Annotated in this window: 46 protein-coding genes and 3 pseudogenes; 32 read left to right on the forward strand and 17 right to left on the reverse strand. The window is 71.4% G+C overall.

Annotated elements, in window-relative coordinates; genetic code table 11:
• Positions 1-190: hypothetical protein (locus FGD71_RS47285; RefSeq protein ID WP_181359140.1), on the reverse strand; the 190-nt coding region annotated here is incomplete at its 3' end.
• Positions 191-454: 264 nt separating this feature from the next.
• On the opposite strand from FGD71_RS47285, the gene FGD71_RS07435 reads away from it, so the two are divergent.
• Complete coding sequence (locus FGD71_RS07435) at positions 455-1,294, forward strand: tetratricopeptide repeat protein (RefSeq protein ID WP_240436446.1); 840 nt, start codon at positions 455-457, stop codon at positions 1,292-1,294.
• A 76-nt stretch (positions 1,295-1,370) separates the two neighbouring features.
• On the opposite strand, the gene FGD71_RS07440 is transcribed toward FGD71_RS07435, so the two are convergent.
• Positions 1,371-2,660, reverse strand: a complete 1,290-nt coding sequence (locus FGD71_RS07440) for a DUF1015 family protein (protein ID WP_119099599.1) — start codon at positions 2,658-2,660, stop codon at positions 1,371-1,373.
• A 72-nt stretch (positions 2,661-2,732) separates the two neighbouring features.
• On the opposite strand from FGD71_RS07440, the gene FGD71_RS07445 reads away from it, so the two are divergent.
• From FGD71_RS07445 to FGD71_RS07460, 4 genes are all read left to right on the forward strand, one after another.
• Positions 2,733-3,761: an HAD hydrolase-like protein gene (locus FGD71_RS07445; protein WP_119099600.1), complete on the forward strand. Its 1,029-nt coding sequence runs from the start codon at positions 2,733-2,735 to the stop codon at positions 3,759-3,761.
• 56 nt (positions 3,762-3,817) lie between these two features.
• A complete protein-coding gene (locus FGD71_RS07450) occupies positions 3,818-4,861 on the forward strand; it encodes a FecCD family ABC transporter permease (protein WP_119099601.1) in 1,044 nt (347 codons plus the stop codon).
• 143 nt (positions 4,862-5,004) lie between these two features.
• On the forward strand, positions 5,005-6,006 hold the full coding sequence (locus tag FGD71_RS07455; protein WP_240436447.1) for a FecCD family ABC transporter permease: 1,002 nt from the start codon (positions 5,005-5,007) through the stop codon (positions 6,004-6,006).
• Positions 6,003-6,953 carry an ABC transporter ATP-binding protein gene (locus tag FGD71_RS07460; protein WP_240436445.1) on the forward strand — a complete coding sequence of 317 codons (951 nt, stop codon included), beginning with the start codon at positions 6,003-6,005 and terminating at the stop codon, positions 6,951-6,953. Before FGD71_RS07455 ends, FGD71_RS07460 begins: the two co-directional genes overlap by 4 nt.
• 15 nt (positions 6,954-6,968) lie before the next feature.
• Here FGD71_RS07460 and FGD71_RS07465 read toward each other — a convergent pair whose 3' ends face one another.
• Entirely contained in the window at positions 6,969-7,316 is a 348-nt protein-coding gene (locus FGD71_RS07465; protein ID WP_119099603.1) for an SCP2 sterol-binding domain-containing protein, read from the reverse strand.
• Between the two features lie 55 nt (positions 7,317-7,371).
• Here FGD71_RS07465 and FGD71_RS07470 point away from each other — a divergent pair, with 55 nt between their 5' ends.
• The 3 genes from FGD71_RS07470 to FGD71_RS07480 are packed head-to-tail and all read left to right on the forward strand — an operon-like array spanning position 7,372 to position 9,446.
• Positions 7,372-7,707 (forward strand): hypothetical protein, encoded by a 336-nt coding sequence (locus FGD71_RS07470; protein ID WP_420878253.1) that lies wholly within the window; start codon positions 7,372-7,374, stop codon positions 7,705-7,707.
• A 21-nt stretch (positions 7,708-7,728) separates the two neighbouring features.
• Entirely contained in the window at positions 7,729-8,544 is an 816-nt protein-coding gene (locus FGD71_RS07475) for a TlyA family RNA methyltransferase (RefSeq protein ID WP_119099604.1), read from the forward strand.
• On the forward strand, positions 8,541-9,446 hold the full coding sequence (locus FGD71_RS07480; RefSeq protein ID WP_119099605.1) for an NAD kinase: 906 nt from the start codon (positions 8,541-8,543) through the stop codon (positions 9,444-9,446). Before FGD71_RS07475 ends, FGD71_RS07480 begins: the two co-directional genes overlap by 4 nt.
• A gap of 24 nt (positions 9,447-9,470) precedes the next feature.
• On the opposite strand, the gene FGD71_RS07485 is transcribed toward FGD71_RS07480, so the two are convergent.
• Complete coding sequence (locus FGD71_RS07485; protein WP_119099606.1) at positions 9,471-10,844, reverse strand: FtsX-like permease family protein; 1,374 nt, start codon at positions 10,842-10,844, stop codon at positions 9,471-9,473.
• A gap of 194 nt (positions 10,845-11,038) precedes the next feature.
• On the opposite strand from FGD71_RS07485, the gene recN reads away from it, so the two are divergent.
• The 3 genes from recN to FGD71_RS07500 all read left to right on the forward strand — a co-directional run bounded on the left by recN (position 11,039) and on the right by FGD71_RS07500 (position 14,987).
• The gene (gene recN, locus FGD71_RS07490; RefSeq protein WP_119099607.1) at positions 11,039-12,757 is read left to right on the forward strand and encodes a DNA repair protein RecN; all 1,719 of its coding nucleotides are present in this window, start codon (positions 11,039-11,041) and stop codon (positions 12,755-12,757) included.
• A 26-nt stretch (positions 12,758-12,783) separates the two neighbouring features.
• On the forward strand, positions 12,784-13,572 hold the full coding sequence (locus FGD71_RS07495; protein ID WP_119099608.1) for a hypothetical protein: 789 nt from the start codon (positions 12,784-12,786) through the stop codon (positions 13,570-13,572).
• A 275-nt stretch (positions 13,573-13,847) separates the two neighbouring features.
• The gene (locus tag FGD71_RS07500; RefSeq protein WP_162931056.1) at positions 13,848-14,987 is read left to right on the forward strand and encodes a glycosyltransferase family 4 protein; all 1,140 of its coding nucleotides are present in this window, start codon (positions 13,848-13,850) and stop codon (positions 14,985-14,987) included.
• Positions 14,988-14,999: 12 nt separating this feature from the next.
• Here the strand turns inward: FGD71_RS07500 and FGD71_RS07505 are convergent, their stop codons facing one another.
• From FGD71_RS07505 to FGD71_RS07515, 3 genes are all read right to left on the reverse strand, one after another.
• Positions 15,000-16,646 carry a PucR family transcriptional regulator gene (locus tag FGD71_RS07505; RefSeq protein WP_119099609.1) on the reverse strand — a complete coding sequence of 549 codons (1,647 nt, stop codon included), beginning with the start codon at positions 16,644-16,646 and terminating at the stop codon, positions 15,000-15,002.
• A 36-nt stretch (positions 16,647-16,682) separates the two neighbouring features.
• Positions 16,683-18,068 carry an FAD-binding oxidoreductase gene (locus tag FGD71_RS07510; protein ID WP_119099610.1) on the reverse strand — a complete coding sequence of 462 codons (1,386 nt, stop codon included), beginning with the start codon at positions 18,066-18,068 and terminating at the stop codon, positions 16,683-16,685.
• Positions 18,069-18,232: 164 nt separating this feature from the next.
• Positions 18,233-20,035 (reverse strand): glycoside hydrolase family 15 protein, encoded by a 1,803-nt coding sequence (locus FGD71_RS07515; protein WP_181359139.1) that lies wholly within the window; start codon positions 20,033-20,035, stop codon positions 18,233-18,235.
• 482 nt (positions 20,036-20,517) lie between these two features.
• On the opposite strand from FGD71_RS07515, the gene FGD71_RS07520 reads away from it, so the two are divergent.
• The 6 genes from FGD71_RS07520 to FGD71_RS07545 all read left to right on the forward strand — a co-directional run bounded on the left by FGD71_RS07520 (position 20,518) and on the right by FGD71_RS07545 (position 28,534).
• Positions 20,518-22,167: a CTP synthase gene (locus FGD71_RS07520; protein ID WP_119099611.1), complete on the forward strand. Its 1,650-nt coding sequence runs from the start codon at positions 20,518-20,520 to the stop codon at positions 22,165-22,167.
• A 96-nt stretch (positions 22,168-22,263) separates the two neighbouring features.
• Positions 22,264-22,890, forward strand: coding sequence for an NUDIX domain-containing protein (locus tag FGD71_RS07525; RefSeq protein ID WP_119099612.1), 627 nt, complete (start codon positions 22,264-22,266; stop codon positions 22,888-22,890).
• A 181-nt stretch (positions 22,891-23,071) separates the two neighbouring features.
• Positions 23,072-25,153, forward strand: a complete 2,082-nt coding sequence (locus FGD71_RS07530; RefSeq protein WP_119099613.1) for a tetratricopeptide repeat protein — start codon at positions 23,072-23,074, stop codon at positions 25,151-25,153.
• 149 nt (positions 25,154-25,302) lie between these two features.
• Entirely contained in the window at positions 25,303-26,427 is a 1,125-nt protein-coding gene (gene ald, locus FGD71_RS07535) for an alanine dehydrogenase (protein ID WP_162931057.1), read from the forward strand.
• A 401-nt stretch (positions 26,428-26,828) separates the two neighbouring features.
• Positions 26,829-27,956 (forward strand): ParA family protein, encoded by a 1,128-nt coding sequence (locus tag FGD71_RS07540; protein ID WP_119099614.1) that lies wholly within the window; start codon positions 26,829-26,831, stop codon positions 27,954-27,956.
• The gene (locus FGD71_RS07545) at positions 27,941-28,534 is read left to right on the forward strand and encodes a hypothetical protein (RefSeq protein ID WP_244951205.1); all 594 of its coding nucleotides are present in this window, start codon (positions 27,941-27,943) and stop codon (positions 28,532-28,534) included. The genes FGD71_RS07540 and FGD71_RS07545 overlap by 16 nt, the downstream gene beginning before the upstream one ends.
• A gap of 193 nt (positions 28,535-28,727) precedes the next feature.
• Here the strand turns inward: FGD71_RS07545 and FGD71_RS48510 are convergent, their stop codons facing one another.
• A complete protein-coding gene (locus FGD71_RS48510; RefSeq protein WP_240436450.1) occupies positions 28,728-29,294 on the reverse strand; it encodes a hypothetical protein in 567 nt (188 codons plus the stop codon).
• Here FGD71_RS48510 and FGD71_RS07550 point away from each other — a divergent pair.
• The 7 genes from FGD71_RS07550 to FGD71_RS07580 all read left to right on the forward strand — a co-directional run bounded on the left by FGD71_RS07550 (position 29,274) and on the right by FGD71_RS07580 (position 35,599).
• Positions 29,274-30,269: a segregation and condensation protein A gene (locus tag FGD71_RS07550; protein WP_420878250.1), complete on the forward strand. Its 996-nt coding sequence runs from the start codon at positions 29,274-29,276 to the stop codon at positions 30,267-30,269. The genes FGD71_RS48510 and FGD71_RS07550 overlap by 21 nt on opposite strands.
• Positions 30,266-30,928, forward strand: coding sequence for an SMC-Scp complex subunit ScpB (gene scpB / locus FGD71_RS07555; protein WP_119099617.1), 663 nt, complete (start codon positions 30,266-30,268; stop codon positions 30,926-30,928). The genes FGD71_RS07550 and scpB overlap by 4 nt, the downstream gene beginning before the upstream one ends.
• On the forward strand, positions 30,928-32,025 hold the full coding sequence (locus FGD71_RS07560) for a pseudouridine synthase (protein ID WP_119099618.1): 1,098 nt from the start codon (positions 30,928-30,930) through the stop codon (positions 32,023-32,025). The genes scpB and FGD71_RS07560 overlap by 1 nt, the downstream gene beginning before the upstream one ends.
• A gap of 412 nt (positions 32,026-32,437) precedes the next feature.
• Entirely contained in the window at positions 32,438-33,034 is a 597-nt protein-coding gene (locus FGD71_RS07565; protein ID WP_119099619.1) for a TIGR03086 family metal-binding protein, read from the forward strand.
• Positions 33,035-33,062: 28 nt separating this feature from the next.
• Positions 33,063-33,794 (forward strand): NUDIX hydrolase, encoded by a 732-nt coding sequence (locus FGD71_RS07570; RefSeq protein ID WP_119099620.1) that lies wholly within the window; start codon positions 33,063-33,065, stop codon positions 33,792-33,794.
• On the forward strand, positions 33,791-34,798 hold the full coding sequence (locus FGD71_RS07575; protein WP_119099621.1) for an ADP-ribosylglycohydrolase family protein: 1,008 nt from the start codon (positions 33,791-33,793) through the stop codon (positions 34,796-34,798). The genes FGD71_RS07570 and FGD71_RS07575 overlap by 4 nt, the downstream gene beginning before the upstream one ends.
• 3 nt (positions 34,799-34,801) lie before the next feature.
• Entirely contained in the window at positions 34,802-35,599 is a 798-nt protein-coding gene (locus FGD71_RS07580; RefSeq protein WP_420878251.1) for a nucleotidyltransferase domain-containing protein, read from the forward strand.
• On the opposite strand, the gene FGD71_RS07585 is transcribed toward FGD71_RS07580, so the two are convergent.
• The 4 genes from FGD71_RS07585 to FGD71_RS07600 all read right to left on the reverse strand — a co-directional run bounded on the left by FGD71_RS07585 (position 35,519) and on the right by FGD71_RS07600 (position 38,057).
• Entirely contained in the window at positions 35,519-36,268 is a 750-nt protein-coding gene (locus tag FGD71_RS07585) for a nucleotidyltransferase domain-containing protein (RefSeq protein ID WP_119099623.1), read from the reverse strand. The two genes, FGD71_RS07580 and FGD71_RS07585, sit on opposite strands and share 81 nt — an antisense overlap.
• Before the next feature lie 22 nt (positions 36,269-36,290).
• Positions 36,291-36,701 carry a Rieske (2Fe-2S) protein gene (locus FGD71_RS07590; protein ID WP_119099624.1) on the reverse strand — a complete coding sequence of 137 codons (411 nt, stop codon included), beginning with the start codon at positions 36,699-36,701 and terminating at the stop codon, positions 36,291-36,293.
• Positions 36,698-37,282, reverse strand: a complete 585-nt coding sequence (locus tag FGD71_RS07595) for a DUF6529 family protein (RefSeq protein ID WP_119099625.1) — start codon at positions 37,280-37,282, stop codon at positions 36,698-36,700. The genes FGD71_RS07590 and FGD71_RS07595 overlap by 4 nt, the downstream gene beginning before the upstream one ends.
• A gap of 103 nt (positions 37,283-37,385) precedes the next feature.
• Positions 37,386-38,057, reverse strand: coding sequence for a hypothetical protein (locus FGD71_RS07600; protein ID WP_119099626.1), 672 nt, complete (start codon positions 38,055-38,057; stop codon positions 37,386-37,388).
• Between the two features lie 292 nt (positions 38,058-38,349).
• Here FGD71_RS07600 and aroH point away from each other — a divergent pair, with 292 nt between their 5' ends.
• The 6 genes and pseudogenes from aroH (at position 38,350) to der (ending at position 43,088) form a co-directional block, all read left to right on the forward strand.
• Entirely contained in the window at positions 38,350-38,712 is a 363-nt protein-coding gene (gene aroH / locus FGD71_RS07605; protein WP_119099627.1) for a chorismate mutase, read from the forward strand.
• Complete coding sequence (locus FGD71_RS07610) at positions 38,709-39,794, forward strand: prephenate dehydrogenase (protein ID WP_119099628.1); 1,086 nt, start codon at positions 38,709-38,711, stop codon at positions 39,792-39,794. The genes aroH and FGD71_RS07610 overlap by 4 nt, the downstream gene beginning before the upstream one ends.
• 102 nt (positions 39,795-39,896) lie before the next feature.
• A pseudogene (locus FGD71_RS07615) lies at positions 39,897-40,016 on the forward strand (prephenate dehydrogenase); the annotation flags it as partial.
• A 181-nt stretch (positions 40,017-40,197) separates the two neighbouring features.
• On the forward strand, positions 40,198-40,893 hold the full coding sequence (gene cmk / locus FGD71_RS07620) for a (d)CMP kinase (RefSeq protein ID WP_119099629.1): 696 nt from the start codon (positions 40,198-40,200) through the stop codon (positions 40,891-40,893).
• Positions 40,890-41,552: a lysophospholipid acyltransferase family protein gene (locus FGD71_RS07625; RefSeq protein ID WP_119099630.1), complete on the forward strand. Its 663-nt coding sequence runs from the start codon at positions 40,890-40,892 to the stop codon at positions 41,550-41,552. Before cmk ends, FGD71_RS07625 begins: the two co-directional genes overlap by 4 nt.
• Positions 41,553-41,612: 60 nt before the next feature.
• On the forward strand, positions 41,613-43,088 hold the full coding sequence (gene der / locus FGD71_RS07630) for a ribosome biogenesis GTPase Der (protein WP_119099631.1): 1,476 nt from the start codon (positions 41,613-41,615) through the stop codon (positions 43,086-43,088).
• A 57-nt stretch (positions 43,089-43,145) separates the two neighbouring features.
• On the opposite strand, the gene FGD71_RS50080 is transcribed toward der, so the two are convergent.
• Complete coding sequence (locus FGD71_RS50080) at positions 43,146-43,739, reverse strand: hypothetical protein (protein WP_420878252.1); 594 nt, start codon at positions 43,737-43,739, stop codon at positions 43,146-43,148.
• A gap of 183 nt (positions 43,740-43,922) precedes the next feature.
• The gene (locus FGD71_RS07640; protein WP_119099632.1) at positions 43,923-44,699 is read right to left on the reverse strand and encodes a hypothetical protein; all 777 of its coding nucleotides are present in this window, start codon (positions 44,697-44,699) and stop codon (positions 43,923-43,925) included.
• Between the two features lie 539 nt (positions 44,700-45,238).
• On the opposite strand from FGD71_RS07640, the gene FGD71_RS07645 reads away from it, so the two are divergent.
• On the forward strand, positions 45,239-45,850 hold the full coding sequence (locus tag FGD71_RS07645) for a LysM peptidoglycan-binding domain-containing protein (protein ID WP_119099633.1): 612 nt from the start codon (positions 45,239-45,241) through the stop codon (positions 45,848-45,850).
• A gap of 122 nt (positions 45,851-45,972) precedes the next feature.
• On the forward strand, positions 45,973-46,617 hold the full coding sequence (locus tag FGD71_RS07650; RefSeq protein WP_338120039.1) for a transglycosylase family protein: 645 nt from the start codon (positions 45,973-45,975) through the stop codon (positions 46,615-46,617).
• Here the strand turns inward: FGD71_RS07650 and FGD71_RS07655 are convergent.
• The 3 genes and pseudogenes from FGD71_RS07655 to FGD71_RS07660 form a co-directional block, all read right to left on the reverse strand.
• Positions 46,508-47,239: an ATP-binding cassette domain-containing protein gene (locus tag FGD71_RS07655; RefSeq protein ID WP_119099635.1), complete on the reverse strand. Its 732-nt coding sequence runs from the start codon at positions 47,237-47,239 to the stop codon at positions 46,508-46,510. The two genes, FGD71_RS07650 and FGD71_RS07655, sit on opposite strands and share 110 nt — an antisense overlap.
• Positions 47,236-47,453: pseudogene (locus tag FGD71_RS48520) on the reverse strand (hypothetical protein); the annotation flags it as partial. The gene FGD71_RS07655 and the pseudogene FGD71_RS48520, both read right to left, overlap by 4 nt.
• Position 47,454: 1 nt before the next feature.
• Positions 47,455-48,054 (reverse strand): annotated as a pseudogene (locus tag FGD71_RS07660) (ABC transporter ATP-binding protein); the annotation flags it as partial.

Here is a 48,054-nt window from a genome sequence, read left to right on the forward strand (position 1 = left end):
CGATGACCGCGGCGGCTTCCGTCGTGATGACAGTCGTGGTGGCGGCGAGCGTGGCGGCTTCCGCCGTGATGACAGTCGTGGTGGCGGCGAGCGTGGCGGCTTCCGCCGTGATGACAGTCGTGGTGGCGGCGAGCGTGGTGGTTTCCGTCGTGACGACAGTCGTGGTGGCGGCGACCGTCGCGATGACCATCGGCAGGGTGACCGTGCCGGCTACGCGCGCCGTGACGACCGTCGGGACGGCGACCGCGGAGACCGTGGTGGTTTCCGGCGGGACGACAGCCGTGGTGGCTTCCGGGGGCGGGACGAGCGAGGGCGGGACGAGCGGGGCGGTCGTGGGCCGCGTCGTGAGGACGGCCGTGGCCGTCCAGGCGGCTTCCGGCGTGACGACCGCCGGGGCGATGACCGCCGGGGAGGCGGGCGTTTCCGTGACGAGCGGGAGCGGGACCGCGAGCCGATCAAGCGGCTCCCCATCCCCGACGACGTCACGGGTGACGAGATCGACAAGGACGTACGCCAGGAACTGCAGAGCCTGCCGAAGGGGCTTGCCGACGATGTCGCAAGGAACCTGGTGATGGTGGCCAGGCTCATCGACGAGGATCCCGAGGGCGCGTACGGCTACTCGAGGGTCGCGCTGCGGCTGGCGTCGCGGGTCGCCGCCGTGCGCGAGGCGGCCGGTTTCGCGGCGTACGCGAACCAGAAGTACAGCGAGGCGCTCGCTGAGTTCCGGGCCGCGCGGCGGATGACCGGAAGCGTGGAGCTGTGGCCCGTCATGGCGGACTGCGAGCGGGGTCTTGGGCGGCCCGAGAAGGCCCTCGACATGGCCGGGGCCCCCGAGGTGCACAAGCTCGACAAGGCGGGCCAGGTCGAGATGCGGCTCGTGGCGGCCGGGGCCCGGCGCGACATGGACCAGATCGACGCGGCCATCGTGACGTTGCAGAGCCCCGAACTGGCCTCGAACTCCGTGCAGCCCTGGACGGCACGACTGCGCTACGCGTATGCGGACGCACTGCTTGCGGCCGGTCGCGAGGACGAGGCGCGCGAGTGGTTCGCGAAGGCGGTCGAGTCCGACAAGGACGGCAGCACGGACGCCTCGGACCGGCTCGCGGAGATGGACGGCGTCGAGTTCGTGGACGCTCTCGACGAGGATGACATGGAGACTTCCGAGGCTCCGGCACCCGAGTCGGTCGACGCCGACGCCGACGCCAACGCCCACGCCGACACCGAGGACGACAAGGGCGGTAGCAGCGACAGCGACGACAGCGACGCTGACGAGAAGGACGACCTGAACGGCTGACGTCGGCATCAGGCGGCGCACGAGTGGATGAGCGGGATACTCCGGGACACCCCCGGGGATCCCGCTCATCCGCGTCTCAGAGGTCGAGCGCGCGCAGCACCAGCCCCGTCGCCGGTTTCGGGCCGAACGACGTCGACTTACGGGGCATCGTGACCCCTTGGCCCGCCAGGTCGCGTACGACTTCTTCGTGGACCGGGTGCATCAGGACAGCCGTGCCGCCGTCGCGTTCGGCCTTGGCGACCGTGGCGGCCGTGTCGTGGATGTACGCGATGTGCTCCGGCACGTCCGGGACGCGCCAGATGTGGTCGATGAGCGTGGCGTGCAGGACCGTCGCGTCGAGGGTGCGCCAGGCTTCCGGCTGGTCGGCCGGAATCGTACGGGCGAGAAGGTCCCGGGAGGGGCGGTCGACGAGGTGGAAGGCGCCGTCGCCGGCGAGAAGGAAGGCGTTTCCCTCGGCGGCTGCCACGGAGAGGACTTCCATCGCCTCGGAGAGAGGGCCGTCGACGCGGCGTATGCGGAAGGAGTCCCCGAGGGCGCTGAGAGCGTCGGGTACGGAGATGCGGTGCAGGAGGCGGTGGATCGCTCGGACGCGGAGCGGGTAGCGCACGGTGTCGACCAGGAGCACCAGGCCGAAGTCCCAGGCGCTGGGGGAGGGGTGTTCGGTGCGCAGGCGCAGATATGTCGCCCAGCGGTGGTGGCCGTCGGCGATGAGGGCCTGGTGGCCGGCCAGGTCCGCCCGGATCGCGGCCAGGTCCGCGGGGTGGGTCACCGACCACAGACGGTGGCTGAAGCCGTCCTCCGTGGTGGTGCGCAGCAGGGGCGGATGCTGGAGGGTGCGCTCGATGACGGCGGTCGTGCCGGTGGCGGAGCCGTCGCCGCGGTAGGTCAGGAGGAGGGGCTCGAGGTTCGCGGACGTGGCGCGCATCAGGTCCGCGCGGTCCGCGACCACGTGCGGCATCACGTCCTCGTGCGGCAGGACCACGCCCTCCGCCGGCTCGGAAAGGCGCAGGGCGCCTATGACGCCGCGCTGCAGCATGCCGTCGCCGTCTCGCTGCTCGTAGACGTACAGGCCCGGTTCGGGGTCGGTGACCAGGACGCCCTCGGCCAGCCAGCGGTGCAGGGTGACCGCCGCCTGCTTGTTGCGGGCGGTGGGGGTGGCGGCCTGGGGGAGGATCAGGCGGACGATGTTGTGCGGATCAGCTGACTCGAGGTGGTGCAGTCCGTCGGGCCGCACGACCACGTCGTACGGCGGGGATGTCACGGCGGAGAGGCTGCCGACCCGGTCGGGGTCGTAGCGCAGACCCCGGAACGGGGTCAGATCAAGGCCCATGCGAGCCGGTACGTCGGCGGGACCTGCAGTGTTCATTGATGCATCGTAAGTGTGCCAGCGGCATGCGGGATGATCGGGGGAATGGGATCGAACGAGGAGCGATGCGCAATGAGCCAGACCGTGAGGACGCGGCCCGCGGGCAGTGAGCGGCCCTTGAGCGAGGCGTACGACACGGCGCTGCTCGACCTGGACGGGGTGGTGTACGCAGGGGGGAGCGCGATCGCGTACGCCGTGGAGTCGCTCGGCACGGCCCGTGCGGGCGGAATGCATCTCGCGTACGTCACGAACAACGCGCTGCGGACGCCCGACACCGTGGCCGCGCACCTCACGGAGCTGGGGGTACCGACCGAGGAGTCGGATGTCATCACCTCGGCGCAGGCCGTTGCCCGGCTGATCAGCGAGCAGGTGCCCGCAGGGGCGCGGGTGCTGGTGATCGGCGGGGACGGGCTGCGGGTGGCGCTGCGTGAGCGTGGACTCGAGCCCGTCGAGTCGGCCGAGGACGAGCCGGTGGCGGTGGTGCAGGGGTACGGAGGGCCGGAGCTGCCGTGGGGGCGCTTCGCGGAGGCCTGCTACGCCATCGCGCGCGGAGTGCCGTGGTTCGCCTCCAACACCGACCTCACGATTCCGAGCGCGCGGGGGATCGCTCCCGGCAACGGGGCGGCCGTCGAGGTCGTACGGATCGCGACGGGCGCCGAGCCGCAGGTGGCCGGCAAGCCGCTGCCGCCGATGCACCGGGAGACGATTCTGCGCACCGGGGCGGTGCGGCCGCTGGTGGTCGGGGACCGGCTCGACACGGACATCGAGGGGGCGTTCAACGGCGAGGTGGACTCGCTGCTGGTGCTGACGGGGGTGACGGACGGCGCGCAGCTGCTTGCCGCGCCGCCGGAGCACCGGCCGACGTACGTGGACGCCGATCTGCGGGGGATGTTGACCGGACAGCCCGAGGTCGTCGCGGAGGGCGACGGATTCCGCTGCGGCGGATGGACCGCCGTGGCGGGGCGCGAGCAGCTGGAGCTGGAGGGGGACGGCGGGGCGCTCGACGGGCTGCGGGCGCTGTGTGGCGCCGCCTGGACGGCGGCGGGGGACGGGACTTGCGGTCTGGACGGGGGCAAGGCGCTGGCGCGGCTGGGGCTTTGAAGGCCTGCCTCCCCTCCGGATCGAAGCCGGAGGGGAGGGTAGGCTAACCTAACTGGGTGTTGGTCGACAGTCCCCCCGATCCAAGCGCGGAGACCGCCGCCGCGCCCCCAACCCGCCGGGCCATACGGGCAGCTGGGCTCCTCGTGTCCGTGGCCGTGCTGGTGCTCGTCGCGCTGGCGAGTATTGCCATCGGCGCGAAAGAGCTGTCCCTGGGGCAGGTCTGGCACGGCCTGTTCCAGGACTCGGGCACGTACGGCGACGTCGTGGTGAGCGAGCGCCTGTCGCGTACCGTCCTCGGACTGCTCGTCGGCGCCGCCCTCGGCCTCTCCGGGGCGGTCCTCCAGGCGCTCACCCGCAATCCGCTGGCCGACCCCGGACTGCTCGGCATCAACGCGGGCGCGTCCGCGGCGGTCGTCACCGCCATCACCTACTTCGGCGTCACCTCGCTGAGCGGCTATGTGTGGTTCGCCTTCGCGGGCGCCGCCGTGGTCGGGGCGCTGGTGTACGTCCTCGGCGGCAGCCGGGGCGCGACGCCGGTGCGGCTCGCACTCGCGGGCACCGCGATCAGCGCCGCGCTCTACGGCTATCTGCAGGCCGTGATGATCATGGACGATGCGGCGCTCGGCAAGATGCGCTTCTGGACGGTCGGTTCGCTGTCCTCGGCCACCGACAAGACCATCGAGCAGGTGCTGCCCTTCCTCGTGGTCGGTACGGTCCTGGCGCTGGCCCTCGCCCGGCCGCTGAACGCCATGGCCATGGGCGACGACACCGCCCGCGCGCTGGGCGCGCATCTGGGCCGCACCCGCGCGCTGGCCATGACGGCCGCGACCCTGCTGTGCGGGGCCGCGACCGCCGCATGCGGGCCGATCGTGTTCGTCGGGCTGATGATCCCGCATCTCGTGCGCTCCTTCACCGGGCCCGATCTGCGCTGGATCCTGCCGTACGCCACCGTGCTCTCGCCGGTGCTGCTGCTCGGCGCCGACATCATCGGCCGGATGGTCGCGCGGCCCGCCGAGCTGCAGGTCGGCATCGTCACGGCGATCCTGGGCGGCCCGGTCTTCATCTTTCTCGTACGACGGCGGAGGACGGCGCAGCTGTGAAGGCCGCAGACAACAAGACCCCGCGCAAGAAGGCCGTACGCGACGAGGACGTACGCGACGAGGACGTACGCGACGAGGCTCCACGCAGCCAGGACAGTTCCGCCCGGCCGTTCCGCGCCCGGACCGTCCGTGCCCGCGGCGGGCTGTCGGTCCGTTTCGACGTGCGCTCGTTCACGGTCGTCGCCCTGCTGCTGGTGGCCGCGCTCGCCGCGAGCGTCGCACTGATCGGCACCGGCGACTTCCCGATCCCGGCCCGGGACGTCCTCAAGTCGTTGCTCGGCAACGGCGACACGGGCCAGGAGTTCATCGTCAACGAGCTACGGCTGCCACGGGTCCTGGTCGGCCTCCTGGTGGGGGCCTCGCTCGGGCTCGGTGGCGCGCTCTTCCAGGCCATCTCCCGCAATCCGCTGGGCAGTCCGGATGTGCTCGGCCTCGGGCAGGGCTCGACGGCCGGCGCTCTCACCGTGATCGTCCTGTTCTCGGGGAACGCGGCCGAGGTCACCGTCGGGGCGCTCGTCGGCGGACTGGCGACCGGGCTCGCCATCTACGTGCTCGCCTGGAAGCGGGGTGTGCACGGCTATCGGCTGGTCCTGGTCGGTATCGGTGTCTCCGCGATCGTCACGGCCGTCAACGGCTATCTGCTCACCAAGGCCGATCTCGTCGACGCGGCCCGCGCGGTCGTGTGGATGACCGGTTCGCTCAACGGCCGCGACTGGCCCCAGGTCTGGCCGCTGCTCTGGCTGTGCGCCGTCCTCCTGCCGCTCGTCCTGGGCAACGCACGCGGGCTGCGCATGCTGGAGATGGGGGACGATGTCGCGTACGCGCTCGGGGTGCGGGTCGAGCGGACGCGGATGCTGCTGATGCTGGCCGCCGTGCTGCTCACCGCCGCCGCCACGGCCGCCGCGGGACCGGTCAGCTTCGTCGCGCTCACGGCGCCGCAGCTCGCCCGGCGCCTGACCCGCTCGCCGGGACCGAACCTGATGGCCGCGATGTGCATGGGCGCCACCCTGCTGATCGTCGCGGACTGGGCCTCGCAGCGGGCATTCGGCGCCGACCAGCTGCCCGTCGGAGTGGTGACCGGAGTGCTGGGCGGCGTCTATCTGCTGTGGCTCCTGGTCACCGAGCGCAAGGCGGGCCGGATATGAACACCAAGAGGAGCACTGGCACTGTGAACCGCACGTCCGCGAACAACCCGTCCGCGAACCGTCTGTCCGCCGAGAACGTCACCCTCGCCTACGACCAGCGCGTCATCGCCGAGCATCTGTCGGTGGAGATCCCCGACAACTCCTTCACCGTGATCGTCGGCCCGAACGCCTGCGGCAAGTCCACGCTGCTGCGCGCGCTGTCCCGGATGCTGAAGCCGAACCAGGGCCGGGTGCTGCTGGACGGTCAGGTCATCCAGTCGATGCCCGCGAAGAAGGTGGCCAGGACGCTCGGGCTGCTGCCGCAGTCGTCGATCGCGCCCGACGGAATCACCGTCGGTGACCTGGTGGGCCGCGGACGCTACCCGCACCAGGGGCTGCTGCGGCAGTGGTCGTCCGAGGACGAGCGGATCGTACGGGAGTCGATGTCCTCGACCGGGGTCGCCGAACTGGCCGACCGCTACGTCGACGAACTCTCCGGCGGCCAGCGTCAGCGCGTCTGGATCGCCATGGCGCTCGCCCAGCAGACCCCGTTGCTGCTGCTCGACGAGCCGACCACGTATCTCGACATCCAGCACCAGATCGACGTACTCGACCTGTGTGCCGAACTGCACGAGCAGCAGGGCCGGACGCTGGTCGCCGTGTTGCACGACCTCAATCACGCCGCCCGGTACGCCACCCACCTCATAGCCCTGCGTGACGGTTCCGTGATCGCCGAGGGCGCGCCGTCGGACATCGTCACGGCCGAGCTCGTCGAGGAGGTCTTCGGGCTGCGCTGCCAGGTCATCGACGACCCGGAGACGGGTACGCCGCTGGTGGTGCCGGCGGCGCGGCAGACGCGGGTGGCCCCGGCGGTCGGCGTGGCGGATACGTCGAGCACGACGGAAGCGAGGGATGTGAGGGATGGGGGCGATGTGAAGGATGCGGTGAATGCGGCGAAGGGGTTCTGAGCCGGAAATGCCTGGTCAGAGCAGCTTCCTGAGTCGGATCAGGTCCCGTAGGCCCGCTTCGAGTCTGACGCGGCCCGAGCCCCACGCCTTCGCGAAATGCAGCTCGCCGTTCACCAAGGCGACCAGGTCGTCGCCGGCCATGGTGAGCCGGATCTCCGCCTTGTCCGGCGGAGGGCCCTGCACCGTGTCGAGCACCTCGATCCGGCCGTCCTGAAGACGGCCGACGAAAGTGAGGTCGAGGTCGGTGATGTGGCAGCTCAACGATCGGTCCAGGGCGGCGGCGCTGCGCACGTCGCCGTCCGCGCCGGCCATGTTCTCCGAAAGCTTGTCGAGTGCGCTGCGGCACTCCTCAATGGTCGCCATCGCGACCGACGGTACCCCAGAGCTTCGCGGTAGCGTCGGGGGCATGAGCGACTCCATGACGGGCTCGGAGGCGAACGCCTTCAGTACGGAGGCTGACGTTCCGGTCGAGTCCGTGCCCTCGCCCGCATCCGCATCCGAATCCGAGGCCGAATCCGAGACCGGAGCCGAGGCCGGACCCGAAGCCGGGCCCAGCCATGACCCCGCCGCCCCCGCCCCGCTGAACGTGCCGCGTACCCCCACCGGGAACGCCGACGTGGACGCCCAGCTCGACCGCCTGGCCGATGCCGACCACCTCGCCGCCGACGGGCACGTCGAAGTGTACGAAGATGTGCACAGGGGGCTGCGTGACGCGCTGACCGCGCTCGACGCCCGCCCGGACCGCACAGCATGAACAACAGGAGCTGAACCGAACGTGGCAGGAGTGGCACGCCGCCGCCTCGACGCGGAGCTGGTCCGCCGGAAGCTCGCCCGCTCGCGCGAGCACGCCGGCCAGCTGATCGCCGCCGGGCGGGTCACCGTCGGCAAGACTCTCGCGACCAAGTCCGCCACCCAGGTGGAGACGGCCGCGGCCATCGTGGTCACCGCGGACGACAGTGACCCCGAGTACGTCTCGCGCGGCGGCCACAAGCTCGCCGGGGCGCTGGAAGCGTTCGTTCCGCTCGGCCTCGGGATCAAGGGACGGCGGGCCCTGGACGCGGGCGCCTCGACCGGCGGTTTCACCGACGTACTGCTGCGTGCGGGAGCCGCCCATGTCGTCGCCGTCGACGTCGGCTACGGGCAGCTGGCCTGGTCTCTCCAAAGTGATGAACGGGTCACCGTCAAGGACCGTAAGAACGTACGCGAGTTGACGTTGGAGGAGATTGATGGGGAGCCGGTGGATCTCATTGTCGGAGACTTGTCCTTCATCCCGCTCGGTCTGGTGCTGCCCGCCCTCGTGCGGTGCGCGGCGCCCGATGCCGACCTGGTGATGATGGTCAAGCCGCAGTTCGAGGTGGGCAGGGAGCGGCTGGGCAGCGGCGGTGTCGTACGCAGCCCCGACCTGCGGGCCGAGGCCGTGCGCGGTGTGGCCGGGCACGCCCGGGAGCTCGGTCTCGGGGTGAAGGGCGTCACCGCCAGCCCGCTGCCCGGGCCCTCGGGGAATGTCGAGTACTTTCTGTGGCTGCGTGCCGGAGCACCCGCTCTGGACCCGGCCGATGTTGACCGCGCAGTGGCGGAGGGGCCGCGTTGACACAGACCCGAGCTCGTACTGTTTTCCTGCTCGCCCACACCGGACGGCCCGCGGCCATCCGCAGCGCCGAACTCGTCGTCCAGGGGCTGCTCCGCTCCGGGCTCGGCGTGCGGGTGCTCGAGGCCGAGGCGGCCGATCTTCCGCTGCCTGAGACGGTGGAGCTCGTCAAGGAGGCGACTCCCGAGTGCCTCGACGGGTGCGAGCTGCTGATCGTGCTGGGTGGTGACGGCACGCTGTTGCGCGGCGCGGAGTTCGCCCGCGCCTCCGGTGTCCCGATGCTCGGCGTCAACCTCGGACGCGTCGGCTTCCTCGCGGAGGCCGAGCGCGACGACCTCGACAAGGTCGTCGACCGGGTGGTCACGAGGGCCTATGAGGTCGAGGAGCGCATGACCGTCGACGTCGTCGTGCACAGCAACGGCGATGTCGTACACACCGACTGGGCGCTCAACGAGGCCGCCGTACAGAAGGTCTCCGCCGAGCGGCTCCTCGAGGTGATCCTGGAGATCGACGGACGGCCCGTGACCGGCTTCGGCTGCGACGGCATCGTCTGCGCGACTCCCACCGGATCGACGGCGTACGCCTTCTCCGCCGGCGGTCCCGTGGTGTGGCCGGAGGTCGAGGCGCTGCTCATGGTGCCCATCAGCGCGCACGCCCTGTTCGCCAAGCCGCTGGTGACCTCGCCGGACTCGGTGCTCGCCGTGGAGGTCCAGCAGCACACACCGCACGGGGTGCTGTGGTGCGACGGCCGGCGCACGCTCGAACTCCCCCCGGGGGCACGGGTGGAGGTGCGCCGTGGGGCCGTACCGGTACGGCTCGCGCGGCTGCACCACGCGTCGTTCACCGACCGGCTCGTCGCCAAGTTCGCACTGCCCGTGGCGGGTTGGCGGGGGGCGCCGCACTAGCCCGTCCTCGCCGAATCACGTACGTCATGTGGCGCCGACCACCGAGATGGCTCGGCGTCGCACGACCGATCGCACCGGGAGCCCGGTGGCGAGGAGCGTGAGGAGCAGGGTGCCCGATCCGATGCCGGCGAGCACCGTCCACGGTATGTACGGCACCGGGGAGCCGAAGGCCGCGTCGAGGATCGGTGCGAGGGTGATGAGGGCTGTCGCCCCGCCCAGCAGCAGGGCTGTGCCGGCGACCACGACCGCCTCCCAGGCCGCCATCGCACGGACCTGGCGGGCCTGGGCGCCGATGACACGCAGCAGCGCGATGTCCCGGCGGCGCTCGAATGAGATCATCGAGAGGGTGTTCGCGGCGGCGATCGCGGCGAATCCCGCGTACAGGGCGGTGCCCGCGTAGTCCAGCCAGACCTCGCCGGGGCTGCCTGCCGAGCCCTTGCGGTGCTCGGCCGTGGTGCGCGACGCGATCTTCGTCAGGCCGAAGCCCACGACGAGGACGAGGGGCACCACCGCGGCCGAGAAACGCCTCGGCTGCGAACGGACGTTGAGCATGGCCAGCCGTGCGGTGGCGCCGAAACGGCCGACGAGCGCGGAGACGAGGCGGGCCGCCGGGCCGACGATCCGGGGCCCGAGGAGACCCACCCCGACGCAGAACAGGATGAGCACCACGAACGCGCCCTGACCCGCCTCGTCCGCCGACTCGCCCTCCGCCGACGCGCGCGACAACAGCACGGACAGCACGCAGGCGCCCGTGACCGCGATCAGGCCGAGCGGGGCCCGCAGGATGCCGAGGCGGCGTCGGCCCGCCGCCGCCTCGCTCAGCGCCGCGGCGGGACGCAGCAGCGAGAACCGCAGCGCGGAGAGTGCGGCCGCGAGGGTGGAGGTCACCACGGCCACGCCCAGGCAGACCGGCAGCGCGAGCAGGCTGGGGCTGAACTCGATCTCGCGCGGCAGCAGGCCGTGTGCGGTCATGCCCGCGCACCACACGCGGGCCAGGAAGCCGCCGAGCACGCAGCCGAGCAGAGCCGCCGGGACCGAGGCCGCCAGCGCCTGGCCCGCCACAGCACGCCTCACCTGCCGGGGCTTCGCGCCGATCGAGCGGACCATCGCCAGCTCGCGGTGCTGCTGCGCCACGGCCGTGCCCATCGTCGAGACGACCACGAAAATCGACATGTAGACGGAGCCGATCAGCAGGACCGCGGCCATGTCACCGACGCCGCTGCTCCTGAGCTGTCCGCGGGCGTGCGCGGAGAGCTCATCCGTATGTGCCGCGCTCGTCGCCATGAGCACCGACGTCGCCGCGCTCACCACCGTCGCCGCGAAGAGCGCGGCGGCCGCCGTGCCCACGAACGCGGGGCGGTGCGCCCGCAGAGCCGCCTGGGCCAGTCCCGTCCTCATGTGTCCAGACTGGTGCGAGAGGCGGATCTCCCACCATGAGGGGCGCCGCAGGATCAAGCTGAGGAAAACCCCACCCCCGAGGGTGAACAGGGCCTCACACCGGACTCCCACCACCTGCGCCTTCGTGGAACGAGGGCAGGGGCCGTCGCACACCGGGCCCGTGACCTCGTAAGGTCGTGTCCGTGTTGGAGGAGATGCGGATACGGTCGCTCGGAGTCATCGACGACGCGGTCGTCGAGCTGTCGCCCGGCTTCACCGCCGTGACCGGTGAGACCGGCGCGGGCAAGACGATGGTGGTCACCAGCCTGGGGCTGTTGCTGGGCGGGCGCGCGGACGCCGCCCTCGTACGAATCGGCGCCAAGAACGCGGTCGTGGAGGGCCGGATCGCCTTGCCCGACGGCACCTCCGCCGTCCTGCGGGCCGAGGAGGCCGGAGCCGAACTCGACGACGGAGCGCTGCTGATCAGCCGTACCGTCTCCGCCGAGGGACGCTCGCGGGCACATCTGGGCGGACGTTCCGTGCCCGTCGGGATGCTCGCGGACCTCGCCGACGAACTGGTCGCCGTGCACGGCCAGACCGACCAGCAGGGTCTGCTCAAGCTGTCCCGGCAACGGCAGGCGCTCGACCGGTACGCGGGCGATGCGGTCGCGGTGCCGCTCGCCAAGTACGCGAGCGCCTACCGCCGGCTGCGCGCCATCTCGACCGAGCTGGACGAGATCACCACACGCGCGCGTGAACGCGCCCAGGAAGCCGACATGCTGCGCTTCGGGCTCGACGAGATCGCGGCGGTGGAGCCGCGCTCGGGCGAGGACGTGGAGCTAGCGGCCGAGGCCGAGCGGCTCGGGCACGCGGAGGCGCTCGCCTCCGCCGCCACGGCGGCGCACGCGGCCGTCGCCGGCAACCCCGAGGACCCCGAGGGCATCGACGCCGCGACGCTCGTCGCGGGCGCGCACCGTGCCCTGGAAGCGGTGCGCTCGCACGACTCCGCGCTCGCCGCGCTCGCCGACCGGATCGGGGAGATCGGGATTCTGCTGGGCGATGTGGCGGGGGAGCTGGCGGGGTACGCCGACGACCTCGACGCCGATCCGCTGCGGCTCGCGGCGGTCGAGGAACGGCGCGCCGCGCTCACCGCGCTGACGCGCAAGTACGGCGAGGACGTGGGCGCCGTACTGGCCTGGGCCGAGCAGAGCGCCGCGCGGCTCACGGAGCTGGACGGCGACGACGACCGGATCGGCGAACTCACCGCGGAGCGGGACGCGCTGCGGGCCGAACTGGGTGGACTGGCCCAGGCACTGACGGACGCGCGGGAGGAGGCGGCGGCGCGGTTCGCCGCGGCGGTGACCGCCGAACTCGCCTCGCTCGCCATGCCGCACGCGCGCGTGTCGTTCGAGATCCGGCAAACGGAGGACGCCGAAGGCGTCGAGGTGGGCGGCCGTGCGGTGGCGTACGGACCGGCCGGTGCCGACGAGGTCGAGCTGCTCCTCGCGCCCCACCCGGGCGCACCGCCACGGCCCATCGCCAAGGGCGCGTCCGGCGGTGAGCTGTCCCGCGTCATGCTCGCGGTCGAGGTCGTCTTCGCGGGTACGGATCCGGTGCCCACGTACCTCTTCGACGAGGTCGACGCGGGCGTCGGCGGCAAGGCCGCGGTCGAGATCGGCCGCCGGCTCGCACGCCTCGCCAAGACCGCGCAGGTCGTCGTCGTCACCCACCTGCCCCAGGTCGCCGCCTTCGCCGACCGGCAGTTGCTCGTCGAGAAGACCAACGACGGTTCGGTCACCCGGTCCGGTGTGAAGGTCCTGGAGGGCGAGGAACGCATTCGCGAACTGTCCCGCATGCTGGCGGGCCAGGAGGACTCTCAGACGGCTCGGGCCCATGCGGAGGAACTGCTGGCGACGGCTCGAGGGGACGGCTAGCTCCGCTTGGTCCTTGTGGTGGCGGCATGAGCGCCCCCCTGAGCAGGAGCATCGCGAGCAGGAGCATCGCGTTCGGCCTCGCCGCCGTGGCGACGCGCGCCGGAATCACGGCTCTGCGCGCCAGGCCCCCGCGCTGTCACGACCGTTGGACGCGCGAGAACTACGCCGGCCGGACCGTCGAGTTGTATGCCGGGCCCGCCGCCGCACTGGCGGCCGCCCTCGGGAGCGGGCGGGTCCGTCCCGCCGCAGGGTTCGCGGTGCTCGCGGCCGGGGCGTGCGGGGCGTACGACGACGTCGCGGGGGCCGATGACCCCCGACGAGGATTCCGGGCGCACCTTTCCGCCTTGCGCGACGGTGAGTTCACCAGCGGGTCGGTCAAGTTGTTCGGGATCTCGGCCGCCGGCCTCGTCGCGGGCACGCTGCTCAGGGAGCGGCCCGTGGACAGGCTGCTCGCGGGTGTCGTGATCGCGGGGAGCGCGCACTTCGTCAATCTCGTGGATGTCCGCCCGGGGAGGGCCGCCGGTGCCGTGCTCGCCCTGGCGGCGCCCGGGCTGCTGCGGGAAGGCCGGGCGGGGGAGTTGTCCGCCGTGGCCGCGGGGGCTGCGCTGGCTGTGCTCCCGGACGACCTCGGTGAGCGCGCGATGATCGGCGACACGGGAGCCCACGCCCTCGGGGCCACGCTCGGCGCCGCCATCGCCGTCGGCAACGGCCGTGCGGGTCTCCTCGCGCACGCGGCGGCCCTGGTGGCGGCGGCGGTGTACGGCGACGAGGTCAGCGACGTGGCACGTTCGTCGGGGCGCGGGAAGAGGGCGTGAACCGGAACCGGAAGATCTCCGGCCCCAGCGCTCGAACAGTTATCGAACATCTCGCCCCGAACATGCCCGTCTTTTCACCCATGTGAGTGACCGTGAGAGTGATCAACGTCACCGCACCAACCCGACCACCACCGCAGCGACCCTCCGATGGTCCCGGAACACCTGCGCGGCCTGGCATCCTTGGAAGCGGGACCACGCGCGGTACACCCCCACTGCCCGCCCCCTCTGTACTTTTCTTCGTGACCGCCCGATGCCGAACCAGGAGCCCCGGCCACGTGATGCCCGTGAGCAGCCACTCGCCGCACGGACAGCCGCCGCTGCGTACCGTGCAAGTGCTCGGCGGCGGCAGCGTGGGCAGCAGCGCGCATGTGCGCTCGCTGGCGTCGGGGCTCGTCGCCCGGGGAGTGCGCGTGACCGTGTGCGCCCCGGCCGCGGCCGACCGGACGTACGACTTCACCGGTGTGGGTGCCCAGCACGTGTCCGTGCCACGGCGCAGTGACCCGGCTTCCGTGGCCGCGCTGCGGGCGGCCTGCGTCGACGTCGACCTCGTGCACGCGCACGGCCTCCATGCCGCGCTGCGCACGGCAGTGGCGCTCGGCGGGCGGAGCCTCCCGTTCGTCGTGACCTGGCACTCCCGCTCGCGCGCCGAAGGTGCGCGGGCGCGTCTGGTGCGCCTCCTGGAGCGACGTGTCGCGAAGGCCGCGTCGGTCGTCCTCGGGTCGTCGTCCGAACTCGTGGACCTGGCCCGCCGCAGCGGTGCGCGGGACGCGCGGCTGGCCGCGGTGGCGCTCCCGGGGCATCGCCGGCCCGCCGACGGAAGCGAGGACCGCGACCGGTCGCGTGCCAAGGCCCGGGCCGAACTCGGCGCCACCGACCGGCCGTTGCTCATGGCCGTCGGCGCCCTCGACCGGTACCGGGGGTACGACACGCTGCTGGACGCCGCGCGCGCGTGGCGGCAACTGGACACTTTGCCGCTGCTGGTGATCGCCGGGGAAGGTCCGCTGCGTGGAGAACTCCAGCGGCGTATCGAGGACGAAGGGCTGCCCGTCCGCCTGATCGGCCGGCGCGACGACATCGGCGAACTGCTGGCGGCCGCCGATCTCGCGCTGCTGCCCGGCAGCCGGGAATCTCGCTCCGTGCTCGCCCAAGAAGCGCTCCACGCGCGCGTGCCGCTCGTCGCGGCCACCGTGGAGGGCATTGCGGAACTGGTCGGCGACGCGGCCGAGCTCGTTCCCCACAAAGACGCGGAAGCGCTCGCCGAAGCCGTCGTACGCCTCCTCGCGGATCCGGCACGGCGTGAGCTCCTGCGGGACAAGGGCACGCGCCAGGCCGCGACCTGGCCGACCGAGGACGAGACGGTCGCTCAAGTCCTGAGCGTGTACGACGAGCTGACGAAACCTCTGCCGCTTCAGTAGCGGATCGCACGGTCACGGTACGAACCTGCGCGCCCGGAGCGCCAGGCTCAGCGCCAGCACCGTCTGGGGGTCGTCCAGGTCCGTCCCCAGCAGCTCCCCGATCCGGGCGAGCCGGTTGTAGAGCGTCTGCCGGTTGAGGTGCAGCTCGCGCGCCGTCTCCGCCTTGCGGCCGGCATGCGCCAAGTACGTCTCCAGGGTGGGCAGGAGCGGCGGCTTGGAGCGGTTGTCGTGGTCCCGGAGAGGGCCGATCGCGCGGTCCACGAAGGCGGCGAGGTCGGGGTGGTCCCTCAGACGCCACAGCAACAGGTCCGTGTCCAGACGCCGGGCGTCGTACCAAGGGCGGTCGGACAGTCCCTGCGCCGCCGTGGCCGTCTCGGCCGCGTGCCGCAGACTCGCCGACGCCGCCGCCCAGCCGCCGGGGACGCCGACCACCACCACCGGCGGCTGCGCCCCGGGCCTCCGCATGCCCGCACGCTCCACACCGGCCCGCAGCGCCGCCGCGACCCGGTCCGCGACGGCCGGGCGTTCGGACTCCGAGCGCAGGCCCAGGAGCAGCGGTACACGGCCCTCGACGGGACGTACGCCCACCAGGACCGGCACGCCGACCGAGGCCAGCTCCTCGGCGACCGCGCGCGCCAGGACCGCCCAGCCTCCGCCACCCCCTGTGGGGGACGGCCCGTCGGCGAGCCGCATCACCACCGGCAGCAGCGGGCTGCGGCCCGGTTTGAAGCCGAGTACGCGGGCCTGCGCGGGTGCGTCCTCGGCCGTGATGCGGCCCTCGGCGAGATCGGTGAGGAAGTCGCCGCGGCCGCGCGCCGCCAGCTCCTCCTCCTGCCGCGCCTGCATCAGGACCACGGCGAGAACGCCCGCGGTCCGCTCCGCCGCGATCCGGTGCACGGGCTCGAGCGGAGCGCTGACGGGCAGCAGCACCAGCCGGGCCCGGACCGAGCCGGTGCCGGGCCCGCCGCCGGGCACGTCCACGAGGACCGATCCTGAGGGCGGCTCGTCCTTGTGCCGGCCGCGCAGGCCTTCCCACACCTGGAGCGGATCCGCCCCGGCGGGCCCGGCCCCGGCCGCGTACAGGAGCTGCTCGTCCGCCGTCTCCAGGAACACCGGGTTGCCGCTGAAGTCGGCCAGAATGCCGAGGACCTGGGGGATCCCGCCACCGCCGAGCAGTGCCTCCGTACAGCGCCGGTGCACCTCCTCGGCCTGCTGAAGCAGTGCGTAGTGGCCGTTGACGATCTCGGTGTGCACTTCCTCCGTGACCGCCACGAACGGCACCTCGCGGTGCAGTTGGACCAGCGGCAGACCGGCGGCCCGTGCCGTGTCCACGAGCGCCGCGGGCAGCCGGGTGAAGCGCGGCCCGAGCTCCACGACGAGCGCCGCGATCCCGCGCTCGGCGAGGGTGCGGACGAAGGCCCGCTGCTCGGCCGGGCGGGTGCCGAGCCCGTACCCCGTCGTCAGCAGCAGTTCACCGCCCTTGAGCAGCGAGGCGATGTGCGGCACCTCACCCGCGTGCACCCAGCGCACGCTGCGCCCCAGCCGGTCGGCGCCCGCCAGTACCTCCGGCAGACCGCCGCGCAGCCCGGGCAGCTCCAGGGCCCGCTGCACGGTGATCCCGCCACCGCGTGGGTCCGACGTGTCGATACCGCTGTTCATGAGGCGGACGCTACCGCCGCTGGGGCGACTGCGCGGCTACGCGGGAACGATGTTGTGGTTGAAGCGGAACACGTTGTCCGGGTCGTACTGGGCCTTCACCATGGCCAGACGCAGGGTGTTCTCGGGGCCGAGACCCGCCGACACCCGGTCCGTGCCCTCGTCCCCGATGAAGTTGAGGTAGACCGCGCCGGTGGTCCACGGCCGGACGTCGGCCCGTGCCTTCCGTACCCACCGCAGGCAGCGCTCGTCGTCCGCCGGGTCCTCCCAGATCCCGAAGGGATGCACGAGCCACGGCGCCTCCCGGTAGGGCACCGGGAACTCGGCGGGTCCCGAGGCGACCGCCGCGCCCAGCGGGAACAGAACGTGCCGGCACCCCGTGGGCACGGGCACGGTGGCCGCGCGGGCGCAGAAGACGTCCACGAGTTCGTCGGGCAGGCCCGTCAGAGACTCGGCCGACCAGTAGTTCCGCAGGCCCGGCGGATCGTCGATCATGCACTGGACGTCCGCGTACGGCATGGCGCCGACGATCCCGGCCTCGTGCGGCAGCGCCAGCAGCGGCTGGGCGACTTCGCGCAGACTCTCCTCACCGCCCGCGTACGTGACGACGGCCGCGCAGATGAGTGTGCCCACCAAGTGCTCGGGGACGAACTTCTCGGGCGGCCCCGACAGACAGAGCACGCCGCCGCCCACCTCCGGCGGTCCGGTCGCGATGATCTCCCGGTAGACGCGCATGACCTCCGGGCCGGACTCCGGCCGGAACAGCACGAAGGCGAGGGAGAACTCGGGCAGCTCGTGCAGCTGCAGGGTCAGCGAGGTGGCGATGCCGAAGTTTCCGCCGCCGCCGTGCAGGGCCCAGAAGAGCTCGGGGTTCTCCTCGGCGCTGGCGCGCACCGTCGTGCCGTCGGCGGTCACCAGGTCGACGCCGAGCAGGTTGTCGACGGCGAGCCCGAACTTCCGCTCCAGCCAGCCGCTTCCGCCGCCCAGTACAAAGCCGCCGACCCCGGTGGTCGAGGCCCGGCCGCCGGTCGTGGCCAGGCGGTACGGCTGGGTGGCGCGGTCCATGTGGCTCATGGTGGCGCCGCCCTCGACCCGTACCGACGAGGCGGCCCCGGGACGGACCGTCACCGCGTGCATCCGGCGCAGGTCGACGACCAGACCGCCGTCGTTGAGGGCCATACCCGCCACGCTGTGACCGCCGCCGCGGACCGCGATCTTCAGGTCCAGATCGCGGGCGAAGCGCACCGCCCTGACGACGTCGGCCTCGTGCGCGCACTGCGCGATCACGGCAGGCCGCCGGTCGATCATCGAGTTGAAGACCGTCCGGGCCTCGTCGTAACCCGGATCGTCGGGGGCGAAGACGTCTCCGGTCAGATCCTCACGCAGCGCGGCCAGAGCTGTGCCCGCCTTCGAAGGGGAAGCCATGGCAACCCCCTTCCGGGAAGGGGTGTTTGCGTACCTCCCACACTAAGTGCGGGCGGTGGATCGGGCGCGGTCAGGCGGCGCCCGCCGGCATCGCTCGCCGATGTCGCCCGCCGCGGCGTGTGGCTGACATCACAGCCACACGCCGCCACGCACCCGTTCCGCGGTCAGCCGCCGTACGCGCCCGAAGCCGTCAGCCGCAGTGCCGTGTCGATCAGCGGCACGTGGCTGAACGCCTGCGGGAAGTTCCCGACCTGCCGCTGCAGGCGCGGATCCCACTCCTCGGCCAGCAGCCCGAGGTCGTTGCGCAGGGCGAGCAGCTTCTCGAAGAGCTTGCGGGCCTCGTCCACGCGGCCGATCATCGCGAGGTCGTCGGCGAGCCAGAACGAGCAGGCCAGGAACGCCCCTTCGTCGCCCTCCAGGCCGTCCACGCCCGCGTCCTCACCGGCGGTGGGGTAGCGCATGATGAAGCCGTCCGGGGTCGACAGCTCCCGCTGAATGGCCTCGATCGTGCCGATCACGCGCTTGTCGTCGGGCGGCAGGAAGCCCATCTGCGGGATCAGCAGCAGCGAGGCGTCCAGCTCCTTGGAGCCGTAAGACTGCGTGAAGGTGTTGCGCTCCTTGTCGTAACCCTTCTCACACACGTCCCGATGGATGTCGTCGCGCAGCTCGCGCCACTTCTCCAGCGGCCCGTCCGCGTCGCCGGACTCGATGAGCTTTATGGTGCGGTCGACGGCGACCCAGGCCATCACCTTGGAGTGCACGAAGTGCCGGCGCGGCCCTCGCACCTCCCAGATGCCCTCGTCCGGAACGTCCCAGTGGTCCTCCAGGTACCGGATGAGCTTGAGCTGCAGCAGGGACGCGTAGTCGCTGCGGGCCAGACCGGTCATGTGCGCCAGGTGCAGGGCCTCGGTGACCTCGCCGTACACATCCAGCTGGAGCTGGTGCGCGGCGCCGTTGCCCACGCGCACGGGCCCCGAGTCCTCGTACCCCGGCAGCCAGTCCAGCTCCGCCTCGCCCAGCTCCCGCTCACCGGCGATGCCGTACATGATCTGCAGGTTCTCCGGGTCACCGGCGACCGCGCGCAGCAGCCACTCGCGCCAGGCGCGCGCCTCTTCGCGGTAGCCGGTGCGCAGCAGGGAGGAGAGGGTGATCGCCGCGTCACGCAGCCAGGTGTAGCGGTAGTCCCAGTTGCGGACACCGCCGATCTCCTCCGGGAGGGAGGTCGTGGGCGCGGCGACGATGCCGCCCGTCGGCGCGTACGTCAGCGCCTTCAGGGTGATCAGGGAGCGGACCACGGCCTCCCGGTAGGGCCCGTGGTACGTGCACTGCTCCACCCACTCGCGCCAGAAGTCCTCCGTGGCCTCCAGCGCCTGCTCCGGCTCCGGCAGCGCGGGGGGCGCCTTGTGCGAGGGCTGCCACGAGATGGTGAACGCGATCCGGTCACCCGGCGCCACCGTGAAGTCCGCGTAGGTGGTCAGTGCCTTGCCGTAGGTCTCGGCAGATGTGTCCAACCACACGGAGTCGGGCCCGGCGACAGCCACCGTCCGCCCGTCGACCTTGTGCACCCAAGGCACGATACGTCCGTACGAGAAACGCATCCGCAGCGCCGAGCGCATGGGAACGCGGCCCGTGACGCCCTCGACGATCCGCACCACCTGGGGGGCGCCGTCACGAGGGGGCATGAAATCCGTCACGCGGACCGTGCCGCGGGGGGTGTCCCACTCGGATTCCAGGACGAGGGAGTCGCCGCGGTAGCAGCGCCGGGACGCTCTGGGCGGCGTGGCGTCCGCACCGTGTGCTGGGCCCAGCCGCCAGAAGCCGTGTTCCTCCGTGCCGAGCAGTCCCGCGAAGATCGCGTGGGAGTCGAAGCGGGGCAGGCACAGCCAGTCCACCGTGCCGTCCCGGCAGACCAGTGCTGCGGTCTGCATGTCTCCGATGAGTGCGTAATCTTCGATGCGCCCGGCCACGTGCAACTCCAGTCGAACGGCCACGTCGCCCCCCGAGGGGCGGTCGCTCTTGCGGTCAAGGGTTCGTGTGAACAAGTGTCGTTCCGTAACGCCCATGGTTGCAGTGAATGTCGTTGCGAAACGAACTGACGAGCTCTTGTTCCGGGATTACGGGCGGGGTGGTGCCGTTTGCCGGCCGCTCGGCAGCGAGTGTCCGAGCAGGATACGACGCACGCAGATGATCCGCGCGCCCCTCCCGAGAACGCGATTGCACTGAACGAGTGAGCACGACCGTGGTCTGTGTCGGCTCGTGCGCGGAGCGTGGCCGGAAGCGGTCTCGCCCGGTCGCTGATACCCTGGTAGCCCGTGGACCGGTGGGCGCCCCCCGTTGGGAAAAACGACAGAGGGGTCCCCGGAACCGCAGCGACGGCACCTCCGGAGATCTCCGGGTCAGGCGGCCGAATCGCACTCCAGACCGCGACCACGGGAGCCCCCTCTTGGCCATGCCGCCCAAATCCCTGACGACCAAGCACATCTTCGTCACCGGGGGTGTCGCCTCCTCCCTCGGCAAGGGTCTTACCGCCTCCAGCCTGGGTGCGTTGCTCAAGTCCAGGGGCCTGCGGGTCACGATGCAGAAGCTCGACCCGTATCTGAACGTCGATCCCGGCACGATGAACCCCTTCCAGCACGGTGAGGTCTTCGTCACCAACGACGGCGCCGAGACCGACCTCGACATCGGGCACTACGAGCGCTTCCTCGACGTCGACCTGGACGGCTCCGCCAATGTCACCACCGGGCAGGTCTACTCCTCGGTGATCGCCAAGGAGCGGCGCGGCGAGTATCTGGGCGACACCGTGCAGGTCATCCCGCACATCACCAACGAGATCAAGCACCGTATCCGCCGGCTGGCCGCGGAGGACGTCGATGTCGTGATCACGGAGGTCGGCGGTACGGTCGGCGACATCGAGTCGCTGCCGTTCCTGGAGACCGTCCGCCAGGTCCGTCACGAGGTCGGCCGCGACAACGTGTTCGTCGTGCACATCTCGCTCCTTCCCTACATCGGTCCGTCGGGAGAGTTGAAGACGAAGCCGACGCAGCACTCGGTTGCGGCTCTGCGCAACATCGGTATTCAGCCGGATGCGATCGTGCTGCGCGCCGACCGTGATGTGCCGACCGCGATCAAGCGCAAGATCTCGCTGATGTGCGACGTCGACGAGGCGGCCGTGGTCGCGGCCATCGACGCCAAGTCGATCTACGACATCCCGAAGGTCCTGCACACCGAGGGTCTGGACGCGTACGTCGTCCGCAAGCTGGACCTCCCCTTCCGTGACGTGGACTGGACGATCTGGGACGACCTGCTCGACCGGGTCCACAACCCCCAGCACGAGATCAACCTCGCGCTGGTCGGCAAGTACATCGACCTGCCCGACGCCTACCTCTCCGTGACCGAGGCGCTGCGTGCGGGCGGCTTCGCCAACAAGGCCCGCGTGAAGATCAAGTGGGTCACCTCGGACGACTGCAAGACCCCCGCGGGCGCGGCCCAGCAGCTCTCCGACGTCGACGCGATCTGCATTCCCGGCGGATTCGGCGACCGCGGTGTCTCCGGCAAGGTCGGCGCGATCCAGTACGCCCGGGAGAACAAGATCCCGCTGCTCGGCCTGTGCCTGGGCCTGCAGTGCATCGTGATCGACGCCGCGCGGAACCTCGCCGACATCCCGGACGCCAACTCCACGGAGTTCGACGCCGCCACCGCCCACCCGGTCATCTCCACCATGGCCGAGCAGCTCGACATCGTCGCCGGCGAGGGCGACATGGGCGGAACGATGCGCCTGGGCATGTACCCCGCCAAGCTCGCCGAGGGCTCGATCGTGCGCGAGGTGTACGGCGGCAAGGAGTACGTCGAGGAGCGCCACCGCCACCGCTACGAGGTGAACAACGCCTACCGCGCCGAGCTGGAGAAGAAGGCCGGTCTGCTGTTCTCCGGCACGTCCCCGGACGGCAAGCTCGTGGAGTACGTGGAATACCCGCGCGAGGTCCACCCTTACCTCGTCGCGACCCAGGCCCACCCCGAACTGCGCTCGCGCCCGACCCGTCCGCACCCGCTGTTCGCCGGTCTGGTGAAGGCCGCGGTGGAGCGCAAGGCGGGTAAGTAGCCGGGCAGGTCACAGACGGTTGTACGGTGGCCGGGGCGCGCAACTCTTGTGGTGCGTGCCCCGGTTTTTCACGTGTGCGTGGGAGGACAAGTCGACATGACCATCAAGGACACCGCCGAGGAGTGGGAGGTCAGGGCGACCGAGACCCCGTTCACGGGCAACAAGACGTCCGTGCGCGCCGAGGACGTGGTGATGCCCGACGGAACGGTCGTCCGCCGCGACTACCAGGTCCACCCCGGCTCGGTGGCCGTCCTCGCCCTCGATGACCAGGACCGTGTCCTCGTCATCCGCCAGTACCGGCATCCCGTACGCCAGAAGCTCTGGGAGATCCCCGCCGGCCTGCTCGACATCCCCGGCGAGAACCCGCTGCACGCCGCCCAGCGCGAGCTGTACGAAGAGGCCCACGTCAAGGCGGAGGACTGGCGCGTACTCACCGACGTGTACACGACGCCGGGCGGCTGCGACGAGGCCGTACGCATCTTCCTCGCCCGGGATCTGTCCGAGGCCGACGGACGGCGCTTCGAGGTCGAGCACGAAGAGGCCGACATGGAGCTCGCGCGGGTCCCGGCCGAGGAGCTCGTCCGCGGAGTCCTCGCCGGTGAGCTGCACAACAACTGCCTCGTCGTGGGCGTCCTTTCACTGATCGCGGCCCGCAGCGGCGACGGCCTCGACGCGCTGCGCCCCGCCGAGGCGCCCTGGCCCGCGCGGCCCTTCGAGGCCTGACGGTGCCGGTCGCGAGGCCGGATGCACTCCTTCGCGCCATCGATGTGACGATCGCCTGATCCGATCGGGGGATGTGCCCGCCGCGCTCCACCGGGAACGTCGCAGAGCGTGAACTAGGCTCTGGAAACGCCCCGGCCGGAGTCCCGGCGGGCTTGCGCGCAGTGGGACGGGAGTGTGGCCCGTGACGGATCAGGCGGTGGGCACCGGCGGCCCGAAGGTGACGGCGAAGGGGCAGCGCCCGGCAGCCGAGTCCGCTCTCACGAAGAACCAGTTCCTCGGCCGCACAAGAGAGTTGAAGGAACTCCAGGCAGACATCGAGCGCGCCGGCCTGGACACCCTCGCGGGCCGCAAGCCGCCCCGCGCGCGCGTGCTGCTCATCGCCGGCAAACCCGGCTCGGGCCGTACCGCGCTCGCAGAAGAGCTCGTACGAGAGGTCGCCGACAGCTACCCGGACGGTGTCCTCCGGGCGCGCCTCACCGAGCCCGACGGCACGCCCGTCCCCACCGAGCGCACCGCCCGCGAACTGCTCGCCGCCCTGGAGCTGACCGCCCCGGCCGGAGCCGCCGAGGACGACCTCACCGAGGAGCTGCGCGAGGCCCTCGCCACCCGCCGGGTGCTGCTCCTGCTCGACGACGCGGCGGACGCGCAACAGGTCGACGCGCTCATCCCCGACACCCCGGGGTGCCTGGTCGTCGCCGTCGCCGGCGGGCCCCTGACCGGGATCTCCGACGTCCGGCCCTGCACCCTGGGCGGACTGGACACCAAGTCCGCCGTCGAACTCCTCGGCCGGTACACCGGCTCGGTGCGCATCACCGTCGACCCGCGTGCGGCCGAGGGACTCGTCGAGATCTGCGCGGCCCAGCCCGCCGCGCTCGAACTCGTAGGCAGCTGGCTGTCCCACCGGCCCAAGGCGGCCGTCGCCGACCTCGCCAAGAAACTGCGTACCGAGGGCGAGGAGGGCCCGGCGCTCGACCGTGCCTTCCGCGTCGCGTACGCCGAACTCCCGTCGGCGGCCGCACAGATGCTGCGCCTGCTCTCGCTCGCCCCTGCGGGCCTGGTTGACGCGCACACCGCCTCCGCGCTCGTCGGCTGCGCGGTGGAGACCGCGCACACCACGCTGGGCGACCTCGCCGGGCGCGGCTTCGTACGGCCCGTCGAGGCGCCGTTCGCGCAGTACGAGGTGCCCGGCTGTCTGCTGCCGCTCTTGCGCTCGCTCAGCGAGAGCGAGGACCGCCCGGCCGACCTGCGGCTGGCGCGCGCCCGGATGCTGGAGCGGACCGTACGGCTGCTGGCGTCCTGCCGCGCGATCACCGAGACCGACAGTTCACCCGCCCGCGAGAAGCTTGCCGGGATGCCCCGCGCCCTGCGCTTTCCGAGCCCCCGCGCGGCCGCCGACTGGCTGCGCGTCCGACAGCCCGCGCTGCTGGCCTCCGCCCGGCTCGCGGTCGCCGACGGGGAGTTGGACACCCTGGCCCGCCGCCTCATGTCCGCGCTGGTGCGGGCGATGGTCGCCCACTTCGGTACGCAGGCGGCGGCGCCAGAGCTGTACGGCATCCACCGGCTCGTCCTCGACGTCGCCGAGCGGCGGAAGCTGCCGCGTGAGAAGGCCGCCGCGCTGCTGAACCTCGCCGATCTGGACGCCCGGACCGGCCGTACGACGGTCGCGCTCGCCCGCTACCGGGCAGCGCTCGACGCCGGGCGTGAGGCACGGGATCCGTACGCGACCGGCCGAGCGATGGAATCCGTGGGCGGCGCCTATCAGGAGCTGGGGGACCACGACCGGGCCGCCGACTGGTACGGGCGGGCGCTGGCGCATCGGCTCACGCGGGACGAGCGGGTGGACGTCGCCCGGCTGTACGGCCGCATCGCCACCGCGCACACCCACGCGGGCCGCTACGACGACGCACTGCGCAACTGGCGCTCGGCGGCCATGGGCTACCGCCGGGTCGGCGATGTGGCCGCCCAGGCAAGGTCGTTGAGCGAGCTGGCCCGGGTGCAGGAGTACGCGGGGCGGCCGGAGGAGTCGCTGCGCACCTGCCAGGAGGCGGTCGAGTGGGCGCACCGCGCCGAGGACGTACGCCTGTGGGCCGCACTGCAGCTCCGGCTCGCCGACACCCTGGAACGGCTCGGCGACCCGGCGGCGGCCCGACTGCACCGTCGCGCGGCCGAGCGCATCCTGGGAGATGAGCTTCCGGAAGATGCGTCGGCCAGGGAACAAGGGGCCAGCGCCTACGAAATCCGTAGTGCATCCGTCGAAGATTGATGCATTGAAAGGCTAGACAGAGGGAATCCCTTCATTAGACTGGCTCCGCTGCGTCCTTCCCGCAGTGTCCCGGTGCGCTCCCGTGCATTCGGGTATGTCTGACATTGTCAGGACATACATGACCCCAGACTCCCTCTGAGCCAAGGACCGTGATCGACGTGAAGGTCGGTATCCCCCGCGAGGTCAAGAACAACGAGTTCCGGGTGGCCATCACCCCCGCCGGCGTGCACGAGCTGGTGCGTCACGGCCACCAGGTCGTCATCGAGCAGAACGCCGGCGTCGGTTCCTCGATCACGGACGCCGAGTTCGTCGCCGCCGGTGCGCAGATCCTGGCCACCGCCGACGAGGTGTGGGCCACCGCCGACCTGCTGCTGAAGGTCAAGGAGCCCATCGCCGAGGAGTACCACCGCCTCCGCAAGGACCAGACCCTCTTCACCTACCTGCACCTGGCCGCCTCCAAGGAGTGCACGGACGCGCTCCTGGAGTCCGGCACGACGGCGATCGCGTACGAAACGGTCGAGCTGCCCAGCCGCGCGCTGCCGCTGCTCGCCCCGATGTCCGAGGTCGCGGGCCGTCTCGCCCCGCAGGTCGGCGCCTATCACCTGATGCGCGCGAACGGTGGCCGGGGAGTACTGCCCGGCGGTGTCCCGGGCGTCGCGGCCGGCCGGGCCGTCGTCATCGGCGGCGGCGTCTCCGGCTGGAACGCGGCGCAGATCGCCATCGGTATGGGCTTCCATGTGACCCTGCTCGACCGCGACATCAACAAGCTCAAGGAGGCGGACAGGATCTTCGGTACGAAGATCCAGACCGTCGTCTCCAATGCCTTCGAGCTCGAGAAGGCCTGCCTCGACGCCGACCTCGTCGTCGGCGCCGTCCTCATCCCGGGTGCCAAGGCTCCGAAGCTGGTCACCAATGAGCTCGTCTCGCGAATGAAGCCGGGAAGTGTCCTTGTCGACATCGCGATTGATCAAGGCGGTTGCTTCGAGGACTCGCGTCCGACCACCCACGCCAAGCCGACCTTCCCGGTCCACGGCTCGGTCTTCTACTGCGTCGCCAACATGCCCGGCGCGGTGCCCAACACGTCGACGTACGCCCTGACCAATGCCACGCTCCCGTACATCGTGGAGCTCGCGAACCGCGGCTGGGTCGAGGCGCTGCGCCGGGACCCCGCGCTCGCCAAGGGCCTCAACACCCATGACGGCAAGGTGGTTTACCGCGAGGTCGCCGAGGCGCACGGCGTCGAGCACATCGAGCTGGAGACCCTGCTCGGCTGACCCGCCGGGCCCATCTTTCCCCTGGCGAAAGGCGATACGTCAACACGAGTCGTCAACGAAGCGCGCCCGGCCGGACCTTGTCGCGCAAGGTCCGGCCGGATGTGTGTCGAGTCACTTTGCGAGACTCGTTCAAGTCGCCTCGAACGTAACCCTTCGACCGTTTCGCACACCCCGCAAACCTGCCGTGCGACGCCCTTACGCCCTTGACAGGGGTGTGTTCCGTTGCCGACACATCGGGCCGGGTCCGGCGGATTGTGTTGCTGCGGACCGCCGACACGCCATAGAGTCGCCAACCGTCGGCATGGTGCCACGCTGACCTATCTAGAAGTTTCCTGGTCACCAAGGAGGTAAGACGACTTGTGAATGAGTCGACATTTACTCCCGGAGGTGGTCAACCAGGAATGCCCGCGCAGGGCCCGGGGCCCGCGGGGCCCGAGGCTGTCGGCTCCGTAGCGGTGCGCACCTTCGCAGCCCACCAGAGTCCGCAGATGACTCAGACAGCACACCAGAGCATGGATGGCCATCACGTGAACGCCATGGCCGGCAACGGAAGTGGCGAGAACCGCACCCACTTCGCCGACTACGACGACCTGCCCGAAGGGCACTTCTACGACCCCGACGCCGAGTACGAGCCCGATCCGGAGTACGCGGCCACGCTCGCGCCCGACGCGGCCCGGCAGCGCCGTGAGCGCATCGGCCCGACCGGGCGCCCGCTGCCGTACTTCCCGATCCCGGGCCCGCTGACCGATCACGGACCCGCGAAGATCATCGCGATGTGCAACCAGAAGGGCGGCGTCGGCAAGACGACGTCGACCATCAATCTGGGCGCCGCGCTCGCGGAGTACGGACGCCGGGTCCTGCTCGTCGACTTCGACCCGCAGGGCGCGCTCTCGGTCGGTCTCGGCGTCAACCCGATGGAGCTCGACCTCACCGTCTACAACCTGCTCATGGAGCGGGGCATGGCGGCCGACGAGGTGCTCCTGAAGACCGCGGTCCCGAACATGGACCTGCTGCCCAGCAACATCGACCTGTCCGCCGCCGAAGTCCAGCTGGTGAGCGAGGTCGCCCGCGAGTCCACGCTGCAGCGGGCCCTCAAGCCGCTGATGGCCGACTACGACTACATCGTGATCGACTGTCAGCCCTCGCTCGGCCTGCTCACCGTGAACGCGCTGACAGCCGCTCACAAGGTGATCGTGCCCCTCGAGTGCGAGTTCTTCGCCCTGCGCGGTGTCGCGCTGCTCACCGAGACCATCGAGAAGGTCCAGGAGCGGCTCAACCCCGAGCTGGAGCTCGACGGGATCCTCGCCACGATGTACGACTCTCGCACCGTGCACAGTCGTGAGGTGCTCGCGCGAGTCGTCGAGGCCTTCGACAATCACGTCTACCACACGGTCATCGGGCGCACGGTCCGCTTCCCGGAGACCACGGTCGCCGGTGAGCCGATCACCACGTACGCCTCCAACTCCGTCGGTGCCGCCGCCTATCGCCAGCTCGCCAGGGAGGTGCTCGCCCGGTGTCACGCCGAGTGAGTCTGCCGGGGGCCGACGAACTGTTCCGTACGACCGGGGGAATGGCGCTCCAATCGTCCACCCCCAGGCGACAGGCCAACGGCGAGGCCCGGGTGCCGGCTCCGGCGGGCGAGGGTGATGCCGCTGCTGGGTCCGGTGCCGGTGCCGGTTCGGGTTCCGGGGAGGACGCGCCGCAGTCGGTGCCCGCGCAGGGCGGTGACGGCGAGGGGGCCGAGCATGTGGCCACCGACGCCGAGTCCGCCGACGCGGGGGAGTCCCGCAGCCGGGCCGCGGCCGGAGAGCGCTCCGCGCGACGGCAGGGGGCGCAGGAGGGGTCTGCCGCCGCCCAGCCGCGCAAACGCGGGCGTGCTTCCGCGCGGCGGCCGAGCGGGCGGGAACGGCACGACGAGAAGATCACCGTGTACGTGTCCGCCGAGGAGCTCATGGATCTCGAGCATGCTCGGCTGGTGCTGCGGGGCGAGCACGGGCTGGCCGTCGACCGCGGGCGGATCGTCCGCGAGGCGGTGGCCGTGGTGCTGGCGGATCTTGAGTCCCGGGGGGACGCCAGCATTCTTGTGCGTCGGCTTCGCGGGCGGTAAGAGGTAGCCTGCGACGGCTATGACCTCGTACAACGGCTCCACTCCCGCGTCCGGCTCCGCCGGTCGTCGGCGTGCCCTGGGGCGGGGGCCGGGGGCTGCGCCGCCGCCTCCGGCGCCGGTCGAGGAGGGATCTTCGGGGACGGAGGGCGGGGCGTCGTACCCACCCTCGCCTTCGCCGGAGCCCGCGGGCCCCTCATCGCCCCGCGCAACGCCTGCCCACAACGCCGACGGGGCCGACGCCGCACCGCCTGCTGCCGGACCGGAAGCAGGTGCCGACGGGGAGGGCGACCACCCCGAGGCTCCCGCCACTCCTGCTGCTCACGAGGCTTCCGCCGCCGCCGAGGTTCCCACCACGCGCGGCGAAGCCGCCGAAGCCGCCCAGCTGGCCGATGCCGATGAAGCCGGTGATGGGGCTGAGCCGGTTGAGGCCGCTGCGCCTGCCGAAGTCGCTGAGTTTGCCAGGGCCGTTGAACCCGCGGAATCCGGCGAAGCTGTCGGAGCCCGCAAGTCTGCCGCAGCCGCTGAGCCCGCCAAACCGGCCGCAGCGGCTGAGCTTGCCGAAAGTGCCGGGTCCGTCGAACCAGCCGAAGCCGCCGCGGCCGACGAGCTGGCCGGGCACACCGGAGCCGCCAAGCTCGCCGGGTCGGCCGGGTCCGTCGAAGCTGCCGAGCCCGTCGCAGCCGACGAGCTGGTCGGGCTCGCCGCAGCTGCCGAATCGTCCGGAGCCGCAGAGTCCGCCGTGCCCGCCGCAGCCGCCCAAGCCGCCGAGTCCGCCGAGCTTGCCGGGTCCGCCGAAGTGGCCGAGCCCCTCGCAGCCGACGAGCTGGCCGGGCTAGCCGCAGCCGCCCAATCCCACGAAGCCGCCGAACTCGCCGGGTCCGTCGGGGTTGTCGAAGGTGGGGAAGCCGTCGAGCCCGGTGTGGCTGATGACGGGATCTTCAAGGTGCGGCTTGCGAACTTTGAGGGGCCCTTTGATCTGCTGCTTCAGCTGATCTCCAAGCACAAGCTGGATGTGACCGAGGTCGCTCTCTCCAAGGTCACGGATGAGTTCATGGCGCACATCCGGGCCATGGGGCCGGACTGGGACCTTGATCAGACGACCGAGTTCCTCGTGGTCGCCGCGACTCTGCTCGATCTCAAGGCCGCCCGGCTGCTGCCGTCCGCCGAGGTGGAGGACGAGGGGGACCTGGCCCTGCTCGAAGCGCGGGACCTGTTGTTCGCGCGGCTGCTGCAGTACCGCGCGTACAAACAGATCGCCGAGATCTTCAACGGGCGTCTCGAAGAGGAGGCCCGCCGCTACCCGCGCACCGTGGGACTCGAGGCGCACCACGCCGAGCTGTTGCCCGAGGTCGTCATCAGGATAGGTGGGGAAGGGTTCGCGAAGCTCGCCGTGAAGGCGATGCAGCCCAAGCCCAAGCCGCAGGTGTACGTCGACCACATCCACGCCCCGCTCGTCAGCGTGCGGGAGCAGGCGGAGATCGTCGTGGCGCGGCTGCGGGAGGCCGGCGAGGCCACTTTCCGGGCGCTCGTCGAGGACACGGACGACACCTTGACCGTCGTGGCCCGGTTCCTGGCCCTCCTGGAGCTGTACCGCGAGAAGGCCGTGACGCTCGACCAGGAGGATGCCCTGGGCGAGCTGCTGGTGCGCTGGACGGGCGGGGACGGCGACGAGCAGCCGACGGTGACGGACGAGTTCGACAGGCCCCCCGAGGTGCCCAAGGAGGAGAAGGCGTGAGCGAGGACACCACGGAGGACACCACACAGGCCCCGGCAGGGCTGCCCACCGTCGCGGACCTCGACCTCAGGCCCGCCCTGGAGGCGGTCCTCATGGTCGTGGACGAGCCCGCGACCGAGGAGCACCTCGCGAAGATACTGGAGCGGCCCCGGAGGCAGATCGCGGACGCGTTGCGCGCGCTGGCCGACGAGTACACCGTCCAGGGCCGCGGCTTCGAGCTGCGGCTCATCGCGGGCGGCTGGCGGTATTACACCAGGCCCGAGTACGCGGCGGCCGTCGAGCGGTTCGTACTGGACGGGCAGCAGGCCCGGCTCACCCAGGCCGCCCTGGAGACGCTCGCGGTCGTCGCGTACCGCCAGCCGGTCAGCCGTTCCCGCGTCTCGGCCGTACGAGGCGTGAACTGCGACGGCGTGATGCGCACCCTCCTGCAGCGCGGTCTGGTCGAGGAGGCGGGCGCGGAACCCGAAACAGGTGCGATCCTGTACAGGACGACGAACTACTTCCTGGAGCGGATGGGCCTGCGCGGCCTGGACGAGCTTCCGGAACTCGCGCCCTTCCTCCCGGAGGCGGACGCGATCGAGGCCGAGACACAGGAAGGCGTACCGTCGTTCGATCCGGATGCACCGGACGCAGATGACGACACGACGACGGAACTTTGATGCCAAGCAGCGGTAACGGTAGCGGCAGGAACAGCGGACGCGGGAACCACCGGGGGGCGGGTGGGGGAAACCCCCGGCCCAAGTCCGGGGGAGGGCGCGACGACAAGCAGAAGCGCGCCGGGAAGCCCCGCCCCGAGGAGCGCCGTTACGACGTGGGTCCCGGCGCCTCGAAGGACGGCCCGAAGTCCGGGCGCGGCGCCTCCGCGCGCGGAGGCGCCAAGGGCGCGCCCAAGAAGGGCGAGCAGCGGACTGGCGGCCGCCGTACGGCCCCCTCGACCTCCCGCGAGTACGAAACGCGGGCCGAGGAGCGCAACCGCGAGCGGTACGCCGGCAAGAAGGAGGTCAAGCCTCCCAAGACCTTCCCCGGCGCCGAGCAGGAGGGCGAGCGGCTGCAGAAGGTGCTCGCGCGCGCGGGATACGGTTCGCGGCGTGCCTGCGAGGAGCTGATCGAGCAGGCCCGGGTCGAGGTCAACGGCGAGATCGTGCTCGAGCAGGGGCTGCGCGTCGACCCGGAGAAGGACGAGATCAAGGTCGACGGGCTGACGGTCGCGACGCAGGCGTACCAGTTCTTCGCGCTGAACAAGCCCGCGGGCGTCGTGTCGACCATGGAGGACCCCGAGGGCCGGCAGTGTCTGGGCGACTATGTGACGAACCGCGAGACGCGGCTCTTCCACGTCGGGCGGCTCGACACCGAGACCGAGGGCGTCATCCTGCTCACCAACCACGGCGAGCTGGCCAACCGGCTGACCCACCCCAAGTACGGCGTCAAGAAGACTTACCTGGCGCACATCGTGGGCCCGATCCCGCGCGATCTCGGCAAGCAACTCAAGGACGGTATCCAGCTGGAGGACGGGTACGCGCGCGCCGACCACTTCCGCGTCGTCCAGCAGACCGGCAAGAACTACCTCGTTGAGGTCACCCTCCACGAGGGCCGCAAGCACATCGTGCGCCGCATGCTCGCCGAGGCCGGCTTCCCGGTCGACAAGCTCGTGCGCGTCTCCTTCGGGCCGATCACGCTCGGCGACCAGAAGTCGGGCTGGCTGCGCCGCCTGTCGAACACCGAGGTCGGGATGCTCATGCGCGAGGTCGACCTCTAAGCCCTGGCACAGCACCTCTCCCCGCCTTACTCACGGCCGGTCCCGGATTCCACCGGGGCCGGCCGATGTGTTTTCGCCGCCCGGCCGGTCTGTACCGGTGAGTGAAGGCATGAGCGAAGGGAGCGGACATGGCGGAGACCGCGGATCGAGCGGAGGTCGAGTGCTTATGGGCTCATGGGGCAGCCCTGCCGGTCGCCACCCACCCGAGTCCGACGGCGCTGGAGAGTCGTGGGAGCCTTCCCCCGCCGTCCGGGCGCTCCGGGGCCGGGCTGCCCTCACGGACGCCCGAGGAGGCGCTCAGGGCGGCGCACAGGGCTGCGCGTAAGGCGCCCGCCGGGTGCGTGCCGAGCCGCCCGCCGGTGGACCCGCTTCGGGATGCTCGAGGAGCTGTCGTGAACGCCGAGGAGCCGTCATGAACTTCGGGGAATTGCTCGAGCGTTCGCTCGCGTATGCGCTGGGGAGCGTCGCCGAGACGGAGCCGGGGAGCCTGGGGCGGGCCACGCCCTGTGCCCAGTGGGACCTGAGGGAGCTGCTCGGGCATCTCGACGATGCGCTCGACGCGCTGTACGAGGGGGTCACCGGCGGGCGGATCGGTCTCTTTCCCGGGGCCGGCGGCCGCCCGGATCCCGTGTGCGACTTCCGTCGACGGGCCTGTGTGCTGCTCGGTGCCTGGGCGGCCCTGCCCGAGGACGGGCGCCGGGTGACCGTGGGGGACCGGTCGCTGGACGCCCGCGTGATGGCCGCCGCCGGTGCCGTGGAGATCACCGTGCACGGCTGGGACGTGGCGCAGGCCTGTGGACGGCCGCGACCGGTCCCGGACGCGCTCGCCTCCGAGCTGTTGCCCGTCGCGCGGTGTCTCGTCGGGGACGAGGACCGGGGCGTGCGCTTCGCCGAGCCGGTCGACGTGCGGCCCGGTGCCCTTGCCTCCGATCGGCTGGTCGCGTTCCTCGGACGTCGTCTCGACTCCTCTTCGGGCCGGGGTTGCCGGACCTCGCCGCCTTCTTTATAGTCTGAGTGACTATTAAAAGAGGTGGGGGATGAACGCACCCGAGGGCTACGACAAGCACGCCTTCGAGCCCTTCGCAGTCACCGTCGACCTGGCGGTGTTCACGGTCCGCGCGGGCGCGCTCCAGGTGCTGCTCGTCGAGCGTGGACAGGACCCGTACGCCGGTCAGTGGGCGCTCCCAGGCGGATTCGTGCTGCCGGACGAGTCCGCCGAGAGGGCCGCCCGGCGCGAACTGGCCGAGGAGACCGGCCTCGCGGACGTCTCCGGACTGCACTTGGAACAGTTGCGCACCTACAGCGAGCCGGACCGTGATCCCCGGATGCGGGTGGTCTCCGTGGCGTACACCGCGCTGCTGCCCGATCCACCGGAGCCGCGCGGCGGTGGGGACGCGGCGCGCGCCCAGTGGCTCCCGTGCGACGGGCTCGGGCCGCTCGCCTTCGACCACGACCGGATCCTCGCCGACGCCCGTGAACGCGTCGGCGCCAAGCTGGAGTACGCCTGCGTCGCCCCGGCCTTCTGCCCGCCCGAGTTCACGCTCGGCGAGCTGCAGCAGGTCTACGAGGCGGTGTGGGGGACGGCCCTGGACCGTCCCAACTTCCGGCGCAAGGTCCTCGCCACGCCCGGCTTCGTCGAACAGATCCCCGGCGCCGCGCGCCTGACCGGCGGCCGGGGCAAACCCGCGGCGCTGTACCGCGCGGGCACCGCCACCGCGCTGCACCCACCGCTGCTGCGACCGTCACCGGAAGGACGACCGTCATCATGAACAAGCGTGCCGCCACAGGGGCGTTGACCGGACTGGCGCTCGGGGACGCCCTCGGTTTCCCGACCGAGTTCAACGACGTGCCGTCGATCCTCGCCAAGTTCGGGCCCTGGCGGGAGATGGAGCTGCCGGACCCCGCGTACGTCACGGACGACACACAGATGACGCTGGCGCTCGGGCGGGGGTTGCGGACAGCCATGGAACGGGGGTTCCTCGGGCCCAGGCGGATGGAACGGCCCGTGCGCGAGGAGTTCGTGGACTGGTACCAGTCGCCGGAGAACAACCGCGCACCCGGCCACACGTGTCTGGTCGCCTGCGAGAAGCTGAAGCGTCCGGACCGGCCCTGGCAGGAGGCGAGCCAGATCGGGTCGAAGGGGTGCGGTGCCAACATGCGGGTCGCGCCGCTCGGGCTCGTGCCGCAGTTGAGCGACGAACAGCGTGCGGGAGCCGCCCAGTTGCAGGCCGCGCTCACCCACGGCCATCCCACGGCTCTCGCCGCGTCCGATCTCACCGCGCACGCGGTGCGGCTGCTCGCGCAGGGCACCGAGCCGACCGGGCTGGTCGGCCTGTTGCGCTCGTACGCGTACGAGAACCGCACCCGGTACCACGACCAGTGGCTCGGCGACCTGTGGACCCGCGGCGAGGACCCGACGCCGACCCACTTCATCTCGCGGGGCTGGGACGAATGCCTGGAGATTCTGGACCGGCTGCGGAAGGCCTTGCGCTCGCCGTCGCCCGAGACGGACCCGTGCCTGGCCACCGGCGCGGGCTGGACAGCCGAAGAGGCTCTCGCCACCGGTCTGCTGTGCTTCCTGCTCTTCCTCGACGAGCCGGTCACCACGTTGCGCAGGGCCGCCTGCACCTCGGGAGACTCGGACTCGATCGCCTGCCTGGCCGGCGCGTTCGCCGGGGCGTACCTCGGGGCCGACGCATGGCCTACGGAGTGGGCCGACAGGATCGAGTACCGAGAGGAGCTGCTGGCGCTCGGAGCACTCTGGGACGCTTGATCGATGACTCACGAATCGACGCCCCGCGCATCGATGACCAACGACCTGGACATCGACGTGGACATCGACCTCGCGCCCGTCGTGGCGGAGCAGCCCGACCCCGTGCTGTTCGCCACCGTCTCCGGTGCGCACCTGTACGGCTTCCCCTCCCGCGACTCGGACATCGACCTGCGCGGAGTCCATCTGCTGCCGACGGAAGCCCTCGTGGGGCTGCGCCAGCCCGAGGAGACCCGGTCGCGCATGTGGGAGCGGGACGGCGTCGAGATGGACCTCGTCACGCACGACCTGCGGAAGTTCGTACGGCTGATGCTGCGGCGCAACGGCTATGTGCTGGAGCAGCTGCTCTCGCCGCTCGTCGCGCACACCACGGACGCCCACGCCGAACTCGTCGCGCTCGTGCCCGGCGTGCTCACCAGCCATCACGCGCACCACTACCGGGGCTTCGCCACGACGCAGTGGCGGCTCTTCGAGAAGACCGGCGAACTGAAGCCGCTGCTCTACACGTTCCGGGTGCTGCTCACCGGCGTCCATCTGATGCGGACGGGGGAGGTGCAGGCCCATCTGCCCACGCTCGTCCGGCAGATGGACGCTCCCGCGTATCTGCCGGACCTGGTCGCCGCGAAGGCGGAGAAGGAGCACGGGGCGGCCGACGTGGCCCACGCGCGCGTGCGGGACGATGTGGAGCGGCTGCACGCCGTGCTCGACGAGGCGCAGACCGGCTCAGCGCTGCCGGATGCCCCGGCCGCCGCCGTTCATGGCGCTCTGCATGATCTGGTCGTCCGGGTCCGGCTCGAGCGCTGACGCGCGGCGTACGCGGACGAGGAAGTCCTGCACCCGGGCGCGGTCCGGGGCCGGCGGGAGAGGGCTGCGGGCGGCCGCCTCGTCCGCTTCCGTGGCGAGGCGGGCCATCCAGGACTCGACCGCCGGCCACGCCACCTCGCCGCGCCGCACCGCGAGCAGGCGTTCGCGGTGGTCGCCGACATCGAGGGTGAGCGTGCCCGTGCGGAGCAGATCGCGGCAGCTTCCCAGCAGGCGCAGCAAGTGCATCGCGTGTTTCCAGCGGGGCGCGCCGTGGTTGCGTACGTCCGCTTCCAGCTTCTTGCGCTGGCCCAGCGCGTAGCGCGCGAAGGTGTCGTGCGTCTGGCGGGACAGGAACGCGTCGCGCAGGGCGAGGAGTTCGCGGCCTGTGTCGTCGGCGTACTCGACGAGCGGGGAGTGCAGGCACTCCAGGATGTTCGGGTTGGCGCGCAGGGCCAGTTCGCAGAAGCGCTCCAGCTCCCAGCTGAACTGCTCGTCCGCGGGGCCGTCGACGTGTGTCGGCGGCTTCTCGAAGCGCCAGAAGAGCGGGGTGGGAGCCAGGAAGACGCCCCTCAGGTCCGTGTCGCTGGTGTCCGTGGCCAGCCCGAAGGCGCGGGAGCCCATGACGCAGGAGTAGATCGTGTGGTCGCGTACCAGGTCCTCGGGCCTCATGCGGACGAGGGTAGGCGCGGGTTCACGCCAGGTGGATCGAATTTCCGGTGATCGTGATCTCCTCCTTGGGGAGGGACCTCGTCGCCGGGCCGTGGACGACCGCACCGTCGGTGATACGGAACTTGCTGCCGTGACAGGCGCAGTTGATCGTGCCGTCCGAGACGTCGGCGACGATGCAGCGCTGGTGGGTGCAGATCGCCGAGAAGGCCTTGAAGTGGCCTTCGTCGGGCTGGGTGACGACGACCTCCTCGTCCTTGAAGATCTCGCCGCCGCCGACCGGGATGTCGGAGGTCCTGGCCAGTTCCTCGCCGGGCTCGCCCGGCTCCACCGAAGTCGATCCACTGTCGTTGCCCTCCCCGGAGTCGCCGCACCCCAGGAGAAGCGCTGTCGCGCCCGTCGCGAGAACCGTGCGCCGCGTCGAGCGGATCGTCATGTAGTCACTCCGAACGTGCGGAAGAACCAGAGGGCGGAGGTCAGCCAGACCACCGTGAGCGCGGCGAAGACGAGCCCGCCGACGACGGGCAGCATCCAACCGGGCAGTCGCTCCGAGCGGAGCAGCAGCATCTTGGCACTGAAAGCACCGAAGAAGAAGCAACCCAGGAGCGAGTGCCATAAAACGCGCGGTTCGTACGTCTGATAGCCCAACGCGTACAGGCAGTGCACAGCAACCGGTATCGCCACAAGGAACGCGATTCGGCCGGACCAGCGATGCAGCACCGAGGCCCAGCCCGGGCCCGGCAGCTTCCCGTACATCATCAGTGCCGAGACGAACTGCACCACGGCGAAGCCGATCGAGACCGTGGCCAGCCAGGACTTGACGGCGCCCGTGCTGCTGAAACCCACGAGGTTGAAGGTGGTGCCCTGCGGGTCGTGCACCTTCCCGTACACGCCGAGGACGACCGCCACCGCGCCTGCCACCAGGGCCGGGACGAGGTAGCGCGTGGCCCGGGGGCGACGGTGGGAGGGGTCGGGCGAGGGGAAGCCCTGGGTGGCGGCGTTCGGGTCCACGGTCATGGTCGGCTCCCTGCGGTCAGGGGGTGCGAGGGGTGCGAGTACCAGCGAGTACCAGGGGTGGGGCGGCGGAGCGGCGCCGGTCACAAGGTCACGGGGTCACGGGTCACGGGGTCACGGGACGGGCGGTGAGCTGCTGACCGTCGACCGTCACGGCCCCGGTCTCGGGGTCGATGCGGGGCGCGGCCGAGGGTGTGCCGTCGCGCTTGAGAATGCCGACCTGTCGGCCGCCCGGGAGCACGATCCAACCGCCGTCGACCGCGGCGCCGCGTACGGAGGCGGTCGCCCGGTACAGCCCGGAGGGCTTGAGCGCCTTGTCCGCGGTGAACCCGTACTCCCGCTGCCCCATGTCCACGGTGCCGCTGATCCGCTTGCCGTTCAGTTCGCCGGTCAGCACGGCGCCCTTCTGGCTCGTGAGCCGCATGCTGCCGTCGTCCTCGACGTCGCCCTTCAGCCACGACTCCTGGTCCCGGCCGTCGCAGAAGTACGCGATCGCCTTGCCGTCGCGCAGCGAGACCGCGACCGCGGAGGAATCGTCGTCCGTACGGCCCGCGTAGTCGCCGTTGGGCGGGGTGGTCCTCGACGGGCCGGGGGACGGCGACCGCGTGCCGGGCGTGGGCGAGGGGCTGGTCGGCGCGGCGCTGGGCGAGGCGACATCGGGTGACGACTCGTCTCCGGCCGCCGAACTGCGCGTCCCCGTCGTCGCGTTGAGCGACAGCATGAACAAGGCGAGCAACAGTCCCGCGAGGAGCGTGAAAAGGGGTCCGGAACGCTTCATCGTGCCTCCCCCGAGGCGTGGCGCGGACGGCCTCCTGCCATGCAAGCGGACGCGCGGGCCCGGCGTCCAGAGGCGCACAGGCGCGACTTCGCGGAAATTTCCGGATGACTTCCCCTCAAGTGGCGAGAAGGGGTGATTCAGGTGTCATTCGACGTTGCTCGAGGCCGGGGACGCAGGGGTCGATCCCGCCCGCGGACCGTCTCAGCGGGCGGGCGCCGCGTCCCGGCCCGCCGGGGGCTGACTACGCTGGATGTGCAGAGAGCCGATACGTACATCAGCAAGGAGCAACACCGTGGCGGTACGAGCGGTCCGCGGCGCCGTCCAACTGGAGCGGGACGAGGCCGGACACATGAACGAGCAGGTCAGCGAGCTGCTCACCGCCATCCTGGAGCGGAACGGCCTGACGACCGACGACCTCATCAGCATCTGGTTCACGGCGACGCCCGACCTGCACAGCGACTTCCCGGCGGCCGCCGCGCGCAAGCTGGGCATCGTCGACGTACCGCTGATCTGCGCGCAGGAACTGGACATCGAGGGCGCGATGCCGAGGGTCGTACGGGTCCTCGCGCACATCGAGTCCGACAAGCCCCGTGCCGACATCGCGCACGTCTACCTCGGCGCCGCGGCCGCACTCCGCAAGGACATCGCCCAGTGAGGACCGCACTCGTCATCGGTACCGGGCTCATCGGCACGTCGGCGGCCCTGGCCCTGGCCAAACGTGGTGTCGTCGTCCATCTCGTCGACCACGACCCCGAGCAAGCCCGCACGGCGGCCGCGCTGGGCGCCGGCACGGACGAGGAGCCCGCGGGCCCCGTCGACCTCGCGATCGTGGCGGCGCCCCCGGCGCACGTGGCCGGGGCGCTCGCGGACGCGATGCGGCGCGGCGTCGCGCGTGGCTACCTCGACGTGGCCAGCGTCAAGGGCGGGCCGCGCCGCGAACTGGAGTCGCTGGGCCTCGACCTGTCCGCGTACATCGGTACGCATCCCATGTCGGGCCGTGAGAAGTCGGGCCCCCTGGCCGCGACCGAGGACCTCTTCGAAGGCCGCCCCTGGGTGCTGACGCCGGCCCGGGGCACCGACACCGAAGTGCTCAACCTCGCCCTGGAGTTGGTGTCGCACTGCCGGGCCGTGCCCGTCGTCATGGACGCGGACGCCCACGACCGGGCCGTCGCGCTCGTCTCGCACATGCCCCACCTGGTGTCCAGCATGGTCGCCGCACGCCTGGAGCACGCCGAGGAGACGGCCGTACGCCTCTGCGGTCAGGGCATTCGTGACGTGACCCGGATCGCCGCCTCCGATCCGCGTATGTGGATCGACATCCTGTCCGCGAACCCCGGCCCGGTCGCCGACCTCCTCGCGGACGTCTCCGCCGACCTGGACGAGACCGTGCGGGCCCTGCGTGCGCTCCAGTCCTCCGACGAAGCCAAACGCCGCGAGGGAACCACGGGCATCGAGGACGTCCTGCGCCGCGGCAACGCCGGCCAGGTCCGCGTCCCCGGCAAGCACGGCGCCGCCCCCACCACGTACGAGAGCGTCGTCGTCCTCATCGACGACCAGCCGGGCCAGCTGGCCCGCATCTTCGCGGACGCGGGCCACGCGGGCGTCAACATCGAGGACGTACGCATCGAGCACGCGACCGGGCAGCAGGCCGGTCTGGTGGAGCTGATGGTGAAGCCGTCGGTGGCGCCGGTGCTGACGGCGGCGTTGCGTGAGCGGGGTTGGGCGATTCGGCAGTAGGGGTGGCGGGTCGTGTCGGCGGTCGGAGGCCGCCGCAGCCGTCCCGAAGCCTGGGAGGCGCTCTGGCGCCGAGCGGTGCGAGGGTGGCGTCGAGGATTGGTCGTACGCATCGAGCATGCGACCGGGCAGCAGGCCGGTCTGGTGGAGCTGATGGTGAAGCCGTCGGTGGCGCCGGTGCTGACGGCGGCGTTGCGTGAGCGGGGTTGGGCGATTCGGCAGTAAGGGTCCCTGGGTGGTGCCGCGGCTTCGTGTCGTCGCCGGGGTCGGGGCTCCTGGTGCTGTTGATCGTCGTGGGGCGGTGGTAGGGCCCGTAAATCGGGGTTCAGGGAGCCAGTAACCTTGTGCGGGGCGCGATCGTGCCCGTATCAGCCCACCACCCCGTACCAGGAAGGTGCCCGCACCCGTGGAAACCACCGCCGCCCGGACCGCCCAGGCAGTGATCGTCGCCATAGACGGCCCCTCCGGCACGGGCAAGTCGAGCACCTCGAAGGCCGTCGCGGCCCAGCTCGGCCTCAGCTACCTCGACACCGGCGCCCAGTACCGGGCGATCACCTGGTGGATGGTGAGCAACGGCATCGACGTCACCGACCCCTCCGAGATCGCCGCCGTGGCCGGCAAGCCCGACATCGTCTCCGGTACGAACCCGTCGGCGCCGGCCATCACGGTCGACGGCACGGACGTCTCGGGGCCGATCCGCACCCAGGAGGTCACCTCCAAGGTGAGCGCGGTCAGCGCGGTGCCCGAGGTGCGCGCGCGGATCACCGAACTGCAGCGCTCGATCGCCAAGGGCGCCGAGCGGGGCATCGTCGTCGAGGGCCGGGACATCGGCACGACCGTGCTGCCCGACGCCGACCTGAAGATCTTCCTTACCGCGTCCCCGGAGGCCCGCGCCGCCCGCCGCAGCGGTGAGCTCAAGGGCGCCGACCTCCACACCACCCGCGAGGCCCTGCTGAAGCGGGACGCGGCCGACTCCAGCCGGAAGACCTCGCCGCTCGCCAAGGCGGACGACGCGGTCGAGGTGGACACCTCCGACCTCACGCTCCAGCAGGTCATCGAGTGCGTGGTCACCCTCGTCGAGGAGAAGCGGGCGGCGAAGTGACGGACGCACCCTCCGCGCGCGGTGCCGAGGTCGGCCGGCGCATCGGCGTCGGCCTGATGTACGGGCTGTGGAAGCCGCGCGTCCTGGGCGCCTGGAGGGTTCCCGCGACCGGCCCGGTGATCCTCGCCGTCAACCACTCCCACGTCATCGACGGCCCGATGGTCATCGGCGTCGCGCCGCGGCCGTCGCACTTCCTCGTCAAGAAGGAAGCGTTCGTCGGTCCGCTCGGCTCCTTCATGCTGAGCGTGGGGCAGCTGAAGGTGGACCGCTCGACCGCCGACCGCACCGCGATCACCCAGGCCCTCGGGGTCCTGGAGAGCGGCGGCGTCCTCGGGATATTCCCCGAGGGCACTCGCGGTGAGGGCGACTTCGCCTCGCTGCGCGCCGGGCTCTCGTACTTCGCCGTACGCAGCGGAGCGCCGATCGTGCCGGTCGCCGTCCTGGGAAGCACGGAGAGGCGCGGACGGTTGGTAAAGGCGCTGCCTCCGTTGCGCAGCCGCGTCGACGTCGTCTTCGGCGACCCGTTCGAGGCGGGCGACGGCAGTGGGCGGCGTACGCGCAAGGCGCTCGACGAGGCGACCGTGCGCATACAGAAACAGCTCGCCGCGCACCTGGAAAACGCGAGGCATCTCACCGGGCGCCGAGCGACACTCGAGTAGTGGATCACCCGGTACGGGTGCTCCACCGATCACCACGATGAACTACGAGGTACGGACTTCATGAACGACCAGATCCAGCCCGACGGCTCGGAGCACGAGCCCGAGCACGGGGCGCTTGGCGATGCCGAGTACGCGGAGTTCATGGAGCTCGCCGCGGAAGAGGGCTTCGACCTCGAGGACGTCGAGGGCGCGATCGAGGCGGCCGGTCACGGCCCGCTCCCGGTCCTCGCCGTCGTCGGCCGTCCCAATGTCGGCAAATCGACCCTGGTGAACCGCGTCATCGGCCGCCGCGAGGCGGTCGTCGAGGACAAGCCGGGCGTCACCCGTGACCGCGTCACCTACGAGGCCGAGTGGTCGGGCCGTCGCTTCAAGGTCGTCGACACCGGCGGCTGGGAGCAGGACGTCCTCGGCATCCACGCGTCCGTGGCCGCGCAGGCCGAGTACGCCATCGACGCGGCCGACGCGGTCGTCTTCGTCGTCGACGCCAAGGTCGGCGCCACCGACACCGACGAGGCGGTCGTCCGGCTGCTGCGCAAGGCTGGCAAGCCCGTCGTGCTGTGCGCCAACAAGGTCGACGGCCCGAGCGGCGAGGCCGACGCGGCGATGCTGTGGTCCCTCGGCCTCGGCGAACCGCACCCCGTCTCCGCGCTGCACGGCCGCGGCACCGGCGACATGCTGGACGCCGTCCTGGAGGCACTGCCGGAGGCACCCGCGCAGACCTTCGGGACCGCGATCGGCGGCCCGCGCCGCATCGCCCTCATCGGCCGGCCGAACGTCGGCAAGTCCTCCCTGCTGAACAAGGTGGCGAACGAGGACCGCGTGGTCGTCAACGAAATCGCGGGCACCACCCGCGACCCGGTCGACGAGCTCATCGAACTCGGCGGCGTCACCTGGAAATTCGTCGACACGGCGGGCATCCGCAAGCGCGTCCACCTCCAGCAGGGCGCCGACTACTACGCCTCGCTGCGCACGGCCGCCGCCGTGGAGAAGGCGGAGCTCGCGGTCATCCTGATCGACGCGTCCGAGACCATCTCCGTCCAGGACCAGCGCATCGTGACGATGGCTGTGGACGCGGGCCGCGCGATCGTCCTGGCGTTCAACAAGTGGGACACGCTCGACGAGGAGCGCCGCTACTACCTGGAGCGGGAGATCGAGACCGAGCTCGGCCAGGTGACGTGGGCTCCGCGTGTGAACGTCTCGGCGCGCACGGGCCGCCACATGGAGAAGCTGGTCCCGGCGATCGAGACCGCGCTGGCGGGCTGGGAGACCCGCGTCCCGACGGGCCGGCTGAACGCCTTCCTCGGTGAACTGGTCGCCTCACATCCGCACCCGATCCGGGGCGGCAAGCAGCCGCGGATCCTCTTCGGTACGCAGGCGGGCACGAAGCCCCCGCGGTTCGTGCTCTTCGCGTCCGGATTCATCGAGCACGGCTACCGGCGGTTCGTGGAGCGCCGGCTGCGTGAGGAGTTCGGCTTCGAGGGGACGCCGATCCATATCTCGGTGCGTGTGCGGGAGAAGCGCGGCAAGAAGAAGTAGCGCGAAAAAGGGCCCCTCTGCCTGTGCAGGGGGCCCTTCCCGTTATGTATGAGCGCATCAGCGTTCCCTGCGTGGGCTGGGCGGCAGCGCCGGGATCAGGCCCGAGGTGTGCTGCCGTGCGACCGGCTGCCAGGTGGGGGAGGCGGTGTGGCCGTGTGCGGCCAGGTGCCCGGTCCCGTGGTGCGCGGCGCCGTACCGCGTGCCGTGCGAGGCCGGCGTGTGCGGGCCCGGGTGATACGAACCCGAGCTGTACGAGCCGCCGCTGTGCTGCCCCGCACCGGCCGAGCCCGTGACCCCCGCGGTGCCCGTGCCCATGGAACCCGCGGATCCCGTGGCCACCGCGGATCTCGTGGAGCCCGTGGGGCCGACAGAGCCGGTGGAGCCCGTACCGTGCGGCCTCGTACTGAGCGGGATGGACCCGAAGGCGGTGAAGCCCAGCTCCTCCTCGCCGCTGCGGTCGCCCGGCAGGGCCCGGAAGAGCCTGCGGAACTCCGAGTACAGCGCGTCGTAGATCGGCGTGGCCGAATGGCTGCCGGTGGTGTCCGGAGTCGGCCGCATGGCCGGGATCGGGGAGGTGTAGGTCAGCCGGCGAGGGGCGTCGTAGGTGTGCACGTACGTGCCAACGACCCCGAGGCCCAACGGATGCGGCAAGACCACCCCCGGCTTGCACGGGTCACCTGGAGCATGCCGAGCGCACACCGTGCCCCGAGGGAGCCGCAGGCCCCAAGGGGCGCGGGGCTGTGACATCTTGCGGCTCCGCCGCGTGGGCGCGCCCAGCCACAACGGACCCGCAGCTGATGACCGGCCTGACAAACCCGGCCTACAGCGGAGCGCTCACGTGCCGGCGAGCGGCATCGCCGCGGCCACCAGCTTGCCGTTGGCCGCGGCCTTGTCGAGGGCCTCGCGGAGCAGGTCCTCGCGGGGCTGATGGCCGATCGAGCCGACCGGGGCCGCGAACAGCAGCACCTGCTGGTGCTTGTTGGCGGCCGCCCGCCAGCTGTCGGTGACCTGCAGCGGCTGGTGGGCCTGCCACCACGCGACGGGCGAGCCGCCGCCGGGGCCGGGCTGCAGGACCGCGTGCAGCTGGCCCACGGCGAGCAGCACGGACCAGCCGTGCAGCACGCGCGGCGCCTCGGTCAGCTGGGTCACCGGCATGAAGCCCTGCTCGATGAGGAGCGGCAGGAAGTCGTCGCCTCGTCCACCCAGGGTGCCGGGGCGGGCGATCGGCCCGGTCGGTTCCACGACGAGCGCGGGGTGCAGCTCGCCGGCGAGCAGGACGAGTCCGCTGGTGATACCGAGGACGGCCTGCTCGGGCATGGCCTCGGTGGGCCGCTCGTCCCCGGTGATCGAACGGACGGCCCCCTGCAGCTGCTCCTCGGTGACCTGGACGACCTGCGACGGGAGGCAGGTGGCGTGGGCGAAGGCGAGGACGGCGGTCTCGTCGCCGATGAACAGGACGGTGCTGGTGCGCTCCTGTTCGGAGTCGCCCGGGGTGCGGCAGGAGGTGCAGTCGTAACTGCCCGGGGCGTTCTCTCCGGCGAGCAGCCGGTCGGCTTCTTCGTCGCCGATCTCGGCGCGTACGTCGTCGCTGACGTCGAGCATGCGCGGCACGGGTGGCTCCTCGGGATGCGGTGCGTGGCGTCGCCGGGTGGCTTCCCGGCTCATGAACCGGGTGGCTTCCCGGCTCATGAAGAAGACAACGGGCGATCTGTGGCCGGAGTCACGCCCGAGAGCGAACGGAATCGAACCGTCCTGCGCGCATGGTGAACCCGGCTGCGGAATCTGCTACTCCAAGCCAACTCCTCGGACTTCCAAGGAAGTTGATTCGGTGAGGTGGGTCACAGATCGCCAGGGTGGCGGGTCGACAAATCCGGAAATCAGCGAATGAAATGGGTGGCCGAAATTTTCTGCTACTGCCGGTAACGGTGAACTGGCCTGGAGTGACGAGGAGTTGATTGATATCGGGCCGTGCGGCTCTCTACATTCCTCCGCCGTGTGCAACGAGCACCGCTCGGGTACGTCCGCCGACCGCACCACAGCAGGCTCGCAGCACCACCGTCGGCGGACGGGGCGGAGCGGAACTCCCGCGTCGACGAGCGGGCAGGTCCGTCCCGCCTTGGGGGACCCCGGGTCCTTCGAGAGGGAAATACATGTCCGATTGTGCCGACAACACTCGCAAGGTTCGTAAGACGGCGGTCCTGGCCGGCGCGGCACTCCTCGCCCCGCTCGGACTGCTCGCCGCGAACGGCAGCGCCGCAGCGGCGGACAGCGGAGTGTGGGACCGCATCGCACAGTGCGAGAGCGGCGGCAACTGGCACATCAACACGGGTAACGGCTACTACGGAGGACTCCAGTTCTCCGCCGGCACCTGGCGCGCGTACGGCGGCACCGCCTACGCGTCGACGGCCGACCAGGCCTCCAAGGCCCAGCAGATCGCTGTGGCCACCAAGGTGCAGGGCGCGCAGGGCTGGGGCGCCTGGCCGACCTGCGCGAGCCGCGCGGGCGCGTCCGGAAGCGCGCCCGCGGCGGCCACGCCCAGCACCGAAGCAGCCCCGTCGAAGCCGTCGACGGCGCCGGCACGATCGACGGGCCACACCGGCCGCGGCTCTGCCCGCGGTGACTACACCGTCCGCGACGGCGACACGCTGAGCGGCATCGCAGCCCGGCACGGGACCACCTGGCAGCGGATCTACGCCGCCAACAAGGCCGCCATCGGACAGAACCCCGACGCGATCGTCCCCGGGCAGCGGCTCGACCTCTAGCCGGACTCACCCTCCCCGAGGCCCTGCGCCTGCGCCCTGCCCGGTCCTCCGACCGGGTGGGGCCCCATGCGCCGTCGGCGCGGCTCGAGGGGGTGTCGCGGCCCTCTGCTTAGCGTGGGCCGATGTTGATCAAGCATATGAGATGCGTGGCTGTCGGCGCCGTGGTTCTGGCCGTACTCGCCCCCGCGGAGGCGGCCGCGGCGCCGACGTCACGGCCTCAGGCCCCCGGACCCGGCGGCGCCCGGGCCCCGTACGACTGCACGAAGGACCAGTGGCCCTGGGGCTGCGTCGCCTTCTGCGAGAGCAGCGGCCGCTGGAACGTGAACACCGGGAACGGCTACTACGGGGGGCTGCAGTTCTGGCAGCCGACCTGGAAGGAGTTCGGCGGACTGAGGTACGCGCCACGCGCCGATCTGGCCACGCGTCAGGAGCAGATCAGGATCGCCGAGGAGGTGCTGACCGTCCAGGGGTGGGAGGCGTGGCCGGTCTGTTCCAAGCGGTACGGCCTCAAGGGCCGGGCGCATGTGGTCAGGGTCGGACACACACTCTCGTCGATCGCCCGGCGCTACAAGATCAAGGGCGGCTGGCAGGAGCTCTACCGGCTCAACAGGAAAGTGGTCGGACCGAATCCGAACCGCCTCTTTCCCGGCACGATGCTCAGCCTCCCGAAGGGGGCCGCCTCGGGCCGGGCCCCGCTCGCTTCGGGCGCCGCCCCGGCCCCGGTCCTGATGGGCCCGCCGCTGGAACCTCCGTCGCCTCGCCACTGAACACGACCTCGCCGCGCCGCAGTTCGTACACGAGTGCCGCCTTGCCGTGCAGGCCGGGCGGCATTCGCTGTTCGGCCACGATCACACAGGCGTCGAGCCCGCCGAGCAGTTCGTACGTGCGGGCCGCGACCGTCGGGGACATGCCCTGCGCGGGTTCGTCGGCGAGCACCACGCGCGCGCGTGCCAGGAGGGCACGGGAGAGGGCGAGCATGCGCTGCTCACCGCCGGAGAGGGTGCCGGCCTTCCTGCCGAGGAGCGGACGCAGTGGGGGGTAGGCGTCGAGGGCGGGCGCGAAGGACCGGCCGGTGGCCGCGAGTTCGAGGTTCTCGCGGACGGTGAGCGAGCCGAACACCGCCTGCCGCTCGGGCACCAGGCACAGTCCGCGGCGGGCCCGTTCGTACGCGGGCATCCTGGTGACGTCGATGCCGTCCCACACCACGGCACCACGGGACAGCGGGACGGTGCCGGCCAGGGCGCGCAGCGCCGTCGTACGGCCTGAGCCGTTGCGGCCGAGCAGGACGGTCAGACCGGGCGCGGGCGCGAGGAGGGTCACTCCGTCCAGGGCCTCCAGCGGGCCGTACCGCACGCGCGCGTGGCGCAGCGAAATCCCCGGTGTGCTCATCCTTGGCCTTCTGCCGTCGTGTCGAGTCCTTCGAGGCCTTCCAGTACGCGGTCGGCGGGGCCGGACGCCACGATGCGGCCCGCCGTCATGACGTGCACGGTGTCGGCCAGGCCGGCCACGAGGTCCAGGTCGTGCTCGACGACGAGGAGCGCCATGCCGTCGGCGGCGAGGGCTCGCAACACGCGGGCCAGCGTGGCTACTTCGCCCGTGTCGANGAGGGCTCGCAACACGCGGGCCAGCGTGGCTACTTCGCCCGTGTCGAGGCCCGCCGCGGGCTCGTCGAGGAGCAGGACACGCGGACTCCCGGCCAGGGCCCGGGCGAGTTCGACACGCCGCAGGGTGCCGGTCGGCAGCCCCGCCGCGGGCAACGCCCGTACGGCCCCGTCGAGTCCCAGCAGCCGCGACACGCGCTCCACGGCGCCCGGATCCACGACACGCCCCTGTTCCGCCCCGACCCGCACGTTCTCGGCCACCGTCAAGGTCGGGAAGACGGCGAGTTGCTGGAAGGTCCGTGCCACGCCGAGCCGCGTGCGCGCGTGAGCCGGGAGCCGGGTGACGTCCCATTCCCCGAACGCGATCCGTCCGGCGTCCGGGCGCACGGTCCCGGCGAGACAGTGGAACAGGGTGCTCTTGCCGGCTCCGTTGGGGCCGACGACCGCGGTGATCGTGCCGGGGGAAAGGTCGAGGTCGACGCCGTACAGGGCGGTGAAGCCGTCGTAGGTGACGCGGAGGCCGCGAGCTCGGAGGGTGTGATCGGCCGGGGACGGGTTCGTCTTCGTCCTCGGAGTCCTCGCGTCGGCGACCGGGGTGGCCCG

The organism is Streptomyces sporangiiformans (assembly GCF_005768555.2).
GTDB classification, from domain to species: domain Bacteria; phylum Actinomycetota; class Actinomycetes; order Streptomycetales; family Streptomycetaceae; genus Streptomyces; species Streptomyces sporangiiformans.

Coding starts and splice junctions, on each gene's coding strand:
- FGD71_RS07600 (WP_119099626.1), bottom strand. CDS start 38,057: ATGAAGCGTTCCGGACCCCTTTTCACGCTCCTCGCGGGACTGTTGCTC.
- FGD71_RS07575 (WP_119099621.1), top strand. CDS start 33,791: ATGAACAAGCGTGCCGCCACAGGGGCGTTGACCGGACTGGCGCTCGGG.
- FGD71_RS07565 (WP_119099619.1), top strand. CDS start 32,438: ATGAACTTCGGGGAATTGCTCGAGCGTTCGCTCGCGTATGCGCTGGGG.
- FGD71_RS07485 (WP_119099606.1), bottom strand. CDS start 10,844: ATGAGGACGGGACTGGCCCAGGCGGCTCTGCGGGCGCACCGCCCCGCG.
- der (WP_119099631.1), top strand. CDS start 41,613: ATGAACGACCAGATCCAGCCCGACGGCTCGGAGCACGAGCCCGAGCAC.
- recN (WP_119099607.1), top strand. CDS start 11,039: ATGCGGATACGGTCGCTCGGAGTCATCGACGACGCGGTCGTCGAGCTG.
- FGD71_RS07445 (WP_119099600.1), top strand. CDS start 2,733: ATGAGCCAGACCGTGAGGACGCGGCCCGCGGGCAGTGAGCGGCCCTTG.
- FGD71_RS07645 (WP_119099633.1), top strand. CDS start 45,239: ATGTCCGATTGTGCCGACAACACTCGCAAGGTTCGTAAGACGGCGGTC.
- FGD71_RS07570 (WP_119099620.1), top strand. CDS start 33,063: ATGAACGCACCCGAGGGCTACGACAAGCACGCCTTCGAGCCCTTCGCA.
- FGD71_RS07470 (WP_420878253.1), top strand. CDS start 7,372: ATGACGGGCTCGGAGGCGAACGCCTTCAGTACGGAGGCTGACGTTCCG.
- FGD71_RS07585 (WP_119099623.1), bottom strand. CDS start 36,268: ATGAGGCCCGAGGACCTGGTACGCGACCACACGATCTACTCCTGCGTC.
- FGD71_RS07540 (WP_119099614.1), top strand. CDS start 26,829: ATGCCCGCGCAGGGCCCGGGGCCCGCGGGGCCCGAGGCTGTCGGCTCC.
- FGD71_RS07505 (WP_119099609.1), bottom strand. CDS start 16,646: ATGAACAGCGGTATCGACACGTCGGACCCACGCGGTGGCGGGATCACC.
- FGD71_RS07560 (WP_119099618.1), top strand. CDS start 30,928: ATGCCAAGCAGCGGTAACGGTAGCGGCAGGAACAGCGGACGCGGGAAC.
- FGD71_RS07580 (WP_420878251.1), top strand. CDS start 34,802: ATGACTCACGAATCGACGCCCCGCGCATCGATGACCAACGACCTGGAC.
- FGD71_RS07525 (WP_119099612.1), top strand. CDS start 22,264: ATGACCATCAAGGACACCGCCGAGGAGTGGGAGGTCAGGGCGACCGAG.
- FGD71_RS07510 (WP_119099610.1), bottom strand. CDS start 18,068: ATGGCTTCCCCTTCGAAGGCGGGCACAGCTCTGGCCGCGCTGCGTGAG.
- FGD71_RS07465 (WP_119099603.1), bottom strand. CDS start 7,316: ATGGCGACCATTGAGGAGTGCCGCAGCGCACTCGACAAGCTTTCGGAG.
- FGD71_RS07590 (WP_119099624.1), bottom strand. CDS start 36,701: ATGACGATCCGCTCGACGCGGCGCACGGTTCTCGCGACGGGCGCGACA.
- FGD71_RS07650 (WP_338120039.1), top strand. CDS start 45,973: ATGTTGATCAAGCATATGAGATGCGTGGCTGTCGGCGCCGTGGTTCTG.
- FGD71_RS07460 (WP_240436445.1), top strand. CDS start 6,003: ATGAACACCAAGAGGAGCACTGGCACTGTGAACCGCACGTCCGCGAAC.
- FGD71_RS07595 (WP_119099625.1), bottom strand. CDS start 37,282: ATGACCGTGGACCCGAACGCCGCCACCCAGGGCTTCCCCTCGCCCGAC.
- FGD71_RS07655 (WP_119099635.1), bottom strand. CDS start 47,239: ATGAGCACACCGGGGATTTCGCTGCGCCACGCGCGCGTGCGGTACGGC.
- FGD71_RS07495 (WP_119099608.1), top strand. CDS start 12,784: ATGAGCGCCCCCCTGAGCAGGAGCATCGCGAGCAGGAGCATCGCGTTC.
- FGD71_RS07520 (WP_119099611.1), top strand. CDS start 20,518: ATGCCGCCCAAATCCCTGACGACCAAGCACATCTTCGTCACCGGGGGT.
- FGD71_RS07440 (WP_119099599.1), bottom strand. CDS start 2,660: ATGAACACTGCAGGTCCCGCCGACGTACCGGCTCGCATGGGCCTTGAT.